The 56,360-nt window shown below is 46.6% G+C and carries 53 protein-coding genes, 6 tRNA genes, 2 pseudogenes and 1 riboswitch; of the genes and pseudogenes, 14 read left to right on the top strand and 47 right to left on the bottom strand.

Annotated elements, in window-relative coordinates:
* Positions 1 to 745, top strand: a 745-nt coding sequence (locus WG8_RS06740; protein WP_007429382.1) for an NAD(P)-dependent oxidoreductase, incomplete at its 5' end; no start/stop codon positions are given.
* 86 nt (positions 746 to 831) lie between these two features.
* On the opposite strand, the gene ppnP is transcribed toward WG8_RS06740, so the two are convergent.
* The 4 genes from ppnP to WG8_RS06720 form a co-directional block, all read right to left on the bottom strand.
* Positions 832 to 1,146 carry a pyrimidine/purine nucleoside phosphorylase gene (gene ppnP, locus WG8_RS06735; RefSeq protein WP_007429381.1) on the bottom strand — a complete coding sequence of 105 codons (315 nt, stop codon included), beginning with the start codon at positions 1,144 to 1,146 and terminating at the stop codon, positions 832 to 834.
* A 207-nt stretch (positions 1,147 to 1,353) separates the two neighbouring features.
* A complete protein-coding gene (gene tkt, locus WG8_RS06730) occupies positions 1,354 to 3,399 on the bottom strand; it encodes a transketolase (RefSeq protein ID WP_007429380.1) in 2,046 nt (681 codons plus the stop codon).
* Between the two features lie 359 nt (positions 3,400 to 3,758).
* The gene (gene purU, locus WG8_RS06725; RefSeq protein ID WP_007429379.1) at positions 3,759 to 4,658 is read right to left on the bottom strand and encodes a formyltetrahydrofolate deformylase; all 900 of its coding nucleotides are present in this window, start codon (positions 4,656 to 4,658) and stop codon (positions 3,759 to 3,761) included.
* 22 nt (positions 4,659 to 4,680) lie between these two features.
* Entirely contained in the window at positions 4,681 to 5,808 is a 1,128-nt protein-coding gene (locus WG8_RS06720) for a deoxyribonuclease IV (protein WP_007429378.1), read from the bottom strand.
* Between the two features lie 207 nt (positions 5,809 to 6,015).
* Here WG8_RS06720 and WG8_RS06715 point away from each other — a divergent pair, with 207 nt between their 5' ends.
* Positions 6,016 to 6,930 carry a TIGR01777 family oxidoreductase gene (locus WG8_RS06715; RefSeq protein WP_007429377.1) on the top strand — a complete coding sequence of 305 codons (915 nt, stop codon included), beginning with the start codon at positions 6,016 to 6,018 and terminating at the stop codon, positions 6,928 to 6,930.
* A gap of 189 nt (positions 6,931 to 7,119) precedes the next feature.
* Here WG8_RS06715 and WG8_RS28100 read toward each other — a convergent pair.
* The 4 genes and pseudogenes from WG8_RS28100 to WG8_RS06695 all read right to left on the bottom strand — a co-directional run.
* A pseudogene (locus WG8_RS28100) lies at positions 7,120 to 7,344 on the bottom strand (WXG100 family type VII secretion target); the annotation flags it as partial.
* A 61-nt stretch (positions 7,345 to 7,405) separates the two neighbouring features.
* Positions 7,406 to 7,759, bottom strand: coding sequence for a hypothetical protein (locus WG8_RS06705; RefSeq protein WP_007429375.1), 354 nt, complete (start codon positions 7,757 to 7,759; stop codon positions 7,406 to 7,408).
* Positions 7,752 to 8,951 (bottom strand): WXG100 family type VII secretion target, encoded by a 1,200-nt coding sequence (locus WG8_RS28095; protein ID WP_007429374.1) that lies wholly within the window; start codon positions 8,949 to 8,951, stop codon positions 7,752 to 7,754. Before WG8_RS28095 ends, WG8_RS06705 begins: the two co-directional genes overlap by 8 nt.
* A gap of 465 nt (positions 8,952 to 9,416) precedes the next feature.
* Positions 9,417 to 10,091 (bottom strand): nitroreductase, encoded by a 675-nt coding sequence (locus tag WG8_RS06695; protein ID WP_007429372.1) that lies wholly within the window; start codon positions 10,089 to 10,091, stop codon positions 9,417 to 9,419.
* A gap of 208 nt (positions 10,092 to 10,299) precedes the next feature.
* Here WG8_RS06695 and WG8_RS06690 point away from each other — a divergent pair, with 208 nt between their 5' ends.
* Positions 10,300 to 10,881: a TetR/AcrR family transcriptional regulator gene (locus tag WG8_RS06690; protein ID WP_043890848.1), complete on the top strand. Its 582-nt coding sequence runs from the start codon at positions 10,300 to 10,302 to the stop codon at positions 10,879 to 10,881.
* A gap of 218 nt (positions 10,882 to 11,099) precedes the next feature.
* Here the strand turns inward: WG8_RS06690 and WG8_RS06685 are convergent, their stop codons facing one another.
* The 15 genes from WG8_RS06685 to WG8_RS06610 form a co-directional block, all read right to left on the bottom strand.
* Positions 11,100 to 12,926 carry a DUF6382 domain-containing protein gene (locus WG8_RS06685; RefSeq protein WP_007429371.1) on the bottom strand — a complete coding sequence of 609 codons (1,827 nt, stop codon included), beginning with the start codon at positions 12,924 to 12,926 and terminating at the stop codon, positions 11,100 to 11,102.
* Between the two features lie 64 nt (positions 12,927 to 12,990).
* Positions 12,991 to 13,503, bottom strand: a complete 513-nt coding sequence (locus WG8_RS06680; protein WP_007429370.1) for an A24 family peptidase — start codon at positions 13,501 to 13,503, stop codon at positions 12,991 to 12,993.
* Positions 13,504 to 13,530: 27 nt separating this feature from the next.
* Positions 13,531 to 14,511 carry a TadE/TadG family type IV pilus assembly protein gene (locus WG8_RS06675; protein ID WP_007429369.1) on the bottom strand — a complete coding sequence of 327 codons (981 nt, stop codon included), beginning with the start codon at positions 14,509 to 14,511 and terminating at the stop codon, positions 13,531 to 13,533.
* Complete coding sequence (locus tag WG8_RS06670; protein ID WP_007429368.1) at positions 14,480 to 16,696, bottom strand: DUF5702 domain-containing protein; 2,217 nt, start codon at positions 16,694 to 16,696, stop codon at positions 14,480 to 14,482. Before WG8_RS06670 ends, WG8_RS06675 begins: the two co-directional genes overlap by 32 nt.
* Before the next feature lie 48 nt (positions 16,697 to 16,744).
* The gene (locus WG8_RS06665; protein WP_007429367.1) at positions 16,745 to 17,413 is read right to left on the bottom strand and encodes a TadE/TadG family type IV pilus assembly protein; all 669 of its coding nucleotides are present in this window, start codon (positions 17,411 to 17,413) and stop codon (positions 16,745 to 16,747) included.
* Positions 17,413 to 17,604, bottom strand: coding sequence for a Flp1 family type IVb pilin (locus tag WG8_RS06660; protein WP_007429366.1), 192 nt, complete (start codon positions 17,602 to 17,604; stop codon positions 17,413 to 17,415). Before WG8_RS06660 ends, WG8_RS06665 begins: the two co-directional genes overlap by 1 nt.
* A 13-nt stretch (positions 17,605 to 17,617) precedes the next feature.
* On the bottom strand, positions 17,618 to 18,496 hold the full coding sequence (locus WG8_RS06655) for a type II secretion system F family protein (protein ID WP_007429365.1): 879 nt from the start codon (positions 18,494 to 18,496) through the stop codon (positions 17,618 to 17,620).
* A gap of 12 nt (positions 18,497 to 18,508) precedes the next feature.
* The gene (locus WG8_RS06650) at positions 18,509 to 19,306 is read right to left on the bottom strand and encodes a type II secretion system F family protein (protein ID WP_007429364.1); all 798 of its coding nucleotides are present in this window, start codon (positions 19,304 to 19,306) and stop codon (positions 18,509 to 18,511) included.
* Positions 19,303 to 20,550 (bottom strand): CpaF family protein, encoded by a 1,248-nt coding sequence (locus tag WG8_RS06645; protein ID WP_043890910.1) that lies wholly within the window; start codon positions 20,548 to 20,550, stop codon positions 19,303 to 19,305. Before WG8_RS06645 ends, WG8_RS06650 begins: the two co-directional genes overlap by 4 nt.
* A 24-nt stretch (positions 20,551 to 20,574) precedes the next feature.
* Complete coding sequence (locus WG8_RS06640; RefSeq protein ID WP_007429362.1) at positions 20,575 to 21,732, bottom strand: hypothetical protein; 1,158 nt, start codon at positions 21,730 to 21,732, stop codon at positions 20,575 to 20,577.
* Between the two features lie 492 nt (positions 21,733 to 22,224).
* Positions 22,225 to 24,576 carry a histidine kinase gene (locus WG8_RS06630; protein ID WP_007429361.1) on the bottom strand — a complete coding sequence of 784 codons (2,352 nt, stop codon included), beginning with the start codon at positions 24,574 to 24,576 and terminating at the stop codon, positions 22,225 to 22,227.
* 220 nt (positions 24,577 to 24,796) lie between these two features.
* Positions 24,797 to 25,684, bottom strand: coding sequence for a metal ABC transporter permease (locus tag WG8_RS06625; RefSeq protein ID WP_007429360.1), 888 nt, complete (start codon positions 25,682 to 25,684; stop codon positions 24,797 to 24,799).
* A complete protein-coding gene (locus WG8_RS06620; protein WP_043890847.1) occupies positions 25,681 to 26,610 on the bottom strand; it encodes a metal ABC transporter permease in 930 nt (309 codons plus the stop codon). Before WG8_RS06620 ends, WG8_RS06625 begins: the two co-directional genes overlap by 4 nt.
* Before the next feature lie 5 nt (positions 26,611 to 26,615).
* Positions 26,616 to 27,380 (bottom strand): metal ABC transporter ATP-binding protein, encoded by a 765-nt coding sequence (locus WG8_RS06615; protein WP_007429358.1) that lies wholly within the window; start codon positions 27,378 to 27,380, stop codon positions 26,616 to 26,618.
* 14 nt (positions 27,381 to 27,394) lie between these two features.
* On the bottom strand, positions 27,395 to 28,363 hold the full coding sequence (locus tag WG8_RS06610) for a metal ABC transporter solute-binding protein, Zn/Mn family (RefSeq protein ID WP_007429357.1): 969 nt from the start codon (positions 28,361 to 28,363) through the stop codon (positions 27,395 to 27,397).
* Positions 28,364 to 28,599: 236 nt separating this feature from the next.
* Here WG8_RS06610 and WG8_RS06605 point away from each other — a divergent pair, with 236 nt between their 5' ends.
* On the top strand, positions 28,600 to 29,391 hold the full coding sequence (locus tag WG8_RS06605) for a DUF3153 domain-containing protein (protein ID WP_007429356.1): 792 nt from the start codon (positions 28,600 to 28,602) through the stop codon (positions 29,389 to 29,391).
* Positions 29,392 to 29,402: 11 nt separating this feature from the next.
* Here the strand turns inward: WG8_RS06605 and WG8_RS06600 are convergent, their stop codons facing one another.
* The gene (locus WG8_RS06600) at positions 29,403 to 29,822 is read right to left on the bottom strand and encodes a thiol-disulfide oxidoreductase DCC family protein (RefSeq protein ID WP_007429355.1); all 420 of its coding nucleotides are present in this window, start codon (positions 29,820 to 29,822) and stop codon (positions 29,403 to 29,405) included.
* A gap of 136 nt (positions 29,823 to 29,958) precedes the next feature.
* A complete protein-coding gene (locus WG8_RS06595) occupies positions 29,959 to 30,285 on the bottom strand; it encodes a hypothetical protein (protein WP_043890846.1) in 327 nt (108 codons plus the stop codon).
* 255 nt (positions 30,286 to 30,540) lie between these two features.
* Here WG8_RS06595 and WG8_RS06590 point away from each other — a divergent pair, with 255 nt between their 5' ends.
* Positions 30,541 to 31,860: an Nramp family divalent metal transporter gene (locus tag WG8_RS06590; protein WP_007429353.1), complete on the top strand. Its 1,320-nt coding sequence runs from the start codon at positions 30,541 to 30,543 to the stop codon at positions 31,858 to 31,860.
* Positions 31,861 to 32,000: 140 nt separating this feature from the next.
* Here the strand turns inward: WG8_RS06590 and kdpC are convergent, their stop codons facing one another.
* From kdpC to WG8_RS29305, 5 genes are all read right to left on the bottom strand, one after another.
* The gene (kdpC, locus tag WG8_RS06585; RefSeq protein WP_043890909.1) at positions 32,001 to 32,726 is read right to left on the bottom strand and encodes a potassium-transporting ATPase subunit KdpC; all 726 of its coding nucleotides are present in this window, start codon (positions 32,724 to 32,726) and stop codon (positions 32,001 to 32,003) included.
* A 56-nt stretch (positions 32,727 to 32,782) separates the two neighbouring features.
* A complete protein-coding gene (kdpB, locus tag WG8_RS06580) occupies positions 32,783 to 34,813 on the bottom strand; it encodes a potassium-transporting ATPase subunit KdpB (protein ID WP_007429351.1) in 2,031 nt (676 codons plus the stop codon).
* A 53-nt stretch (positions 34,814 to 34,866) separates the two neighbouring features.
* A complete protein-coding gene (gene kdpA, locus WG8_RS06575) occupies positions 34,867 to 36,543 on the bottom strand; it encodes a potassium-transporting ATPase subunit KdpA (protein WP_007429350.1) in 1,677 nt (558 codons plus the stop codon).
* Between the two features lie 142 nt (positions 36,544 to 36,685).
* Positions 36,686 to 36,763 carry a K(+)-transporting ATPase subunit F gene (kdpF, locus tag WG8_RS29485; protein ID WP_007429349.1) on the bottom strand — a complete coding sequence of 26 codons (78 nt, stop codon included), beginning with the start codon at positions 36,761 to 36,763 and terminating at the stop codon, positions 36,686 to 36,688.
* Positions 36,764 to 36,918: 155 nt separating this feature from the next.
* Positions 36,919 to 37,314, bottom strand: a complete 396-nt coding sequence (locus WG8_RS29305) for a hypothetical protein (RefSeq protein WP_043890908.1) — start codon at positions 37,312 to 37,314, stop codon at positions 36,919 to 36,921.
* A 115-nt stretch (positions 37,315 to 37,429) separates the two neighbouring features.
* Positions 37,430 to 37,602: riboswitch (cyclic di-AMP (ydaO/yuaA leader) on the bottom strand.
* A 465-nt stretch (positions 37,603 to 38,067) separates the two neighbouring features.
* On the opposite strand from WG8_RS29305, the gene WG8_RS06565 reads away from it, so the two are divergent.
* The gene (locus WG8_RS06565; protein WP_007429346.1) at positions 38,068 to 38,553 is read left to right on the top strand and encodes a glutathione peroxidase; all 486 of its coding nucleotides are present in this window, start codon (positions 38,068 to 38,070) and stop codon (positions 38,551 to 38,553) included.
* A 92-nt stretch (positions 38,554 to 38,645) separates the two neighbouring features.
* Here the strand turns inward: WG8_RS06565 and WG8_RS06560 are convergent.
* A tRNA-Leu gene (locus tag WG8_RS06560) sits at positions 38,646 to 38,728 on the bottom strand.
* Positions 38,729 to 38,991: 263 nt separating this feature from the next.
* On the opposite strand from WG8_RS06560, the gene WG8_RS06555 reads away from it, so the two are divergent.
* Both WG8_RS06555 and WG8_RS06550 read left to right on the top strand, forming a co-directional pair.
* Complete coding sequence (locus tag WG8_RS06555) at positions 38,992 to 39,729, top strand: urease accessory protein UreF (RefSeq protein ID WP_043890845.1); 738 nt, start codon at positions 38,992 to 38,994, stop codon at positions 39,727 to 39,729.
* A 323-nt stretch (positions 39,730 to 40,052) separates the two neighbouring features.
* Positions 40,053 to 40,274: a hypothetical protein gene (locus WG8_RS06550; protein WP_007429344.1), complete on the top strand. Its 222-nt coding sequence runs from the start codon at positions 40,053 to 40,055 to the stop codon at positions 40,272 to 40,274.
* 77 nt (positions 40,275 to 40,351) lie between these two features.
* Here WG8_RS06550 and WG8_RS06545 read toward each other — a convergent pair whose 3' ends face one another.
* The 6 genes from WG8_RS06545 to WG8_RS06520 all read right to left on the bottom strand — a co-directional run bounded on the left by WG8_RS06545 (position 40,352) and on the right by WG8_RS06520 (position 42,308).
* Positions 40,352 to 40,735, bottom strand: a complete 384-nt coding sequence (locus WG8_RS06545) for a helix-turn-helix domain-containing protein (protein WP_007429343.1) — start codon at positions 40,733 to 40,735, stop codon at positions 40,352 to 40,354.
* 61 nt (positions 40,736 to 40,796) lie between these two features.
* Positions 40,797 to 41,174: a helix-turn-helix domain-containing protein gene (locus WG8_RS06540; RefSeq protein ID WP_007429342.1), complete on the bottom strand. Its 378-nt coding sequence runs from the start codon at positions 41,172 to 41,174 to the stop codon at positions 40,797 to 40,799.
* Positions 41,175 to 41,359: 185 nt separating this feature from the next.
* Positions 41,360 to 41,815, bottom strand: coding sequence for a MarR family winged helix-turn-helix transcriptional regulator (locus WG8_RS06535; RefSeq protein WP_007429341.1), 456 nt, complete (start codon positions 41,813 to 41,815; stop codon positions 41,360 to 41,362).
* Between the two features lie 162 nt (positions 41,816 to 41,977).
* A tRNA-Leu gene (locus tag WG8_RS06530) sits at positions 41,978 to 42,060 on the bottom strand.
* A gap of 14 nt (positions 42,061 to 42,074) precedes the next feature.
* Positions 42,075 to 42,150: transfer RNA gene (locus tag WG8_RS06525), tRNA-Lys, on the bottom strand.
* Between the two features lie 86 nt (positions 42,151 to 42,236).
* Positions 42,237 to 42,308, bottom strand: a tRNA-Glu gene (locus tag WG8_RS06520).
* 245 nt (positions 42,309 to 42,553) lie between these two features.
* Between WG8_RS06520 and WG8_RS06515 the strand changes: the two genes are divergently transcribed.
* Positions 42,554 to 43,315, top strand: coding sequence for a DeoR/GlpR family DNA-binding transcription regulator (locus tag WG8_RS06515; RefSeq protein WP_007429340.1), 762 nt, complete (start codon positions 42,554 to 42,556; stop codon positions 43,313 to 43,315).
* A gap of 67 nt (positions 43,316 to 43,382) precedes the next feature.
* The gene (locus WG8_RS06510; protein ID WP_007429339.1) at positions 43,383 to 44,264 is read left to right on the top strand and encodes a Cof-type HAD-IIB family hydrolase; all 882 of its coding nucleotides are present in this window, start codon (positions 43,383 to 43,385) and stop codon (positions 44,262 to 44,264) included.
* Between the two features lie 184 nt (positions 44,265 to 44,448).
* On the opposite strand, the gene WG8_RS06505 is transcribed toward WG8_RS06510, so the two are convergent.
* The 3 genes from WG8_RS06505 to WG8_RS06495 form a co-directional block, all read right to left on the bottom strand.
* Positions 44,449 to 44,537: transfer RNA gene (locus tag WG8_RS06505), tRNA-Ser, on the bottom strand.
* A 1-nt stretch (position 44,538) separates the two neighbouring features.
* Positions 44,539 to 44,614: transfer RNA gene (locus WG8_RS06500), tRNA-Asn, on the bottom strand.
* 44 nt (positions 44,615 to 44,658) lie between these two features.
* A complete protein-coding gene (locus tag WG8_RS06495) occupies positions 44,659 to 45,147 on the bottom strand; it encodes a SprT family protein (protein WP_007429338.1) in 489 nt (162 codons plus the stop codon).
* 143 nt (positions 45,148 to 45,290) lie between these two features.
* Here WG8_RS06495 and cmpA point away from each other — a divergent pair, with 143 nt between their 5' ends.
* Complete coding sequence (cmpA, locus tag WG8_RS26305; protein WP_007429337.1) at positions 45,291 to 45,425, top strand: cortex morphogenetic protein CmpA; 135 nt, start codon at positions 45,291 to 45,293, stop codon at positions 45,423 to 45,425.
* 70 nt (positions 45,426 to 45,495) lie between these two features.
* On the opposite strand, the gene WG8_RS06490 is transcribed toward cmpA, so the two are convergent.
* The 6 genes from WG8_RS06490 to WG8_RS06465 all read right to left on the bottom strand — a co-directional run bounded on the left by WG8_RS06490 (position 45,496) and on the right by WG8_RS06465 (position 52,326).
* Positions 45,496 to 47,718 (bottom strand): Tex family protein, encoded by a 2,223-nt coding sequence (locus WG8_RS06490; protein WP_007429336.1) that lies wholly within the window; start codon positions 47,716 to 47,718, stop codon positions 45,496 to 45,498.
* A 179-nt stretch (positions 47,719 to 47,897) separates the two neighbouring features.
* Positions 47,898 to 48,248 (bottom strand): type II toxin-antitoxin system PemK/MazF family toxin, encoded by a 351-nt coding sequence (locus WG8_RS06485; RefSeq protein WP_007429335.1) that lies wholly within the window; start codon positions 48,246 to 48,248, stop codon positions 47,898 to 47,900.
* A 6-nt stretch (positions 48,249 to 48,254) separates the two neighbouring features.
* Positions 48,255 to 48,536 carry a CopG family ribbon-helix-helix protein gene (locus WG8_RS06480; RefSeq protein ID WP_007429334.1) on the bottom strand — a complete coding sequence of 94 codons (282 nt, stop codon included), beginning with the start codon at positions 48,534 to 48,536 and terminating at the stop codon, positions 48,255 to 48,257.
* A gap of 293 nt (positions 48,537 to 48,829) precedes the next feature.
* Positions 48,830 to 50,026 (bottom strand): alanine racemase, encoded by a 1,197-nt coding sequence (gene alr / locus WG8_RS06475; RefSeq protein ID WP_007429333.1) that lies wholly within the window; start codon positions 50,024 to 50,026, stop codon positions 48,830 to 48,832.
* Positions 50,027 to 50,294: 268 nt separating this feature from the next.
* Entirely contained in the window at positions 50,295 to 51,569 is a 1,275-nt protein-coding gene (locus WG8_RS06470) for an outer membrane lipoprotein-sorting protein (protein WP_007429332.1), read from the bottom strand.
* A gap of 124 nt (positions 51,570 to 51,693) precedes the next feature.
* Positions 51,694 to 52,326 (bottom strand): LysE family translocator, encoded by a 633-nt coding sequence (locus tag WG8_RS06465; RefSeq protein WP_007429331.1) that lies wholly within the window; start codon positions 52,324 to 52,326, stop codon positions 51,694 to 51,696.
* Positions 52,327 to 52,712: 386 nt separating this feature from the next.
* Here WG8_RS06465 and WG8_RS26300 point away from each other — a divergent pair.
* From WG8_RS26300 to WG8_RS06455, 3 genes and pseudogenes are all read left to right on the top strand, one after another.
* Positions 52,713 to 53,065 (top strand): annotated as a pseudogene (locus tag WG8_RS26300) (ISNCY family transposase); the annotation flags it as partial.
* A gap of 39 nt (positions 53,066 to 53,104) precedes the next feature.
* Positions 53,105 to 53,830: a LytR/AlgR family response regulator transcription factor gene (locus WG8_RS06460; protein ID WP_043890844.1), complete on the top strand. Its 726-nt coding sequence runs from the start codon at positions 53,105 to 53,107 to the stop codon at positions 53,828 to 53,830.
* Positions 53,831 to 54,313: 483 nt separating this feature from the next.
* Positions 54,314 to 55,417: a hypothetical protein gene (locus tag WG8_RS06455; RefSeq protein ID WP_007429329.1), complete on the top strand. Its 1,104-nt coding sequence runs from the start codon at positions 54,314 to 54,316 to the stop codon at positions 55,415 to 55,417.
* Between the two features lie 646 nt (positions 55,418 to 56,063).
* Here WG8_RS06455 and WG8_RS28085 read toward each other — a convergent pair.
* Positions 56,064 to 56,360 (bottom strand): formate--tetrahydrofolate ligase (locus WG8_RS28085; RefSeq protein WP_007429328.1); only part of this gene is annotated, 297 nt, incomplete at its 5' end.

Raw genomic sequence — 56,360 nt, 5'->3', positions numbered from 1 at the left:
TGAGGCGGCTGAAGGTCAGCAACTGGTCATTACCATGGTCAGCGATGATCACTCGATTCGTGACATCTATTACGGCGAGGACGGCGTATTTGCCGGTCTTACGTCTGGTGTAACCGTGATGGACAACAGCACGATTTCACCTGAGCTGGTCAAACAGCTGGCCGCTGAAGCGGACAAGCTGGGCTGCTCCTTCATTGATGCTCCCGTCACAGGTAGCAAGCCTGCCGCTGTTGACGGAACGCTCGTGTTCATGGTCGGCGGTGACGCGGAAGCCATCGCGGCACAGTCAGACGTTTTTGACACCTTGGGCAAAAAGGTACTTCATATGGGGCCTAATGGCAGCGGAGCTATAGCCAAGCTCGCTCATAATACGATGGTCGGCATTAACAACCTCGCTCTGGCTGAGGGTTTCGCTATCGCCGCCAAATCCGGCATTCCGGCAGACAGCTTCCTTGAGCTGGTTCAGCTCGGATCAGCAGGCAGCAAAGCTGCGGAACTGAAAGGACGCAAAATCATCGAGCATGATTTTAGCAACCAGTTCTCACTTGCCTTGATGCTCAAGGACTTGAAGCTTGCTTCCTCGCTGACCGATAGCCTGTCCATTCCGACACCTATGCTGGCCATTGCCAAAAGCCTGTTTCAAGCCGGGCAAACGCAAGGCTACGGTGACGAGGACTTGTCCGCTGTCGTGAAGACATATGAAGCATGGATTGGCCGCACCATTGGTGGCAAGCCTCTCGAATAAGCTGTCCTTTTCTTTGCAGTTATACGCTAGCTTAAAGGGTAAGCACACTTGGCTTGAAGTCGCGTGTGCTTACCCTTTTTAGCTGGTTATTCCGGGTAAGAGCAGCAATAATCAGTCACACTTCGTACTTCCAGTTTGAACGAAGACTGCGCAGGTACGTGGAATGTTGCCGTTCCCTGTATTTCCAGCCATTCTTCAGTGCCTGGAAGCAATACTTTCAGATCCCCTGCCAAAATTTCCATAATCTCACGGGAATCCGTGCCGAATTCGTATGTTCCCGGCAGCATAATCCCCAGTGTAACCTTACTGCCGTCACTCAAAATTACTGTACGGCTAGTGACCTTGCCGTCATAATATATATTTGCTTTTTTAACTACGCTGACTCCATCAAACTGTGACATTTTTTATCCCCTCATCTGCTTATCAATGGTTGAATGAACATTGTGCATCATAGCATAGATTTAATTCCAGCTTCAGTATGAAAATACACACTGCATCGGCGTATCCTGTACGCTGGATTTTAAAATTGTCTTGCAAAATCCCGGTTGTATGAAACAAACAGCCGTAAGACCTATCTCAGGTTACGACTGTTTGCTTTATATATTGTTTTATTTCAACAAAGCTTTCACACGGTCAACCACGTTCTCTACCGTAAAGCCATATTCCTTAATAACGCGGTCGCCAGGGGCAGACGCGCCAAATGTGCTGATACCGAGAATATCGCCTTGATCGCCGACATATTTTTCCCAGCCCATCGGGTGCGCCATTTCTACAGCCAGACGTGCTTTCACCTCAGGCAGCAGAACGGAATCTTTATATGCTTTGTCTTGTTTTTCGAACAGATCCCAGCTTGGGAAGCTGATAACACGTACTTGGATACCTTGCTCCGCCAGTGCTTCCTGTGCTTTAACAGCCAGTTGTACTTCGGAACCTGTAGCCAGAATTTGAGCAACCGGCTTACCGTCCTTCGCATCTGCAACGACATAAGCACCGCGTTTGATACCTTCACGTGCATGCTCAGCAGAAGCAGCCAGGATTGGCAGGTTTTGACGAGTCAACACCAGAGCAACCGGGTTTTTCTTGTTTTCTAGCGTGTAAGCCCAAGCAGCAGAAGTTTCATTGCCGTCTGCCGGACGAATGACCGTCAGATTCGGGATAATGCGCAGGGAAGCCAATTGTTCGATCGGCTCATGGGTAGGGCCATCTTCACCCACAGCAATACTGTCGTGAGTCAGAACATAGGTTACAGGCAATCCCATCAGAGCCGCCAGACGAACAGCCGGACGCAGATAATCCGTAAATACAAAGAATGTGCCGCCGAATACTTTTACGCCTTGGTGCAGCGCCATACCGTTCATTGCAGCAGCCATACCAAACTCACGGATACCGAAATAGATATTGCGGCCGGCATAGTCTTCTGGCGTAAAGTTCGTCAGATTGTTCAAGTGTGTCATCGTGGAGCTTTCCAGATCGGCAGATCCGCCTGTCAGGAATGGTACGTTTGGCGCCAGTCCGTTCAATGCATTACCAGAAGCTACGCGAGTCGAAACGGCTTTGTCTCCAGTCGAGTATTTCGGAAGATCACGATCCCATCCTTCTGGAAGTTCGCCATTAACAGCTGTTTCGAACTGGGCTGCCAAATCAGGGTGAGCCGCTTTGTATTTCGCGAATTGTTCATCCCATGCTTTGTTCGCCGCGATACCGCGTGCTTTTACTTTAGCAAAATGCTCGCGAACCTCTTGCGGTACATGGAAATCCTCTTCGTATACCCATTTGTAAAATTCTTTAGTCAGCTTGGCTTCTTCTGCACCCAGCGGGGAGCCGTGAGTACCGCCATGTCCGCCTTTACCTTGTTTGTTCGGGCTTCCGTAGCCGATAACTGTTTTCACTTCAATCAACGTAGGACGTGTGGAGTCCCCTTGCGCTTCTTCAATCGCTTTTTGGATCGCTGGAAGGTCATTTCCATCCTCTACACGCAGCACTTGCCAGTTGTAAGCTTCAAAGCGTTTGGCAACACTCTCGGAAGAAGACAGGTTCAGCTTGCCGTCCAGTGTAATATCATTGGAATCAAACAATACGATCAGCTTGCCCAATTGCAGACGTCCAGCCAGCGAAGCAGCCTCGTGGGAAATACCTTCCATCAGATCGCCATCGCCGCAAATCGCATACGTGAAGTGATCCACAACTTTAAATTCGTCTTTATTGTATGTTGCAGCCAGTTGAGCTTCAGCCATTGCCATACCTACGGACATGGCCAAGCCTTGTCCCAGAGGTCCTGTCGTAGCATCTACACCAGCGGTGTGTCCAAATTCAGGGTGACCTGGTGTAAGACTGCCCCATTGACGGAATTGCTTCAGTTCTTCCATAGGCAGATCATAGCCGCTCAGGTGCAGCAAGCTGTACAGCAGCATGGAGCCGTGTCCTGCGGACAGTACAAACCGGTCACGGTTAACCCATGTAGGATGGTCCGGATTATGATTCATGGTTTTAGCAAAAAGTTGGTAGCCCATTGGTGCGGAGCCCATTGGCATGCCAGGATGTCCCGAGTTTGCTTTCTCGATGGCATCAATTGCCAACGTACGAATAGTTGTGATGGACAAATTGTCGATCGTGGAGTTTTCATCCTTTTGAATCGCTTGATTCTGGTCAGTCATGGTTTGCCTCCTCATATTGTTAAAAAGTATGTCAATTGCTTTCGGTCATGCTCTCCAATACCACCGTTCAATATGTAAACAGCGCCTCATGGAGTGAGTGAATCTGCTTGAATGTTTCAATATGACTTATACATTCTTAAGTATTGTACCATTTGCCGTGAAGGTTTGCCAGATCGTTTATAGAGATGGTTGTCAAAATGTAACACAGAGTCCTCATATCAATATACCCGTTATGTATTAACCTCATTTAAAAAATGATAAAATCACGAAAAAAAACACAAAAAAAACAAAGCCCGTCATATCGACGGACTTTATTTTATAAAAAGGGTATATACAAAAATTTATTATAGATTTCAAGATTAGTTAAAAACGACCGTTTTGTTCTCATGCACCAGAATTCGATCCTCCACATGCCACTTCACGGCTCTTGCCAAAACGACCCGCTCAATCGTGCGGCCAATTCGTTTCAGCTCATTTACATCATCTCCGTGGCTCACCCGCTGCACATCCTGCTCAATGATCGGGCCGCCGTCCAGTTCCTCAGTTACATAATGCGCGGTAGCGCCAATAATTTTCACCCCGCGATTATACGCTTGGGCATATGGCTTGCCTCCCACGAATGCAGGCAGAAAGGAATGATGAATATTGATAATCCGATTGCGGTAATGCTCAATAAACTTGGGCGAAATAATCTGCATATACCGGGCCAAAATGATAACATCGATGTCGTCACCAATGACCTCCAGTTGACGGCGCTCCGCCTCCGGCTTGGTATCGGGTGTTACCGGAATATGATGATACGGGATGCCAAAAGATTCAACATACTCCTTCATATCCAGATGATTACTAACTACCATTGCAATATCTGCGTCCAGATCCCCGGCCTGCCATTGCCACAGCAGCTCTACCAAACAATGATCCTCTTTGGAAACGAAAATAGCCAGTTTTTTCTTGCGGCTGACCGCAGAAATCGTCCACTCCATACGGAATTGCTCAGCAACAGCCACAAAGTCCTGCTCCAGCTGCGGCTGGGCTGCACTCAAATTCGGCAGGTCAAATTCAACTCGCATAAAAAACATACCGCCGGACGGGTCCATTGTATATTGGTCAGATTGGACGATATTGGCCCCATGCTCGTACAAAAAGCGGGACACCGCCGCTACAATACCTGGCCCATCAGGACAGGATACGAGCATACGCGCGCGGTTTTCATGTGCAGATAAAGTGCTGTTTGGATGATGTTTTACGTGACGTTCCATGTGGCTACTAATCCCCCTTAGCTTATACTGTTACTGGCAAATGACTGCCAGCAAACCAGGCAATCAGCCGTTGATTAATGTGTTCTTCGCTCAGCTCTGGAAACAGTGCTGCTTCCGTGATCATGTCGTACAGACGCTCCAGCGGCTCACGTGGATCGGCTTTTCTTGCTTTGGCATCATTTTTCAGCAGAGTCCAGGTGTCCAGCACAAATTTCCGTACATCCACATCCTGCTTTTTGAAGAACGAATGCAATTGCTCGACCTGACCCAAAAATTCATCTCCAAAGCGCTCCTTCACATTTCCGCGAAGCAAAGCAATTTCAACCTCATACATCGGACGCTGAGTTTTAGCTTCCTTTCCGATCCATGGCGTTTCCAAAATAAATGGACGCCCTTGAAGCGCTTCATGATGCACCACATGATGAATGGTCTGATAGCCGATCCAGCCCGACCCAATCGGCGTATGGCGGTCTTTACGAGCGCCGACCGGGTTTTTACTGTCATTGATGTGAACCACTGCAATGCGATTCAAGCCAACAACACGGTCAAATTGCTCCAAAACACCATCCAGATCGTTCACGATATCATAGCCCGCATCATGAATGTGGCAGGTGTCCATACAAACTGTAAGACGCTCGTTGTGCTCTACTTTATCTATAATAGAGGCAATCTCCTCGAAGCTGCGTCCCATTTCGGTGCCTTTACCCGCCATCGTTTCAAGCGCAATGTTAACATCTGTCTCCTTGACACCGTTCAGTACCTCGTTCAGACCATCAGCAATACGCCCGATTCCGTACTCTGCATCTTTATCGGTAAAAGCACCCGGATGCAGCACAATATTTTTCACACCAATCGCGTGTGTGCGGCGAATTTCCTCCTGAAGAAAGCTGACCGCCAGCTCATAGGTATTTTCTTTGTAGGAACCGAGATTAATGATATACGGGGCATGCACCACGATATCCTCCATCCCTTTTTCGGTCATTAACTGCTTACCTTCTTCCAAATACATGGATTCCATCGGCTTACGACGCGTGTTTTGCGGTGCCCCCGTATATATCATAAACGAGCTGGACCCGTAAGAAGACGCTTCTTTTGTAGCACTGAGCAGACCCTTGTCCGAGAAGGACACATGAGAACCAATTTTCAGCATGATCCTGATTCATCCCCTTATCCTTATTTCCTGTTATGCTTGTCTTAATTTAATTTAATCATTTTAACGTGATTATTGAAATCAAACAACATGGCTTTTATGGCATCCCGATCGGATGTGCTTATTCGAATGAATTTTTTTTTCTTGAAAAGGGTTATATTCTATAACATATATATTTATTTGCGAATCGGAAGGAGAACTGGCTCCATGAACATCATCGTATGCGGAGGTACTGGATTGGTAGGGAGGGCGCTGGTCAAAAGCCTGCTGGGCGACGGATACACTGTGAAGGTCATTACACGCAAGCCGCTGGTAGGACACGAATCAAGTCCCCGCTTGCAATACATGAGCTGGAATGAATTGAAACAAAGGCCTGAATTACTGGAAGGTACAGATGTGGTCATTAATTTGGCAGGCGAAACGCTCAATCAGCGCTGGACGGACAAGTCCAAACAAAGAATTCTTCAATCCCGACTGTTGTCCGTTACCAAACTGGCTCAAGCACTGAATGCGCTGCAAAAAAAACCGGAGGTCATCATTCAGGCTTCGGCAGTTGCCGCATATGGTACTTCCTTGACCGAAACGTTCGATGAAACGAGCCCGCGTCGTTCGGAAGATTTTCTTTCTCAAGTGGTCGAGCAGTGGGAAGAGGCCGCTGGCGCCTATCCATCCGATTCCCGTTTAATCAAGCTGCGTATTAGCCTCGTGCTGGATAGAAAAAAAGGGGCTTTTCCACTGATGAAATTGCCCTACAGATTCGGGTTCGGCGGCAGAATAGGCAGCGGTCATCAATGGATGAGCTGGATTCATATTGAGGATATCGTTCGTCTGATCACGTACTGCATCCATACGAAGGAAATCGTCGGGGCAGTGAACGCATCATCACCATACCCAGTGACGAACGATCAGTTTGGGAAAACTGTGGCTCAAGTATACCACCGTCCGCATTGGTTTCCCGTTCCAGGCATTCTCGTTCAAAAGCTGCTCGGTGAGATGAGCACCCTTGTATTGGATGGCCAAAAAGTACTCCCGCGCAAAGCGCTGGAGCACGGATTTAAGTTTAACTATCCTTCGCTGAAGGAAGCGCTGGAGGAACTCCATTCTCCTCATAAGCAGCGCTAAAATGAAAAGAGGAACTCTATGTGGCGGCATCTCACCAGCTCAGAGTTCCTTTTTTAGATAATCTATTTTCATTTTAGCCTATCCCTTCAGCTATCCTCTCAACTATTTCCTTATCAAAATCATCTAGTTCAGCCATTAAAAGATCATATTGTTTTATAGATTCAGAGGTGTTCAATACTCGAAGTACAGCAATACTGAACTAACTCCTCCAAATAATCCCGCTAACCCGATCATATTAGCCCAATGTTCCTTGGACCAGGCATTTGTAGGGAATGTAGCATCTCTGATCGTTCCATGCACACCAAAAGTCCAGAAGTTAAAAAAATCATTTGCTGAATCAAACTGCTTGGATGCTCGCTCCGCATATCCTTGATACAGAACTTTCGGAATACCAAATGTCCAATAGTCTAGAAATCCTCCCAATTTATGCGAAAAAGCTCGCCCCCATTCTATAACAAGGAGCAAGCTTCGCGAACTAATTGGCTTCTGAATCTTCATTCCATAATTTATCAAACTCTTCGTCCGTCAATCCATCCTTTTTTGTATGAGGAGTGTAATAATGTCCGTTAGGATCAATAAAATATTTAACCTGTGCCTCTGCATCAGAGATCACAATGGTATACTCATCATCTGCTTCGAATATGGTCGGGATGATACTCACCATTACAAGCCAAACAGGAAGATTGGAATCGTCAAACTGATTATAAAATTTTGCAGTGCGTTCTTTTGTACTATCTATAGTTCCAGAAAGGTTATATTTTTCCTTGTAGTCTTCAGCTATTTGCATAGCTTGTTCTGCTGTAAGATGTTTATTTATCTTTTCATTCATTATTTTCAAAACCTTTCCAGCCGGGTGGAGGCCATTCCCCGTTCCTTAATTTATAGATATACTTTTGTGAAAAGAGAATTTCCCCATCATTAAATAACACTTTATTTTTCATAATTTCATTATAAACGAATTCTTCTCTCTCAAGAGTGCTTTGTTGTAAATAGTTATCCTTCCCTAGCTCCTTCCACTGCTTGGCATGATAGGACTCATGAATTGCGCTCAAATTTGTCGGTTCTTTTCTCAGAACTATTTCTCCTGTAGCTGGATTAAAACCAGCCGCAGCATTTTCAGGCAGAATTTTATCTTTCTTATCAATCAAAACCTTTATATCTATTGCACCCATTTCTTTTTTAAACGACTTCATTTCACTTATATCCATAATTCTGTGTCCAGTGGATGTTAACCTTCTCTGACCACTTACAGGCATCTCTTCCCATGATTTCAAATCCAGATCATGGCCTTTGGGAAATAGTCTAACCTCACCGTTAAATTTTATTGTATTACCAATTCCAAGTTTAGGCTTGATTACTGAACTGACTCCTCCAAATAATCCTGCTGTACCGATCATATTAGCCCAGTGTTCCTTTGACCAGGCATTGTTGGGATTAAATGCTCCCTGAATCATGCCCGTTACTCCAAATGTACCGAAATTGAGCATGTCATTCCATGATTCATTTTGTTTAGCTGCCCGTTCCACGTACCCTTGATACATTCCTTTCGGAATACCATACGTCATGTAATCTAGGAAACTCCAGACTGAATCGAATTTCTTCTCATAGCGTACCGAATTAGCGGCTACAAAATCCTGTCCCAACTCTGTTAAGCTATATATTGATTTCTGAAACGCATTTCGTGTATCTGGAGCAGGAACAGCACATGCATTAGGTGGAGGTGGTAAACAACTTGCGTCAATGTTACCTGCTTCCATCAGATCAGCTAATCTGAATTTGTCTGCATGGTGACGCAACTCCCTCGAAATAGAATCTGTCAGGGTAACAAAGTCAGTCATATTCTTCTGAGAGACTTGAAATTGACTATAAAATTGTTGTTTGGTTGTACCGTCCCATGATTGCTGCATAAAAGAAATTTGCTGCATCAATTGACTATTCATCTGAATCGCCGTTTTCTGTGCAAGCTCAAATTGCTTGGAGACGGTTATAAGTTGTTCAGGAGTCACTCTAATCGTTGTCATAATTTACCTCGGTTCAAGTTCGTTATGACATGATAGCATTATTCAAATTTATGGAAAACATCCTTATCTCCTAATTGTTATGAGAAGGATTAACCTTTCTACCTATGTCTAAAGGCTTAAACCCTCTCCAACTCAGCAATACATCTAGCAATCTTTTCCATACAAACTAAAAAGGCCAGACAGAATATCCCATCTAACCTCTTGATAATACTTAGCTACACTAAACCCACGTACACACTGGCTGCCGCAGACGAAGCCAAGCAGCCTTCAAATGATTCTCCTCCTATCGTTAACATTTTATCTACTCCTCCACCGTCTTCTGTTCACCAGTCAAAGGTACAATGTGTCCCTGTGTAATAAATTCTTTTCTATCAATTGACATGGGCAAGGAGAGCACTACCACTCTCCACAAATTCACAAATTAAAAGGACGTTACCCGGATGGATTACGTCCTCTCTCGTTAGATTAGTCGTGAAAGGTCACATTAGATTCGATTGGGTCACGGCCTATGCGAAAACTGTTTGCTCTAGCTTCTTTATCTGGATAACCAAAGGAAATTCCAAACAATAACTTCATGTCATCGGATACACCCAATACTTGGCGTACCGCGTCAGCGTTCATGCCCAATACTGTCTGAGGGATACTACTAATCCCGCGCGCAGCCAGTGACAGAAGGAACGACTGGGCATACATGCCAATATCAGATGCGACACGCACATTATCTCCAAAGGAAGGCATGAATAGGAACGCAACATGCGGTGCACCGTAAAATTCAAAATTACGTAACACTGTTTTAAAACGGCCTTCATGATCCTCACGAGCTATGCCCACTGCCTCATAGTATGTTTTGGCTTGTTCTTTTTGTCGTTCAGAATAACGACCATAGTATTCTTTCATATCAAAAGTAAAATCACTTACGAATGTCCCTTTTTCAAATGCCGGTATCAAGGCCCTGCTAAGTTCCTCTTTCTTTGCGCCTGAAACGATATGAACATCCCAAGGCTGCGTATTGCAATTTGATGGGGTATACTGAGCGTCCTCGAGAATCTCACGAAGCACCTCATCTTCAACTGGTGTAGAAAGAAATTGACGTATAGACTGCCGACTGCGTATAACTTCTTGAAAAGAATAATCAACCAACCTAAACCTCTCCTTTTTTAATAAAATTAGTAAAGATTATTAAAACGACATTCGTTGTTTAGCAACATATTTTATTTAAACAACAAATATTGTATAGTTGATGTTAAAATAGAATCCACTTATTCTCAATCATCAGCTTTGGTGTTTTATTGCTTAAACAACAAACCAATTTAAATGTTGCTTATGTTATAGAAAAGAGAGGGATAATATGGATGATATGAAAGTAGATCCACGTATTAAACGGACAAAAAAATTATTAATAGAATCTTTTATAAAAATAGGTCAAAAAAAGGATTTCAAAAACATTACAATAAAGGATATTACGGAGGAAGCAACTGTTAATCGTGCCACTTTTTATTCTCATTTTATTGACAAATACGATTTAGTAGATGTGGTCTTTACAGAAGATATATTAGAGCGCATTGTAAAAAATTTGAATCATCACGATTTAAATGAAGAGACTATTGTGAAAATCTTTTTAACATTAACTGAGTTTCATACAGAAAAATCCACAGAATTAAGCTTACAATGTAGAAGAAGCATTGAATCATTTAGTTCAATACTTGAACAAAAAGTAAAAAAAGAACTGGAAAAATTATTTTATTCTTTACTTTTAAAACAACAACCTGAGTTGGACTCGGAAGCCTTAAAAATTGGTGCTGCTATGTTGAGTTGGGGAATTTACGGAGCGTCTGTAGATTGGCAAAATAATAGTTCTCTTTCAGCAGAGCAATATATAAAAAAAGCCTTACCTTTTATGGTGACAGAAATAAATAATTTAAAAGGATGACTACGATCGCTTCTTTTTCAAATTCCAAAACACTAGGATCTGTTATGGATTGAAAAAAGCAAAAACCTAGGAGATAAATACAGCGAAAAGAAGACATCTTCCCCAAAGGGTTGATGTCTTCTTTTGGAGGGAGCAACCTCACAAAACGAGATTCACCACTTTTTTAATAGCTTCATACATTAAACGGGCTTCTTTTTCTACTATGCACACATAATAAACTACCCTTCACCTAAGGAAGCGCTGGAAGATTTAAAAGAGTCCAGCCGATAAGTATAGGATACACCAGCAATTTTAAAAGTGTCTCCCTCATTCAGGATGTACTCCTTGTATGGCACCATCGGCTCACCGTTCAAGATAGTTCCGTTCGTCGAGGACAAATCCTTGACGATGTGGCCTTGCCCTCCTGCATCTATACAAAGCTCAATATGAGAGCGGGATGTTCCTTCCGTATGTTCTACAAATTGAACCAATTGTGGCTCTCTTCCGATGAAGAAGCTGCCTGCAACAAATTGGTCCGATTGCAATTGGATGCGCTCGGTCGCTCCACTTCCCGGTGTCTTGCGCTCTAGACAGGCAATCGGTGATTGCTGAACGTGTGGAACATGTGTCTCTTGATCCGCACGAAGCAACACCGTTTCTTGCCTGGATGTAGCATGTAGCAGCTCCGTTATACCAGACAACGACTTATAATATGCCTCACTGGTATCACTGACCTCCAAATCATTCCTCCGATCCGCACCTATCCCCTGCGACTCGTGCAAGTTGTGACGTTCGGAAGCTGCACTTCTTTCTCCCGCATCCCGGCTACCCATATGTTCAGACTCCGGGTCAGGAAAAGACCATCGCCAGCTCTCTTGTCCTTGATCACTTGGATTGGAAGAACGTTTATCCTTATTCTGACGTCCTGCTATGAATCCGGTTAGCTTATCAACCTGATAACGATCATTTTTCCGCTGAGCAGGTGAAGCAGCTCCTAACCATTCCGAATCCAGCACAGGGACTGAATCAGTGTAGATATGAGGCGAAGCGCCCTTGCGCCCCCATTTTCCCGTCCAGCTTATATAAGCGACCACAGCAAGTACCACCGTCAGCACAACGGAAATGATCAACGGTACGGTCTCAGAATGATCCAGATAAACGTAGCGCCACACGATAGCCGAAGCGAGAAGACAGCCTAAAGCAATGTACGTTCTATACTTCTGCAACGCAGGCTCCGTTTCATCTATTTCTACATCTACCTCATCATTCTCCTGTGGTTTCACGGGCGGCTTGAGTGGCTTGATCCGTTTAAGCTCCTGTATTTCCTGCAATGTCTCCCGATTCTCTTGCCCATACACTCCACCACGTTCTGAATGATGGCGCAATGAGGACAGTTCATCACGCTTTCCTTGAGGCATATTTGGGATAAAGGCATTCCTATTATTATGACTTTCTTCTATCTCTTCACCTTGTGGGCTAACGCTCTTTGCACTAGCCGCCATCCCTTGCAAAAGCAGCTCCTTCAACGATCGTAATTCAAACTCATTTCTATCACATAGCTCAAGTATGCGCTGCATATTTTCTCCCTGAAAGTGAGCCACACGAGTCATCAAACGAATAATCATCTGCTTAAATTGACTACCTGCTTGTCCTTCATACAATACAGCCTGTAAAGGAACATAGGTTAAACTGGCAGCTTTTCTTGAACCTGAACATTCAATAAAAATATAATCCTCATGCAAAATAAACTGCCTTATATCAAGCATATATTGAGGGCTGCGATGTAGGGCATCTGCCACTTCAAAAAGAATCCGATAAAACTCAGAAGTCGAAATTCCCCCGCCCTTCCATACCTGGGAAAGCATGCGTTGACCTGAAATATCGTAGTGCAACTCAACCTGAAAATCGACTTCCTTTATTCTTAGTTCCAGAAGACCGGGAATCCGATTGCCAGTCATCATTCCGGTTTGCACGGAGTTTAAATCATCAGTCTTGAGTCCGCCTTCCTTGTTCAAAATCATAAATGTCCCGCTGTTCCGGGCAAAATCCCTGCTTAAACCAAACAATTCATGACCTCCTTAGCATATTCCCGATCTCCATAAGGCAGCATGATCTATCCAGGCGGGCATGTCATGGCAAAAAGTAAAGATAAGCACTGATCGCTCCCGGAATGACTGCGGTCATAAATGGAAACCTGAGATGCACTTCTCTCCCGCTGGTCAGCGCCTTGCCGCTGCGAAACAGAAAAAATCCCCCCAAATTAAAAGCTACACGCCGCAGTCTCATAATGGTTTCCCTCCGCCATAGCAAGATTCCGATACCAATAATACCTGCAAAAAAAATGGAATATAGAGCCGATTGCCACGCAAAAGCAGCACCTGTCCAGGCTCCAATTAGGCCAAATAGCTTCACATCTCCTGCACCTACAGCTCCTATCCAGTACAAAATCAGCATGAGGCCAAATCCGGTACCGAGTCCAGCAGCAGCAAATACAAAACCATGCCAGCCTTCAAATACCGTATTGAACAGCAAACCTGCCACCATGCCGGGCAGCGTAAGCTTATTAGGAATTTTCATACTCCGTAAATCGGTGACCAGCGCAATCGCTAGTAAAACTCCACATACAATATACATCCAGGTCAATGTGACCTCCCCCTCCCCATCTATTGTCTACTCCACGGAAAATGGAACCTCGATACGCTGTCCATCCTCTGTTTCAATCACAAAACTCCATTGACCGGGTGTCGTGTTTGTTCCCACAAACCAATTCCATTCAATCATTCCCTCCGCATTAGCAGAGGTCCAGCCCAAATGCTGGGCCGTGCTTTGACCCGACTTATAAAATATCGAAAGATTAGCACTCGTTCCGGGTTCAATCCTGGCTCTGATCAAATTGTACACACCCTTCACGGCAGGCTCTGGCTTGACAAGCAACTGTATGGAATGCTGTTCATCCTTATCATCTGCAGCATCTCCTGTACCTGTTCCCTCGCCTGTGTCGCCGATCCAAAGGCGCTCCTCTGCCGCTGCCTGAAGCACAATGCTGCGATACAAAAATGGGACCTTCATCGGCAGTTCATAAGACAGCTCTACTCTAAAATAAGGGTCCTTGGTACCTGTAAGAGAAGGCACATGTACACTCGTTACATGAATACGGTCATACTCCAGAACACTTTCCTCCATAAAAGGCTTTAGCATCGGCTTCAGAACAGGATCAAGTGCTGCTTCCGTCAAGCGCCCCCGCAGCTCCTCCATCGGCTTTTGACCACCTTGCACAGCGCTTTCTAGCCAATCGCCAATCGGAGGCGGCAACTGCTCAGCGAATTTGCTTGCATATTCACTCACAGATAACCTGGGCAATTCATCCAGCGGTTCGCGGACTGCATCTATTTTCGTGGACGCCGCATCTACCGCTAGAGACACCGGGTAGATTTTAGCTGAAACCTGCTTAACCGCTTCTGAAGCGGTGGTCTGCAATGCCGTGGACACCAGCGTCATCTGAACCATATAAATGAGAAAAATAATAAAAAACAGAAATAACGGCAACACCAGTGACGCTTCTAAAACAATACTTCCTTGTTCACACCGCTTCTGCCCACATATCCACTGTAGATCCCGATTAATAGGAAAAATGCGCTGTTTTCGTAACATAGTACACACTTCCCTTAATACTCTCGCCTTCCTTAGAGGCAGTTCCGAGCATCTTCATTACCCCAGGTAAAAACCACAGCCGCATCCCGTTCCTGACCTCACCCTCTGCATACGTTTGCCGCTCAGCAGGATTGACATCTGTATTTAGGCGAATCAGAGCAAGCATACGGGACATCTTTCGTTCATTATTGCTATGAAGCATCAGAAACAATCGCAAATGATCCTTGTACGTCATTCGAAATTTTAGAAAATCAGACAAAGGCACATACCCCTTTTGCGCCAGCATAATCATATCTTCAATCGCCTTTTCTATCCCGTATAACAAAGCCGCCGCCAAAACGACCAATGGATTTCCCTTTGAGCTATTTTTGACTAGTCCCTCCATCGTACGTATGGCAAGTCTCATAGCGAAAATTTCACCATAAGCGGATGCCAGATTACCCGTTGGATTATGGAACCCGTACAGGATGTACTCAACCTCCTGATTACTCACCTCCAGCTGATCTCCCAAAACCTGCGCTGCATTACCCACATTTGCCCCTGATCCAGCCAAACTGCCAAATCGGCTAAAATCCACATGATGAAAGTAAGAAAGCGCATATTCGTTCTGGTAAAATTCATCCCCCAGTTGAGTCAGCAAACCGGATGCAGCCCCATACAAACCATCCATACTATCCATGGAGGCCCCCGCTGCATCATAGGTGTCATAGGATAAATCAGCGGTTACAGATGAACCGGATGTAGACTGATTAAATGCAATGCTTTCACTGTAATACTGCTCCAGCTTTTGGAACTGTTCTGCACTTTGTTTACCTTTGGAAAGTACCTCAATGATCCGATAAGCTTGCTTGAGCTTGTTTTTCGCCTCTTTTTCCATTTTCTTGCGTTCTTTGTCAGGTCCTCGTCGCGTGTCCAGCATTCTGGCTTCGCTGTCGAGTACATTGGCGGCTCCCGACCAGACATACGCATTCAAGTATTTGTCCATCTCCTTAAGCGCTGAGGCGACTTCCTGCTTGAGCATATCTGCATTCAGAAATGGGTCTGTATAAAAGGATAACGTGCGCATCATTCCCGTTAGTCTGCTGTTAACTGTATTTATAGCAGTTCGTTGCTTTTCGATTTCTACTTCCCATTGTTCAAATTCCTTATCGGGAATCAACAGATCCTCTGCCTTTTGCCGGGCGCTTCCTACTGAGGGATCGGCGTTGGAGCCTCCTCCGCTTGGAGTAGGTGCAGCAGAAACCTCATCGTAGCCTGCATTAGCCGCTCTCTGCTTATACTGCACAATGACTTTGCGCATCTCTTCATTAATCTGCCGAGTCTCATTTAACGGCTCTTTGGCTTCCAGAAGCAGCTTATCATGCTCTTCTCCAGCCTGAACCATGGCCTGACGAAGGCGGTCAAGCGCTGATCTCGCCCTTCTTGAATATTTCTCCATCTGCATGATTTTAACGTCATCCACACTTTTCTGATTATCCTCATATACATGCACGTAGTGCTTATATTGTGCAGCAATATCGGCTACAACTTCGAGCGGGTCCCAAATATACTGATTGGGTATATATACGCCCTGCTGCTTAATAATCCGTTTGCGAACCTCTTCCATACGAGCCCCAGCCTCACGCTGCTTCGCCAGCATGTCATCCAGCTTGGCCTCGCGTTGGTCATACAGCTTTTGCAGCCGTTTCAGCAAATCAACCGTATGAGAAGCCTCCTTCATATTTTGAGAGAGCGGCTTCAGCTTTTCGAGCACTTCAAACGTAAAATCGACAGGCGCTTTATACTTCATCTCTTCACGTATCTGCTCATTAAATATGGAATATTTACCAAGCTCTCTTTCCATTTGCAGAGAACTCGAATCCAGCTTTGTATTCATAAGCGGCAGCGTTTCCGCACGTGCTGTACGCTTGGCGCTGTCATTCAACACTTTGTCCATGATTTGTTGTCCGTCGCTTTCACCATAAGCAAACAGCCCGTACTCCTGTTGCAATACCGGATCATAAGCAGACATCACTGAACGAACCGCCGCATGAGTCAGACGCTCGGTTTGCACATGGAGGGCAGCAATTCTCGCATAATCAATAAAGACAGCAATAAAGCCAAACATGACAGCCAAAATCAAAATTAAGAAGACCGTGACAGCACCTAACTCGCTATCCTTTGTATTACGTCCCTTTCCAAACACCCGCTTCCTCCTTTCCAGTCCATTCCCGTTCCTTACTTACCTAATTGCCTACTTACCGTTCTGGCCATATTGCATCAACACTTGTCCCACGCCTGCCGGATCTACCTTTTCGCCTGAGCCTCTGCCCATAAACTTCGCCCCGTAATACCGGACCAGTTCCACCGTACGGATCCATTCCACAGGCTCAACCACACCCGCGCTCATTTTCCCTTGTAAATCCGTCTGGTCCAGAAACTGATTCAACAAAGGCACTTTCACGATCTTATTCAGCTCCGTTGTCACCTTGCGGTGAACCAGACTGTTCTCATATGTCATCTGTCCCTGCATACCCGCAGGCATTCTGCTTTCGGCATTAGACAGCTTCTGGGCAGGCAATGAGCCTGCCTCACTGCCGTTAGGCACCTGTACACTTTCCAGATGATTGGCTCCGGCCCAGCCAAACAAAGCGCCCAGCATGACATCATCCTTCAAACGCCAATAAAGCGAATCCCGTTGTCCTTGCGTAAAAGCTCCTGTACGCGGGTCCCTGAAGCTGTTATCCCAACTGTAGGCAGCTCTTTCCGAAGCGGTAGAAGCGACCTGCACCAATATAGATTTTTGATATATGTACAGGCAGAAAAATAACATCACAAAAATAATCAGCAACAGAACGGGAAAGACGAGGGACGCTTCTAATGAGAAGCTCCCGTCCTCTTTTTGTGCCAATTTGCGCAGCATTATGAATCCATAAAATCGTTACTTTTTTTATCCGCCTTTTTCAGCAAACCTTCTACGATCTTCTTAATCTGATCCTTGAAAATAATGGCCACTGCAATCAGAATTGCAATGATCAGAATCATTTCCAACGTACCCAGACCGTCCTCCTCCTTGTACAATTTACGGATACTGCTTGTTGCTAATGTCAACATCGTTTCATTCCTCCTACATATTCATCATCATTAAAGCGGGAGCACCCACCAGCACGATAACCGTCAGCAAAATCAGCGCCATCGGGAATACCAGCTTAGATGAAGCCTGCTCTCCTCTTGTCCGGCTAATCGAAGTCCGCTTGCCCCATAACGTCTGGGACAGCTCACGTAACGCCATCACAAAATCGCTTCCGCCACGTCTCATATTCAGCAATACCGTTGTCGTAAATACCGTCACTTCCTGAATACCGCAGCGTTTGCTTAAATGCTCAAATGCCTGTTGAAAAGAATATCCGCTTTCCCATTCCCCCACGGTCTGCCGCAGTTCCCGATACAACGGATGTACCGTATCCGCCCCTTTGCGCTCCACACAATGAAGCAATGCCCGTTGTACCGTCTCGCCTGCACCAACCAAAAGCATCATTTTACTCAACAGTTCAGGCAATTCCAATAGAATTTGCTGATCCCGTTGCTGTACTTTCCCATGCAAATCCTTGGTCAGCGCGACTGGAACCAGAACACCCAGTCCCAAACCAAGCACCAGCCCGGTTGCATCTCCGCCCATGATCAGCGATATTAAAGCTCCACCAGCAACCATCATATATCCGTAGCAGAGCATTTCTGCCAGAAAAAGCATCGTTTTTTCTCCGCTGTTCCGTATACCATACAGCTTTTGCACCGAACGCTGGAGCTTGAACATCAGCACAGGCAGCCTATGAGTGACACGCGAAACATGAATTAGGTGTACAAAAGGAACCGAAAGTCTGTGCAGCCGCAGTCCTTCCAGCTTCATACAGCGAAAATGTGCATACTGAGCATCATGCATCCGGTTCAGCACCACCCAACCGCCCACTTGCAGAACCAGCATGACCAGACAAACCAACATCACCATATCTAGCACTCCTTATACTTCAATCTTCATAATGTGGTTGATCCACGCGAGACAGCCCCCAAGCACCAGTAGACAAAGGGTGGACAGAATCATCCCTGTACCGCTGTATAATGGCATCATGTAGTCTCCTGCAGTCATTGTCATAAACAGTACAAACAAAAAAGGAGCAGCAAACATAACTCTTGATTCAAAACGTTTTTGCGCAATCATCACACTGATTTCTTGTTGAATTTCCAGCTTCTCCCCTATGACACTTGAAGCTCGTCGTACGACCTCCACCAGATCACCTCCGGTTCGCTTGCAGGCCGCAAATACATCTGCAAAATTCGTAATATCCTCCATCTGAGCCCGACGGGCCAAATCCTGCAAAGCGGTCTCCACGGGCTGTCCGATTTCGAGACAGGCTGTAATAATGTTAAATTCAAAAATCAGTTCGTGATCTCCATCCGGACTAAGCAAACGCAAATCCTCCACAGCCTCGCGAAAACCATTCTCTACCGACCTCCCCGCCGAAAGAGTAGACGAGAGTGAATATAAAGCCTGTTTGAACTGGATGCTCAGAGCAGACCTGCGTCGTTGCAGCAAAAATTGCCTGAAATAACGGGGCATTGCCAGAGCTCCGGCAGCACACAGCAACGATAAAATCCATTGGTGATAAAATAGATAGCCGATCATTGCGAAAAGCACACCACTGAAGAAAATGCACATATTTTTTTGCATTGTCGTTAATGTATATACCGTATAATCAGGCAGAGAAGGGGCCTGACGGGATGCTTGCTCCGGCTTCACATCCACTTTTCCTGTCTTCATACCGATGCTTCCCCCCTGTGCCAGCTTTCCGGCTTTATTCCGGCCATTTGCAGCTTTAACGTATGATGCAGACCTTCCCCACAGCGTTCCAGCGCCCCTATGATTCTCCCGCTACTTTCTCCGCGCTCCTGAAAGCGATAGAGCGGATTAAGCGTCACCTGACCATTTTCAAAGCCAATGACTTCGCTAATTTCCAGTACCCGTCTGGATTTGTCACGCAGCCGTGACAGATGCACGAATATATCAATGGCCGAGCTGATCTGCTGCCGGACTAGACCCAGCGGAAGATCGGCCCCGCCGAGCACCATCGTCTCCAGTCTGCTGACCATGTCACGGATATTATTCGCGTGGCCGGTGGACAAGCTTCCATCGTGTCCCGTGTTCATCGCTTGAAGCATATCCAACGCTTCACTCCCCCTGACCTCACCTACTACAATCCGGTTGGGTCGCATACGCAAGGAGGAACGAATCAGATCACGAATCGTAATTTCCCCCTTGCCCTCGGTGTTCGCGTTCCGTGTTTCCATGGAAACGAGGTTAGGGACGGTCACAATTTGCAGCTCTGCCGAGTCTTCAATCGTAATAATCCGTTCGGACGGTGGGATAAACTGGGATAACGCATTCAGAAAGGTTGTTTTCCCGGAACCTGTTCCTCCGCTTATAAAAATATTGTATTTGCTGCGTACCAGGTCCTTGAGCATCGCGGCGGCTTCCTCATCCAACGCGCCTCTTCGTATCAAATCCTCCATCGTCATGGGCCGTTCGGGAAACTTCCGTATTGTCATTGTTGGCCCCTTGAGGGCGACTGGCGGCAGCACAATATTGACGCGTGATCCATCCTTTAGACGGGCATCCACAATCGGCGAAGCCTCATTCACAATTCGGTTCACCCCGGCTACAATTGTCTGGATCAGATCCTCCAGTCGCTCTCGGGACTCAAATTGATCGGACACCTGAATCACCTCACCTGCCCGCTCCACAAAAATTTCCCGGTGACTGTTGATCATAATTTCCGTAACTGTCGGGTCATCGATCAATGGCTGGAGCACATCCAGCCCACGGAACGAATGAAAAATTTTACGGACAAGTGCATGCTTCTCTCGGGAAGTTAAGCCTGTCAGCTCTGTATCATATAAAATTCGATTTTCAATATGCCGGACCAAATCCGCATCGTCTACCGAAGACGTCACATCCAGCCCGCTTCGGATATCCGCTCGCAGTGCCTTAAAATGCTTCTCATTTATGCTCATCAGCCCCTTCCCCCCCTTTTAAGACCAAACGGCAGGCGACTGTGCTGCACTCTCCACATTCAGCAGCTCGCGACACAGATGGCGGATTTCCCGCTGATAAATCGGTGAACTAAGCAGCAATTCACGATGCTGCATCTGTTTCCATGAAGGAATATACGGCAGTGCTCCGTTTAGGTCCATGAAGTCTCGAGGTAACGAGTTAATCATCGTTCCCATATAACGGTTCACCACAAAGCTCGTTTTGGACAGCATGGCTTCAAACCCTTCGGGCTGTGTTAGCTCCAGAACATCCAGCCACAGACCGCATTTATGCATGCTCATTAAATCGTCAGCCAGCAGCCAGATCAGCTTATGACTGGCTTCCAGCACAGCTTGAGCCCGGTCACCATTTTCGGATTCGCTATCTACGATCACTACATCATACTGTCCGCTCTCGGCAATCGTCCGAATTAGCTGCACCGCTTCACCACAGGTCATGTCTATTAGCTCCTTGCGATTATAGACAGGCTGAAAAGTATCGGCCTGAATTTCAGGGCGATGCACACAATAGGAAGCTACGGAAAAGGGAATGCCGTCACTCTCCGTCGCCTTGAGGTCATATAGCAGCCTGGACAGCCCTCCTCCTTCTGTGCTGTTAGAACTGCCTGAACCCGTGAACAACGAGCTTGAATCCACCGTTTCCAGATTCAAATAAAATACGGAATACCCCTCATTCCCCAACTGCTTGGACATATTGAGCGCAGCTGTTGTCTTGCCCAACCCGCCGGAAGCCGCCATCATGCCGACAATGATTCCGCCTTCCCGACTGTTTACACTTTGTCGACTGCCCGACCGCTGTCTTGCCATTTCCAAAATAGAACCTACCAGCTCGGATAAAGGCTGGTATTTCAATAACGGTTGTCCGTATTGGCTTACTTCTTCACCCTCATGTAATGCCAAGCAAGGAATATCGGCAGCTTCCCGATCTGTCCACAGACTCAAAAAAGCCGCTTCACCCACCACGATATCCGGTCTTTTCATTCCGTTCGTTTCGATCATGTATTGACGAAATGCTTCCGGCTGCGAAAATGCCGTTATCCTCAGCCTTCTGGCGCACTCGCTTCCGTGTACATAATTCAGCAGCGGCTCAATATATTCCCGGCCTGCTACAGCCAACACCACTTTTACCGGAATCATGATCCCCATCCCCTTTCCAACACAACAACGCAAAAAAGCACCGTTCATCAAGCCGTACATACATACGGTTGGTGAACGGTGCTTCCGTCACGTGCAAACTATTTATTGGTAGAATAGCATAGCACTTATTCTAGAGCAAGTATTTTTTATGAAAATATGATTCCATATTCTATTAGGAGCAAAAGGCAGGGATATAATCCCCGCCTCCCACTACCTTTATCTTACCAGAATTTGTGGTGATGACGATGACATTCATGATGACGATGATGACGATGTTTCCGATGATGATGATGTTTTTTCACAAAAAAGTCTTCATGAAACCGATGATGTTTTCTAGGTTTAAACTTAATGATAGTCACCTTAATAATCTTCTTAGTAACGTGTTTTCTTGGCTTACGAACATGACAATGTCTAAACATTTTTAATTCGCCTCCATTTCTTTGAGATAGAATATACTATGGAAGCATTGAACAACCGGAAACTAACATATGACTATTTACGAATGAATTGGGTGATCTGATCGTTTTCCTCCAGCTTGATATTCGGGTCATAGTCCGCCACGATTAGAACATCCATATGACGCGCTTGACGGAGAATTCTCGGGACGACCGCAAACTTTCCCCAACGTTTATTTCGGGGCGATTGCCCCACGATTAACTGAGTACCCGTATATCCTTCCACCGGAGAAATCAGAATGTCGGCAATCTCCCGCCGGCTGGAAACAAAGCGAATTTCAAAGGTTCCTCCCAATCGGTGGGTCAACATTTTTAACTGTTCCAGACGAGGGCTCAGCCTCTCGGGTATACGCTCACCAACATGAACGTAAGTCACAATCCACACGGCCTTCAGACGAAAAGAAATACGAAAACCACGGCGAATCAGCCTTTCAGCATTTTCGCTTAGCGTGACGCCTACGAAGATCACTTCCTTCCTGCGCCACGGTCCCCGAAGCGATCCATGACGATCCCACGATTCCAGCCGCTCATCCACATCATCAGCCAATTCCCGCAGAGCCAGCTCACGCAGCGCAATCAGATTACCTAATTTAAAAAAGTGGCTAAGCGCCTGTTCCACCTTGGCAGGATCGTATATTTTGCCATCACGCATACGCTGCTGCAACGATTTGGGGGCCACATCCACAAGCTGTACCTCATCGGCCAGACGCATCATATGATCGGGAACAGTCTCTCTTACCCGAATGCCGGTAATTTGTTCTACCGCGTCATTCAAGCTCTCCAGGTGCTGTACATTCATTGTGGATATGACAGAGATACCTTGATCCAAAATAGTCAGTACATCCTCATAGCGCTTGGATCTCTGACTGCCAGGAACGTTGGTATGTGCCAGCTCGTCGATCAACACTACCTCAGGATTGCGTCTGAGAATGGATTCGGTATCCATTTCTTCCAAATGTACACCATGACGCTCAATGGGCTGACGGGAAATCATATCCAGAGAGCCCACTTGTGCCAAAGTTTCCGCTCTTCCATGTGTCTCCAGCAAGCCGATCACAACATCAATTCCGCTCTCCAGCAAATCATTGCCCTCTCTCAGCATCGTGTATGTTTTGCCGACCCCTGGTGCAGCACCAATGTATACCTTGAGCTTGCCGCGCCGAATTTTGGCTGCCTCAGCCTGTGCCTCCTCATCGCTCAAGCGATGATAGGGATCATTATCTCCTTCCTCCTGTCTCATCGTTGGCAAAATCCGTTCACCTTCCTGCTCGGCTCGATCCGCTATCAACAGCAGGTCCATATTTTTCATCCGTTTTAAAATTCCGTTCACCAGCGATCCCCTAACCAGTTCCTGCCATCGGGTCTGCCGAGAATGTCCCATAACGATCCGGGTAACATTATGCGCCACCGCATAATGAATAAGCTGACGAGGCAACCTTCTGCGGGACAAAAGCGGGATCTCTTCAAATGCCGATCCTATCTTGTCAGTCAGCTGCACAATGGAGCGCTTAAAGGCCGCTGATTCCCTGGACAGCTTGTGCTTCGGGCTGACAAAGGAAACCACCAGCATATCTCCACCCAACCGCTTGGCGACCTGCTCTCCTCTGCGAACATAAATAGACCCGTTCCAATGATATTGGACAGGCACCAAAATACGCTCGGCCACTCCTGACGCCCCGTGCAAGCCTAATTCCTCCCGATGCCGTTCCAGCGAATCGTTCACATCCTCTGCCACTAATCGCAGAGCCAGCTCGCGCAGCTTACCCAGATTTCCCCGGTGGAACATTTCAGGATTGGGTGCATGCATGTAGCCTTTCGCCAGCCGTTCCAAAACCGTCTCCGGTGTAACATCAATCAGACGGATTTCATCCGCCAGCTCCAGCGTATCGACCGGGACCGTGGATGCCGATTCAATTCCTGTCAGCTGATAAACCCACTCCGTAATCCCTTCAAGTTCATAGACATTGACTGTCGTAATGACGCTAATCCCCAGCTCCAGCAAATATTGAATATCCTCCAGCCGGCTTGGAAATCGGGCCCCTACCCGGTTACGATGTGCCAAATGATCTACCAGCACCACCTCGGGATTGCGTTCCACTAGAGCTTCCACATTCAAATCTTTTTGCTCCACACCGTCCTGCATCCAATGAATACTGGGCACTCGCTCCAGCGTGCCGACCTGCTCCACGGTTTCACGCCGCTGCATGGTCGAGACCGCGCAAATCACAACATCAATCCCTTCATGCTGAAGTGACTGCCCTTCCTGGAGCATATGATACGTTTTGCCCGAACCGCTGACTGCACCGATATAAATTTTGAGTCTGCCCCGGTGCAGTTTGCTAATGGATTCCAGTATTTCCTCGGGTGATTTGCGTTTGAAGCTCTCCATCTTTTGTTCCTCCCCGCAACGCGACAGCTCAGTGTCCGTTCTTGTCTGGCTGTAATGAATGTACTCCCGTGTTCCAGACAATTCAAGACGAGTCCCACGGCTTTCTCCGAAAAAATCCGCACAAGGCAGTATACACGCAAAAAAGCGTGGATTCAGGCTTTTTCTGCCCATTTGCACGCTTTTTCGGTAAACTTGTATATCATGCTTCCCGCGAATCGAATCACTTGCTATCCTCGCCAACCATCCCCCGCTGCTGAAGCCATTTTTGCCAAACCACACCATGGGTTGGAGAAAAGAGAAAAGCTACAAGCAGCAACACTCCCGATACACACAGCATACATGCCGCAATAGAGGCATCCAGCATACTTGCCGTGTAGAAGCCTGCGACCGAACTGATAGCTCCAAATCCGACGCTATATACGATCATGTGGGACAATTTCTCCGTCAGCAGATAAGCCGTAAGTGGCGGTACAACAAGCATTCCAACCACCAGAATGGCCCCCACGCTCTCAAATGACGCCACCGTTGTAAGCGATACGAGACTCATCAGCAGATAATGAAAAAAAACAACCGGAATGCCCAATGAAGCTGCCAATGCGGGATCAAAGGAAGTGATTTTAAATTGCTTGAAAAAGCCCCATACCACAAGCAAGTTGATTAAAAACATCACGCCTGTAATCCATACAGCCCTTGGACCAACATCAACGCCAGCAATCTCTAGCGTATTCCACGGCACATATGCAATCTCCCCATACAGCACGTGATCCATATCCAGATGGACATTGGAAGCAAACACGCTGACCAGCAAGACACCGATGGCAAACAGTGTCGTGAACACTACACCGATGGCGGCATCACTTTGCAAACCGCTTTGCTGGAACAGCTGAATCAGATACACCGTTAGAAGACCCAGCACGGCCGCACCAAACATCATCCATACCGAATCCCTGGACCCGCTGATTAAAAAAGCAATAACAATCCCCGGCAGCACCGCATGGCTGATTGCGTCACCGATCATAGCCATTTTCCGAAGCACGAGGAAGCAGCCGACAATGCTACATCCCCCTGCCACTAACATTCCCGTCAAGATCACATATAATGAACTCATAGGGCACGCTCCTTTCCCGGCTGCGTCCCGACTGCCTTCTCCAGACTATTTCTGGCGTTCAACCGAACGATAGCCTTGGAAATCATTCCGCGCTGCGGTGCAAAAATCAGGCTCACACCAAACACCACCGTCGCACACAGAACGCACAACGGTCCTGTAGGGAGATTTTGTCCCAGAGAGCTAAGGAGTGTTCCGCCAAGACCCGCTATAGCGCCAAACAGGCCTGATAGGCACACCATGACCCCCAGCTTCTCTGTCCAGTATCTGGCTGACACCGCCGGGGTAATCAGCAGGGCCGCCATCATAATGACACCCACGGCCTGAATGCCGGCAACCACCGCAATGACAATCAGCAGCATCAACAGCTTATCCAGCAGCCCTGCTGGAAAACCAAGTCCGCGAGCAAAGCCGGGATCAAAGCTTAGTAGCTTAAATTCCTTGAAGAACAATAGGCATACCCCGATCAGCACCACCGAAATTGCAGCCATCGTATAAACATCAGACAATACCATGGCCGCAGCCTGACCAAATAAAAATTTATCCAATCCGCTTTGGTTTCCCGCACCACTATGCTGAATTTCGGTCAACAGCATAATGCCGAAACCAAAAAATACAGACAGCACCGCCGCAATCGCCGAATCGCTTTTGACTCGCGAATACCGGATTAGCGCACTAATGGCAAAGGTCGCAGCAATGCCTGCAATGGCAGCGCCAATCATAAATCCAAACACGGATTTCGTACCCGTAATCATAAACGCCACGCATACCCCGGGCAAAGCTGCATGTGCCAAGGCATCTCCCATAAGCGATTGCTTGCGCAAATACATAAAGCTGCCAATCACGCCGCTGCTTAAACCGAGCAAAATGCAGCCCAGCAAAATCCACTGCATATTCGGATCGGCCAAAAGCGTAGCCAAACTTGTCATCCCCCTCACCTCACTCCGAGTATGGTGCCGGAATCCGGGCCTGTTTTGAATATACTCAGACGTCCACCATACGTACGTTGCAGATTTTCCTCGGTAAAAATCTTTGACGTCTCTCCAAACGCCGTCAGGTGGCCGTTCAACAGCATGACCTGGTCAAAATAATCCGTTACCGTAGACAAATCATGATGAACAACAAGTACGGTTTTCCCCTGCCGTTTCAGATCGTTGAGCAATGATATAATCGCTTTTTCGGTCGCAGCGTCCACACCAACAAACGGTTCATCCATAAAATAAAGCTGAGCGTCCTGTGCGAGTGCTCTGGCCAGAAAAACACGCTGCTGCTGCCCGCCTGACAGCTGACTAATCTGCCTGTCTGCAAATTTGCTCATACCTACCTTGTCCAGACACTCCATCGCTGCCTGACGATCTGCGGCTCCCGGTCGTTTAAACCAGCCCAGTCTGCCATACCGTCCCATCATAACCACATCCAGCGCGTTCGTCGGAAAATCCCAATCCACCGACTCTCGCTGCGGTACATAGCCAACCTTGAGCAGTTGCTGCTTGTAGGGCTTGCCGTAGACCAGCACCTCACCCTTGAGCTTTGGAATCAATCCAAGCGCTGCCTTAATCAGTGTAGATTTACCAGCCCCGTTCGGGCCAATAATACCAATCAGCTTGCCTTCCGGCACCTCGAAGGAAACATCAAACAGAACGGGCTTTTTTTGATAAGCTACAGATAAATCACGAACGACAAGCGGTGAATGCCCCATATGTTTTGCCTCCTTTATTTAAGCGCTTTAACCATCGTATTGACGTTATGCTTGACCATTCCAATGTATGTGCCTTCTTCTGTACCTTCTTTGCCCATGGCATCTGAATACAGCTCACCGCCAATCCTTATCGTATGACCTTGCTGAGCGGCTCCCTGAATTACTGCATCTATGGCCTTTCTCGGAACACTGGTTTCTACAAATACGGCTTTGATTTTATTTTCCACCAGATAATCTCGCAGCCTGGTCACATCTTGGGAGCCCGCTTCTGACTCTGTACTCATGCCTTGAAGTCCTTTCACTTGAATATTGTAAGCATCTCCGAAATAGCCGAAGGCATCATGTGCCGTGACAAGCACGCGCTGGGCTTCCGGTATGCTGGCAATCTCCTCCCTCGTGTAATCGTCCAGCTTGCGCAGCTCAGCCAGATAAGCTTCTGCGTTAGCCTTATAATCCTCTGCATGCGCAGCATCAAGCGCCGACAATTCGTCTCTGATGGTTTCTACCGCAGACATCCAGTTTTGCACGTTAAACCAGATATGTGGATCATGCTCGGACCCCATTTCCGGGCTCCCTGCACGCAGCTGATCCTGAGCGATGTTTTTGGAGACAGGTATGACGGGCTTTTGCTTGCCGATTTTCTCCAGAATGTCCTGCATTTTTCCTTCCAAGTGCAACCCGTTATAAAAAATAATGTCGGCCTGATCCAGCTTGCGCATATCTCCCTGAGAAGCCTTGTACAAATGCGGGTCAACGCCTGATTTCATAATGCCCGTAACCTCCACATGATCACCACCGACCTTGCCGACAATATCCGAAATCATGCCGATGGTCGTTGTGGCCTTTATTTTTTGTCCCGCCTCTACCGCCGTACCCTGCTCCTTCTGCTCCTGAGTACATGCAGTTGCGAGAACCAAAACTAGTGACAATACTCCAACCGTCGTTACCCATCGCGGCAAATCCTTCTTAAACTGCTTGTTCATACTTTAAAACCTCCTTCGACTATTCGTATTTGGGACAAACTATTTCCTGGAGACAATTATTTTTTATGAGAACTATTTTTTAGAGTATACACTAAAGTTTTTACCTTGGGAAACATTTTTAGAATATAAATCTTATTTCTTCTGTCTTATCGTTCGATTTTGGCTCTCTGAATGTGTAATATATAGAAGACATCCATTTGTTAAAGTAAAGAACGTATATAAAGAAGGTGTAAATCATGAAGCAAACAGAACACAGCCCTGATCAGGATAGACGTCAGCAACATCGTATTCGGCAAATACTGCGCGTTTTTGCGCTGCTGTGCTGTCTGGCTATCCTTACCTCATGTGCTCGGGGGGATATCCACGTAGATGTTCATCTCGATCGGAGTATAGATATGGATGCATCGTTCAGTGTGAACAATCAGACGCTGGTGATGCTGGACAATCCCGGACTGCTGGATCGATTAGCCAAGCGTTTTCAAAGCAACAATGTGGATGTTCAGCCGCTAGCTGAACAGGGGAGAAAGGGCTATCAATTCAAGGGGCATTATCAAGGAGATTGGAGCACAAACGAAAAAAATCCCAATCAGGAAGTCAATCTGCCCGAGGGATTAGAAATAAAACGCATTGTAACACCACATTTTTTCACAACAAATTATGATCTTACGATGAAGCTTGATCTGCCACGAATGCTTCCTGAAGAAGCTAAGGGACTGAGTGACAAATTACAGCAAATGAATGTGTTCGCGCGCAAATTACTGGAGCGGCAGCTTGATCTTAACTTTAGCCTGTCCTTGCCGATCCAACCCGCTGCCAGCAATGCGGACAGTGTATCGGAAGACGGAAAAACACTGCGTTGGGATATTGCCCCATTGGAATCTAATGAGCTGAAATTATCCATCAATGTACCGAATCTACGACATATCGTGTATGTAGCTATTGCCGGCTTGATACTGATTGTGGCGATTGTGATATGGCTGATTCGTGGTCATCGCTCCAAAAGGAAAGCTGATCCCTCTGAATCTTAAATTCTGAATACCTAAAAAAATCGTTCCCGAATCTCTGGTGGGGGGATCTGGCACTGATCCTCTTCATCCTTGCCAAACCAGCGGTATCGGTTACGTGCTACCACGTTGTACACGGCATCGCGCATAAAGCGGGGAATCAGAATGAAAGCATAGGCCAGCGGGTATGGAAAACGAAGATGTCTGGCAATCCGCAAAGCCGCGTTTGACCTTGTATAATACACACCGTCTTCAATCAATACAAACGTATCCAGTTGATCTGCAGATAGTCCTCCTACACGCAAAAGCCTTTGTCCTTCCTCGGATTGCAGGGAACCAAAATGGAATACTCCCTCAGGGTCACGCTTGATAATGAAGCGGGCCGCCCCCTGACAAAAATGGCATACCCCATCTACCAACACAATTGAATGCTCCAAATGATCAGACTGCTTCATAATACTTTCACCTCCAAGGAATCAACAGCTTAAATGCAATCAACTTTATGCATATAACAAAAATACATATAACAAAAAAACGCCGAAATCATCCGACGCTTGTTTAGAAATGTATCGACTTTTACCAGTTCGGAAACTAGCTCAATGCTTTCTCGAACAGTTGTTTGGCATTAATTTGTCCTATAATCTCTTCATGAAACTGATCCATACACTTGCAGATAAAATCCTTATGGCATACCGGGCAAGGTGTCGTTAGCAGTCGACTAATATTCGTCAAAGTCCACTCCGGATTACGTTGAGAAAAAACACGGCACTCCGTACCATCGGCCAAACTCATTTTAAACTCATAAAGCCCTTCTTTTTCATTGCTGCCAGCCAGCGTGAAATTAACAATATTCGGTCTGTAAGACATCATAATCACCCGTATTTTCAAATTTGTTTCGTACCTGGTGACCAGAATCACCTAAGCCATCTTAATGAATTTTGGCGATGATGTCAAATGGTCGGGGATCTACTGTCATGTTAATACATTCATGATTTCCTTCTCGTATGTACTTTAAACGAACCATACAAAATGAATCATTAAAAAATACTATTAATTTGCTTGGCCACATAAAAGTTGCACTAGACAAAAACTATTGTAGGTGTACAATAGGGATAGTACAATCGTTAATGTCACTAATACTAGATTTCATCATGAATAAAGAAGGTGGAGCGTATGAAAAATATAAATGGGAACTTGGCGGAAATCGCTTCACTGTCGGAAGTGAATCGCTCCTTGAGCGTCCCTAAGGACGGCACGTGGTTTCGAAAGTTTCTCGCCTTTGCCGGACCTGGCTATATGGTCGCTGTCGGCTATATGGACCCCGGCAATTGGGCTACAGACATCGCAGGCGGAGCAAAATTCGGCTACACGCTGCTTAGTGTCATTCTGGTCTCCAACCTGATGGCTATTCTGCTGCAAGCCTTATCCGGCAAGCTTGGCATTGCCACTGGTAAAGATTTGGCACAAATGTGCCGCGATGCCTATAGTCGTCCCGTCGCAATCGGCTTGTGGCTTTTATGCGAAATTGCCATTGCAGCTATGGATTTGGCCGAGGTCATCGGCTCAGCCATTGCACTGAAGCTGCTGTTCGGTTTACCGCTACTATATGGCGTTATCATTACCGCATTTGATGTCATGCTCATTTTATTGCTGCAAAACAAAGGTTTTCGGGCTTTGGAAACATTGGTCATTGTACTAATGGCGACGATTGCCGGGTGCTTTGGCATCAATCTCATTTTGGCACAGCCATCATGGGGCGGCATGTTAGGCGGATTTGTGCCAGATTCACAAATTTTGACCAACCCAAGCATGCTGTATATTGCGATCGGTATTATGGGCGCTACCGTGATGCCTCACAACCTGTATCTGCATTCATCCATTGTACAAACTCGCAAATTTGAGCAGACTTCAGTAGGTAAACGCGAAGCTATTAAATTTGCAACCTGGGATTCCAGTATCGCGCTTATGTTTGCCCTATTTATTAATGCCGCCATTTTGATCGTGGCAGCAGCGGTGTTCAATACTGCCGGAAAAACAGATGTAGCCGAAATTAGCGACGCCTACTATCTGCTATCGCCTTTGTTGGGAACCACACTCGCAAGCATTCTATTCGGGGTGGCACTGCTCGCCTCCGGCCAGAATTCGACCGTTACTGGTACGTTAGCTGGACAAATCGTCATGGAGGGCTTTCTCAACCTTCGTCTTCCCCCTTGGCTGCGTCGTCTGGTAACGCGACTCATCGCAATCATTCCAGCGGTAATCGTCACTGCTATCGCCGGTGAAAAAGGAGCGGAAGAACTGCTTGTGCTGAGCCAGGTCATTCTATCCATCCAGCTGCCTTTTGCCATCATCCCACTATTGCTCTTTACGAGTGACAAAAAGCTCATGGGTGAATTTGCCAACAAAATGTGGCAAAAAGCATTAGCCTGGATCGTGACCGGTATCATTATTGTCTTGAATGTGATACTCATCGTCCAAACGATTTCAGGATAGGCTGCTGCCGATAATTCTTTCTACCAACAAAAAAGGTATCCCACGGGCCTTTCACCCAGGGGATACCTTTTTTTGTAAAATTGCTATAAAGCTTAGTTCTTCCTATTTACTCTACTCTCTATCATTCCGTATGGCCAGTTTCACCGCTTGGCAGGCGCTATCTTCATTTGCGCTTCAAGCGCGAGGTTCAGCTTGAGCACGTTCACACGCGGTTCTCCGAATACTCCGGCACTACGGCCTTCGGTTTGCGCCTCCACCAGTGCTTTCAGTTGATCCTGCGCGATTCCCGTCAAGCTGCTAATACGTGGAATTTGTACCTGTGCCGCTTGTGGCGAGATATGCGGGTCCAGACCGGAACCGGAGTTCGTAATCAGATCCACCGGAACCTCGCTAACCGGCACATCCGGATTTTGTTTCTGCCAAGCGGCAATGGAATCCTTGACTCGCTGTATCAAGGCCGGATTGGACGGCGCGTAGTTGCTTGAGCCTGAACCAGCCCCGTTATAATCAACACTGGATACCCGACCTTGGAAAAACGCAGGATTGGCAAAGGATTGCCCAATCAGTTCAGAACCGACTACCCGTCCCTCCGCATTCTGCAGCATGCTGCCGCCCGCCTGCTGCGGAAACAATACCCGTGCCACTCCTGTGCTAACGAGCGGATATGCCAAGCCGCACAAGAGGATCATCAGCACCGAGGTTCGCAAAGCGACTCCAATAACCGTGCTTCCCCGCATCTCCTGTCTCTCCGGCTGCCCCTCCGACCCAGTCCTCGTCTCTGCGGGGTTGCTATGGTCTCGTCCGGCAGAACCGGCTTTCTCGTGTGCAGCAAATCTGCGCCCAGACATACGATAAAACCCACTCATGTTGCTCACCCTTTCCGCTTCCATTGTATCTGAAATGCATCCTTTTACAGGCCGCCTTAAATCCATAAATGCACCAGCAAATCAATGGCCTTGATGCCGACAAACGGCACCACCATACCGCCCAAACCGTAAATCAGCAAATTCCGTCCGAGCAGGCGGTCCGAGCTCATTGGCTTATACTTCACACCCTTCATCGCCAGCGGAATCAGGAGCGGAATAATAACCGCGTTAAAAATCAGCGCCGACAAAATAGCGGACAGTGGAGAGCCAAGCCCCATGACGTTCAAAGCACCCATTTGTGGAATAGCCAGCATGAACATCGCCGGGATAATGGCAAAATATTTGGCAACATCGTTCGCGATGCTAAACGTTGTCAAAGCGCCGCGTGTCATGAGCAGCTGCTTGCCGATGGCGACCACCTCAATAATTTTGGACGGATCGGAATCCAGATCCACCATATTGGCGGCTTCCTTGGCCGCGACCGTGCCGCTGTTCATGGCAAGACCAACATCCGCCTGCGCCAGCGCAGGAGCATCATTGGTTCCGTCTCCGGTCATGGCCACCAGCTTGCCTTGTTCCTGCTCACGGCGGATAACCGCGATTTTATCCTCAGGCTTGCTTTCAGCTACAAAATCGTCCACACCTGCTTCCCGTGCAATGGTAGCGGCAGTCAGCGGATTATCCCCGGTACACATAATCGTGCGGATACCCATTTCCCGGAGCTGATCGAACCGCTCCTTCATGCCCGGCTTCACTGTATCCTTCAAATAAATAATGCCGTATATCCGATCATCCAGCGCAACCGCCAGCGGTGTACCTCCTTCAGAGGCCACCTGATTCGCTTTTTCCTCCAGATCAGCTGGAACCCTGCCGTTTTGCGATATGATCCAATGCCGAACAGAGTCCACTGCGCCCTTGCGCACCTTTCGTCCATCGGCCAGGTCCAGACCACTCATGCGGGTTTCCGCCTTGAACTCGATAAAGGCTCCGCCTGCCGCCAAGGATTCATCCAGCGTGTACTCCTGCTTGCGCATCAATTCCAGCACCGAGCGTCCCTCAGGTGTCTCGTCCTTCATTGAGCTCATCGCTGCCCACTTTACCAGCTCTGCCTTCTCCACGTCCCCTACAGGCACAAATTCACTCGCCATCCGGTTTCCGAAGGTGATGGTACCCGTTTTGTCGAGAATCATCGTGTTGATGTCCCCGGATGCCTCTACCGCCTTGCCTGACATCGCCAGCACGTTAAACTGGGTGACCCGGTCCATACCGGCAATCCCAATCGCCGACAGCAGCCCTCCAATTGTGGTCGGAATCAGACAAACCAGCAACGAAATCAAGACTGGTACAGGCAAATCGATGTTAAAATGGCGGGCGATCGGAGCCAGCGTGACCACCACGATCAAAAAAATAATCGTCAAGCTGATCAGCAGCGTGTTCAGCGCAATTTCATTCGGCGTTTTTTGCCGCTGTGCCCCTTCCACGAGCGAAATCATTTTATCAATAAACGTTTCGCCCGGCTCTGCCGTAATCCGCACCTTGATGCGGTCACTAACTACCCGTGTCCCGCCCGTTACCGAGCAAAAATCACCGCCCGATTCCTTGATGACCGGAGCTGATTCCCCTGTAATCGCGGATTCATCCACCGAAGCCAGTCCTTCAATAACCTCGCCGTCCCCCGGAATCATCTCGCCCTGGGACACGAGCACAATATCCCCTTTACGCAGCTCGGTTGAGCTCACCACCTGAATGTCATTTCCGACAAGCTTGGTGGCCTGTGTATCCTGCTTGGATTTTTTCAAAGAGGCAGCTTGCGCCTTCCCCCGCCCCTCCGCGAGCGCTTCAGCAAAATTGGCAAAGAGCAGCGTGAACAGCAGAATAACAAAAACAGCCAGGTTAAAGCCCATTTCCTTGTCAGCTCCAAAATAACCGGGAAACAGCAGCATCAACAGCACAACCAGTGTGCCGATCTCCACGACGAACATGACGGGATTTTTCATCATGAGCATCGGATTTAATTTCATAAAGCTATCCCTGATCGCATGCTTCAAGATGCTTCTGTCCAGCATGCGTTTACGTTGTTCCTTCATGATCAAGCACCCCGTTCATCCATTCTCAATTTCTTCTTCATGCTCATTCTTCATCACATGGTCAAAAATTCAGCTACAGGCCCCAATACGATGACAGGCAAAAAGGTCAACGCACCAATCAACAGAACAACTCCGATCAGAATGGCCCCAAACAGCTTGTTGTCCGTGCGCAGTGTGCCCGTCGTCACTGGTGTCGGCGCTTTGGCATTCAACGAAGCCGCTACAGCCAGCAATGCAATCATGGATACATATCGTCCAAAGAACATAACCATCCCTGTTGTTAAGTTCCAGAATACGTTGTTATCTGCAAGTCCTTCAAACCCTGACCCGTTATTTGCCGCAGATGACGCATATTCATAGAGCACCTGAGTCAGCCCGTGATATCCGGGGTTTGTGACCGCATCATACCCCCAATGACTCATAAAAGCGAGCGCAGTCGGCGCCAGAATGAGAAACGGATGTACCAGTATGGCAATCGCAATCAGCTTCATTTCCTTGCCTTCAATTTTCCTACCCATAAATTCCGGGGTTCTTCCGACCATCAGTCCGCATATAAACACACCCAGAATCGCGTACATCAGCATGTTCATCAGCCCGACACCCTTGCCGCCGAAAATGACGTTTAGCATCATTTCACCCAAAGCCGCCATACCACCCAGCGGGGTCAGTGTGTCATGCATATTATTGACCGAACCTGTCGTTGCCGCTGTCGTCACCGCAGTGAATAATGCCGATTGTCCAATGCCGAAGCGAACCTCTTTCCCTTCCATGCTTCCCTGCGAAGCATCCACACCCAGCGCCTGTATCAGCGGATTTCCCGTCTTTTCAGACACGTACGTAACGGACAGAAAAATAAGGAACAATACCATCATCGAGCTAAAAATAATCCAGCCCTGCTTGCGATTGCGGGCAAACAAGCCAAAGGTATACGGCAGTGAAGCCGGCATTACCCACATCGCTAAAATCTCCAGAACGTTCGTCCAGGGACTTGGATTCTCAAAAGGATGCGCAGAGTTGGCACCCGCATAACCGCCCCCGTTCGTCCCCAAATGCTTGATAGATTCCATCGAAGCAATGGGCCCCAAAGCAATCTGCTGCTGTGTTCCGCTCAGCGTCGTAATATCCGCCGTAGGCTGCAGCGTCTGTGGTACTTTCAATCCAACTAGTACCAGCGTAAGCACAAAGGCCAGCGGCAGGAAAATCCGTATAATCGCCTTGATAAAATCCTGAAAAAAATTGCCCATTCCTTCACCGCGCCGCGTCAATCCTCTCATAAAAGCCGCAGCAACAGCAAACCCGGAAGCCGCCGAAGTGAACATCATCATCGTGACAAACGCCATCTGTGTCAGATACGTAAGTCCGCTTTCTCCGCTATAATGCTGGAGATTCGTATTGGTCATAAAGCTGATTACCGTGTTTAAAGCCAATGACGCTTCCATATTGCCGTTTCCAGCCGGATTCCCGGGAAGCATTCCTTGCAAACGCAGTAGCACATAGCTGATGACCACAAGCACGACATTGGTCGCAAGAAAGCTCATAACATACGTAGTCCAACGCATATTCTCCAGCTTTTTCAAGCCTACTAGCCTATAAATCAGCTTTTCCGTTCCACCGAAAATTCGATCCGTCCGATTCGGTTCATTCGAGAATACATGATACATATAGGTGCCCACTGGCTTTACCAAGAGCAGCAATATGACAAGCACAATTCCAATTTGCAGCAGCTCCATCGTCTATTCCTCCTTAAAATGCTCCTGCGCATGTGGAACAACAGACCTGACCCAGACCAACAAGCGAGTGCACACGTTTGCGCCAAACCCGCTACCTGTGATACCGGATCTGCTGTTCCTGCCCGTTTCCTCTTATAGCGATTTAAAACTTTTCAGGGTTCAGGAGCGCATAGATTAAATACACCAACACCATAGCCGTGAGCACAAGCACAACAATCATCCTCTTCGCCCTCCCTTAGAGGTCTGCTCATTGCACCAGCGTACAAATAGCAGTATCGCTCCATAACTCACAGCCAGCACGAGCAGCATGTATATATCCATCATGTTCAAGCCCTCCCGTATCAGTCCTCAAATCAATAACTATGTTATAAGCGCTTATCCGTTCAGCAGAAAACCCACCTCTCCGTTCAATGTGTAGATCACATGATCCGCTCCCAATCCCCGATAAATTCCTTGTGGATTACAGCCGTGCGTGATGACATAGATCAAATCCGATGTCAGTGGCCGGCATATTTGCAGGAAACGGCAAGTCAGATTCATACTGTTTTCGAACAAATACACGCTACCAATTTCTTTTTTGGGAAAATTCCATTTTCCCGCTTGCATCGTATTGATGCGCACAATGTGCTCCACACCCATTTTTTTGAGCTGTCGTTCCTCCTGAGCGCTATTGGTGAGTACCGCAAACGCCAGTTTTTTGAACATGAGCAATTTCACAAAACTTCTGCCCGCTTCATTCGGTGCAGTGACGATAATTAACCGACCTTCCATCAGTAGCTCCTCTCCCGGTATAAAAAGACAACAAAAAGAAGCCAAAGGAAAAAGGCTTTCCTCCGGCTTCTTACATATCCATGATAAAATAAACCATGGCTGCACACGGCGGTTTGTTGCCTCTCCCTGTACGCTTACGAGGTTAGCTGTCGGATTTGGACGTGAGAGTCGCCCTATTTCCGGCACTTGGCCGGAAAATTCACCCCATGAGATTACGGCTTCCAAAGCCGTATACATCCCGATTGGTTCCCCCGCTTTTGCAACTGCAAAATTCAGCGATTAGACAATTCGTTGCTGCTTCATTCTTGTTAATTTGAAATTACGTCTTGAATCATACACCCGCGCAAGGAACACTGTAAAGCTCACCAACGGGGTTATAAATCGTCCTTTTAAGCATAGAAGATCAATAATAACGCTTACAATACGACTATGCTTCTCCCAGCTCCTTTAATCTCGGTTTTTCATGCCTTTTCGAAAATGAAAGGCATGTCAATATTGGCGTAAGGAGAGCAGTTTTGTCCTTTTTTTGTAAAAGCGAAAGAAAATGTGCTATATACACCAGATAAACGCCGATTGAACCTGCTTTTACGCTGAGAAACGCCGCAATTCGCTCCATTTGCAGCGCAATTTGCCGTTTTGAACAAAATACGATTTTACAGTATTAAGAAAACTCATTACATCTATTGTAGGCTTGCAACCTTTCATAAAATTGCTTACAATTTAATTGTAGAATATCGAATTAGGAGGGATACCATGACCATTTATGAATATGGTGCCAAAACCCTGCAAGGAAAAGAAATCCCGTTATCCATATATGAAGGGAAAGTTCTGCTCATCGTGAACACAGCCAGTAAATGCGGGCTAACTCCCCAATATAAAGCGCTACAGGAGCTATACGACCAGTATCATGAGCAGGGGCTCGAAATTTTGGGATTTCCCAGCAACCAATTTGCCAAGCAAGAGCCGGGTTCCAGCGAGGAGATTTCGGAGTTTTGCCAGATCAACTACGGAGTTTCCTTTCCGATGTTTGCCAAGACAGATGTCAACGGTGATCAGGCACACCCTTTATTTCGCTACCTTACCAAAACAGCTCCAGGCGTATTAGGCTCCAAAGCGATCAAGTGGAATTTTACGAAATTTTTAATCACACGCGAAGGTAGCGTATTTAAGCGCTATGCACCACAAACAACTCCGGATAAGCTGGCAGGAGATATTGAAAAGCTTTTGCAGGAAAAATAAGATTCGATTAAAACAAAAAAGCATCCCTTCACACAAAACGTGTCAGGATGCTTTTTTTATTTTTGCTATTTGTAACCGTATCTTCCATATAATGCGGTCGAGAGGACTCGAACCTCCACGGGCGTACGCCCACTACCCCCTCAAGATAGCGTGTCTGCCATTCCACCACGACCGCAAATCATAATGTTTTGAGGCAACAGATTTATTATACTCCCTTAGCTTATATTTGTAAACCCAAATTTAATAATTATTTATTGCGTAATATTAAATAACATATTAGAGCTATAAAATTATTTAATTTGACATTTTAGCAAAATAAATGTGAATATATATTACATAATACTTTAAGTTATTCAAATAAACTCAACTCATATGTTAAATAATATAACACAATATTTCGATTCAAGGAGGCGAACTACCCTGCACAAAGGCAACCGCTTGCTAAATTACGCATTATTGTTGGACCCTTCCCTACCCGTTGGCGGCTTCACCCGTTCTTATGGATTGGAGGAACTATTCCATAACGGACGTTTGACCTGTATGCAAGACCTGGAACATTACATGCGGAACGAATTGTATCCTCAATTCACAGCGCTTGACGGTATGGCGATCAAAAGCCTGTATGTCGCCATTCAACAAGAGGATGGTTGGCGTATCGCCCTTATTGATAAGATGCTGCATACCCAACGCTCCTCTCTGCAACACGCGAAAGAGTCACGCCTGTCTGGTCAGCGCCTGATCAAGCTTGCCAAAGCTCTGTATCCTTGGCTTGAATTTGATCAGCTTGAAGCGATACTCATTCAGTACAGCGCAATTGGCACACTCGCTACCGTTCATACGTGGATCAACTTTCTCCTTGGAAATGATGTGGAGCAGACCATTCACGGCTATCTAGCCGCAGCCGTGTCCTTCTGCATTGAAGATGCTTCCAAACTGCTAAATACACCTTACGAGGAAAAAAATCCTCTCATCGAGCGCATGACCGACGAACTGCTCACTACATGGAAAAAATTCAATGTGCCTGAGTCAGCTGCATTTCAGCGAGAGCTGCTTTACAGACATTGGTCCAGTTCCTACATTACTCAACCGCCTTATATGAGCCGTAAGAGCCGACTGGATGAAGTGAGACTGTTTCCCTCCCCCGGCCTGTCCAAACGTCTTCCAGCATCCCCCTGATGCCCCGCTTCACCGATCCGGCTGCAACACCAAAAGCACCCTACCGCTTTCCCCAAGTGGCAGAGTGCTTTTTTTATCCAAGCATAACCGCAATTTCACACCGTCAACAGGCTCTAGATGAATGATTCAGGTCACTTAGCACTTCAGGTTTTTACAAATTTCTCACTTAATTAAGTAATTAATTTAATGAAATAACGTATTTCCGATTGTAAAAACACGTATAAAAGTGTATCATGGTTTCAGATGGTTAATTCTAACATGTTTACTGATGATTATTATAACACACCAATTATTCCGCAAGAATCCGTAAGGGGCGATTTCTCTTGAACAACAAAATGCCTGTCACCTCCTTCGGGTGGGCCATCAAACAACGGCTTGTCGAACTTCGACTGGATCAGAAAACATTTTGCGAGACACACAACATTCCGCCTTCACGTTTATCCAATCTGATTCATGGCACCCGCAAAGCACAAAGGTACAGAAAAAAAGTTGCTGCAATTCTGAACATTGATGATAACGACTATAAGGAGGCATCACCACTCTAAAACCCAAATAAACTCGTAATTCGAACTCACCAGTCCGTTTTACGGGTTTTCAATCCGGAAAATCTCAAGCTAGGAGATCATTCCGGATTTGCTTTGTTATTCTCTCTTTTTTGCTTACGGTATTTTGCAAATTCAACATATTCTAAAATAAAATTCTGTTCTTCTGCTTCCAGATCTTCTGCCTGGCAATTCAATGGCCCCATCACCCCAAAAAAATAAGCAGCCTTTTGCTCCTGGAGCACGCCTTCTCCCGGCTTGATCCCTTTCATTAACCAGTCGAGAGATACGTTAAAAAAGTCCGAAATCTGAATTAGATGCATCGTACCCGGTGTTGTTTTCCCTCTTCTCCAATCACCAAGATTCCCTGAACTGATTTTAAGCTTTTCACAAAACGCCTTCTTGGTCATTCCCCGGTCCTTAATCAAAGCTTCAATCCGCTGATAAATAGTTTGATCTCCCACAATTTTCCCCTCCGAAACTATAACTTTTACGAATGAAATTTCATCTTAAACCTCAAGCAAATCATGATTTGGCAGTTGAATTGCCCTGTTTTTTCTCTTTACGAAAACGAGTAAATTCAATATACTCAAGTATAAAATCCTTTTCTGCCTCACTGAGCGGTTCCCCCTGGCAATCCAGTTGCCCTGAAGCCTCAAAAAAATAAGGGTCTTTTGACTCCTTCAGCGCCTCACCCCGCACATCTCGTCCCAACATGATCCAATCCAGACTGGCATTGAAAAACGAAGCGATTTCAATGAGTTTATTCGTGCCTGGCGTCGTTTTTCCTCTTTTCCAATCTCCAAAGTTTCCCGTACTAATACCCAACTGCTCGCAGAACGCTTTTTTGGTCATCCCTCGTTCCTTGATAAGTTGCTCAATACGTTGGTAAATAGATTGCATAGAAGTCCCTTCCTCCCTAGCAGGCTCTCAAATAACGATATCATGTGCCCTGTTCCCATTTCAAAGATCACGTGTGCCAAAATTGCCGAATTATGTATGTTGGTTTTCATTATACCACAATATGCAACAAAAACCGCCCATTTTCCGAAGAAAACGGCGGCCTTTAGTCAGCTTGTGTACACCAATTACGAAGTAGGGTTGTCGATTTTAAGTAAAATCTGCTTCAATTCATTCAAAGTTTCGCTCAAGTGCAATAAATCTTCTTCCGGCAGAAACACCAGTCTCTCTTGAATTTTACCGGAAAAGGTATGGAATACCTGTTCACAAAAAGCGTCGCCTTCTTCTGTAATTGCCACATTCACGACTCTGCGATCCGAGTCACACGACTGGCGGTCAGCCAACCCATGCTCCACCAGCTTATCCAGAAGAGGAGTCATGTTCGGACGTGAGACATTAAGCTGTTTGGACAAATCAGATACGGTAGACGAACGTACTTCTCGCAGCAGCAGTAATACCTGAAAGTTATTAGGCGACAAATGCAATGGGAAATCAAGCGGACCGTAGGTGAAAAATTTCTTCTTCACAATCGGAAACAAGCCCAAAATATTTTCTGATATATTCCCTAACAGTTGATTGTCCATATTTTTCACCGTCACTTCATAAGTTTATACTTATCATTCTATAACATTATGGCGTTATATTATACTATGGAATCATTATTTCTTCATAATCATTACTTCATACATCACTAAACAAACAAAAAAAGCCTCTACTGCGAGAGACTTTTCCGTTCATTCCATTGATGCGGTCGAGAGGACTCGAACCTCCACGAGCGTACGCTCACTACCCCCTCAAGATAGCGTGTCTGCCATTCCACCACGACCGCATAACAAAAATAAATGGTGAGCCATGAAGGACTCGAACCTTCGACACCCTGATTAAAAGTCAGGTGCTCTACCAACTGAGCTAATGGCTCATGCTGTTCATCCAAGCTGTCCGCCATTAAACCAGACCTCAGGAATTTCCGTCAAGCATGCAACATGTAGTCTATAAAGACAACAATGACCCGTAGGGGATTCGAACCCCTGTTACCTCCGTGAAAGGGAGGTGTCTTAACCCCTTGACCAACGGGCCTCATTTTTGTACGCCAACTTGGCGACAAGAAAGAGTATATCAAATAGATTACAGAATGGCAATACTTAATTTTGAAATTTTTAAATAAGTCATTTTCTAAATTATAAAACGCATCTTCACTTACGGACTGTATCTCAAAACATCTAATTTCCAGGAGTTTATAGATGATTTATTGCAAATTCACTTACATTTACTTATAATCACTTACATAAACCGAAATCATTTTATACCAAAGGAGCTTACCTATGTATCAGGAAGAACGAATGATTCAAATCGTTGATTACTTAAAGCTTCATAAGCGCATTTCGGTGGACGATATTTGCGAAATTTTTAATGTATCGCGAGATACAGCTCGTCGCGACTTGGTAAAGCTGGAGGAGCATCAAAAGATTATTCGCACCCGCGGGGGCGCCCTTCTTCCTTCGCTCCATCACGATTCCCTTAGAAGTTATAACGAAAGGCTACTCACTCTATCCAAGGAGAAGCAAGTGATCGGACAACTGGCCGCCAGCATGATACGAAATAAGGATCGCATCATTTTGGATTCCTCTACTACTGTACAGGCGTGTGCAGAAAAGCTAAATGTGCAGGAATGTTCGGTCATCACCAACTCTATTAATCAGGCTGACGTGCTCTCCGGAAAAGACGGTGTCTCCATTCATCTCTTGGGAGGCCGCCTGCAAAAAGAGCACCGCTATGTATACGGCTCCTCTGTCATCGCCACCTTGTCCCATTATTTTGTAGATAAAGCTTTTATCGGGGTTGGAGGTATAACAGACCACGGATTGAGCGTGATTTATGAAGAGGACGGTATGCTGATGCATCAGATGATGAAGCAGGCCGATCAGGTAATTGTCCTTGCGGATCACTCCAAATTTGGAAGAAATTTTCCTTACCGCTTTGCCGGTCTGTCCGAAGTCAATATTGTGATCACCGATCGCTTGCCAGACCCGGATATGCTGGAACTTCTCCAGCGTCATGATATTGAAGTTATTGTCCCCTCATAGAAAATGAAGCCGATATGCTGTAGTTCAAAACCCATACAAGAGATATAAAAAGACAGGAGATGGAGAAATGAAACTGTTTGCGATTGATATGGATGGAACACTGCTGAATGAGGAAGGAAAAATAAGCAAAGTAAACGCCGAGGCTATACGCCAAGCACAGCAGCAAGGCGTCCAGGTGGCGATTGCTACTGGCAGAGCGTCTTATGATGCCTGGACAAAGCTAGAGGAAGCTGGACTTGTAGCCCCCGTCATTGGAGCAAACGGCGCGACTGTACACGATACACAACGCCGCCAGCTAACCTCTACACCCATGGACCGAGATGAAACCTTTGAAGTGTTGAGCTGGCTGCGCGAAAACGATTTTTACTATGAGGTCATGACAGACCGCGCAATTTATTCCCCACAATACGGACATCAATTGCTTGCCGTGGAAATGGACCGTCTGCTAAGCGCCAATCCTGATATTTTGCTGAACACTTTATTACACGCAGCCGAAAAGCAATATGAACAGACAGGGCTTATCCGCATCACCTCATACGAGGACATTCCACTGGATGTGGAGATTTATAACGTGCTCTGCTTCTCCTTTGATCAAGCCAAGCTGGATCGGGGTCGTGAGCGTTACCGAGGTTTTGGCAACCTAAACATGGTCATTTCCTCAGACCGTAACTTTGAAGTCGAGCACAAGGATGCATCCAAAGGCAATGCATTGCGTTATCTGGCGAATCATCTGGGCATCCCCATGCAGGAGACCGTGGCGATCGGGGACAGCTATAATGATATTTCCATGCTGACGATGGCAGGGAAGGGCATCGCTATGGGCAATGCAAAAGACGACATCAAGGCCATCTGCTCCAAAGTGACCCTGACCAATGTGGAGGATGGCGTCGCTCATGCTCTGTTGAACATACTCAAAACCGTCGAGGCTGAAGCTGACATTGTAAACTGAAAATTCACCACCATTCCACCTAATCCGCGATATTATGTACATTTTCCAGCCCAGCTTATACACATTTTTCCGATCATCGTTATTTTCAAAACGGATTATATACAAAAAGGGTTATATACAAAAAGGACACTCGCAAGCATCATTTCGATACATACGAGCGTCCTTTTCTGTTACACAAAACAAACGGAGAGAGAGGGATTCGAACCCTCGCACCGCTTTCGCAGCCTAACCCCTTAGCAGAGGGTCCCCTTATAGCCACTTGGGTACCTCTCCATGGCTCCCCGAACAGGACTCGAACCTGTGACAACTCGATTAACAGTCGAGTGCTCTACCAACTGAGCTATCAGGGAACATTACTGTAAATATTCATACAGTATGGTTAATTTACCATGATTCAGGGGGTGCCGTCAAGTGCTAACAAACGGAGTTTACTTCCACATTTACCACAGCGGTAATGCTGTGGATTCATTTTACGCTTCCGCAAGTATTCCTGACCACAGGAAACGCACACCAGTTTGTAACGATAAGGCCGCGGCTTCCGCTCCAATCTTCCCGGCAGGGTCTGACAATGCCTGCTTCCCTCTACACGGGTCAGCCATGCCTTGAAATCTGCATCCCGATGCCGGTGGCCCATTCCGCGCAGATGCAAATGATAGTGGCACAACTCATGCTTAATAATTTTTTCCACCTCAGATCGTCCGAAGGCTGCGAGCTGATGTGGATTAATTTCAATATGATGACTTTTCATAAAATACCGCCCACCTGTAGAAGACAGGCGCGCATTGAAGCGAGCTTGATGCTTAAATGGCACACCGAAGCTTTCCAGCGAAATATGCTCCACCCACTCCTGAAGCTCCTCATTACTCATGGACTTGGACTCCATCCTTGCTTTTCTCCTCCTTTGTCCCATACTGACTAGCATATTACAAAATAACGATCGAAGTCTAACCCCAATTCAGAAGCACACTTTAGGTACTCATCCCATATGCTAAACATACAAAAAGTAACGCGGAGGAGGAGATTGGCTTGCCTCAATGGCTCAGCAACCAGCTTATGCGGGCCTTTTACAAAAAGGACCGTCGTCAAATCAAACTGTTAAACGATTGTTGGTTTTTTTATCATAAAGCCCCTGGCGTAGAGTTTGATGCCAACAATGGCTAAACGCGAAGGCATCAAAAATGAAAGCCGGAGTCCCCGATGCGGTTCGGAGATTCCGGCTTTTTTTGAAGTATTATGCCTGCGATTGCGCCTCTGCTGGAGGTTTCATCGTCAGACCCACTCTGCCCTTTTTCAAATCGACATTCAGCACCCATACCGTTACATTATCACCGACAGATACGACATCCATCGGATGCTTCACGAAGCCGCTGCGCAGCTGCGAAATATGAACTAATCCGTCACTTTTAATACCGATATCGACAAAGGCGCCAAAATCAATGACATTGCGGACGGTTCCCTGCAGCTCCATCCCAGGTGCCAGATCTTCGATCTTCAGCACATCCTTGCGAAATACCGGCAACGGCAGTTCATCACGCGGGTCACGCCCCGGACGCTGGAGGCTCTCCAAAATATCCCGCAACGTCGGGACACCAACCTCCAGCTTAACAGCCAACTGCTCGATGCTGGAGATGTTCAATGCTTGCTCCGCAGCCTTCGTACCCAAATCGTGGGCACTGATACCCAGCTCAGCCAACAAGCGGTCTACTACGGCATAAGATTCAGGGTGAATCGGCGTGCGGTCCAATGGATTTTCTCCACCCGGTATACGGATAAAGCCAATGGATTGCTCGTAGGTTTTTGCACCAAGACGCGGGACTTTTTGCAGCTGACGACGGTTGCTGAATTTACCGTTTTCTTCACGGTACTTGACGATGTTTTTGGCAATCGTCGCGTTAATTCCTGCTACATAGGACAACAGTGCCGGGGAAGCGGTGTTCACATCTACACCGACATGGTTAACGGCCGATTCTACAACATCCTTCAGGCTTTCATCCAGATGCTTCTGCGATACATCATGCTGGTATTGGCCTACCCCAATGGCTTTGGGCTCAATTTTGACCAGCTCAGCCAGCGGGTCCTGTACACGCCGCGCGATGGAGGCCGCACTGCGCTCAGCCACGTCCAAATCTGGAAACTCCTCCTGCGCAAGCTTGGAGGCGGAATAGACGCTCGCGCCCGCCTCGTTGACAATTAAATACGCCAGGTTGCTATTGCCAATCTCCGCGATCACTTCAGCTACGAATTGCTCTGTCTCGCGCGAAGCGGTTCCGTTACCAATGACGATCAGTTCAATGTCGTACTCTGCAATCAGCTGCTTGAACTTCTCGGCAGCTTCGCGCTTCTTATTGTTCGGCGGTGTCGGATAGGTCACGGCCACTTCCAGCAGCTTGCCCGTGTCGTCGACAACCGCCAGCTTGCAGCCTGTCCGGTATGCCGGATCGACACCAAGCACACGGCGGCCTTTGATCGGAGCCTGCAGCAGCAGGCTGCGCAGGTTGCCTGCAAAAATAGAGATGGCTTGCTGCTCGCCCTTCTCCGTCATTTCGGCGCGTACCTCACGCTCAATCGATGGCGCGATAAGTCTTTTATACGCATCCTCAATGACGCTGCGCAGCAGCTCCTCCACAACAGACGAGCCTTTAATCACTTGACCTGCCACGTAATTGTAAATCGAATCTGGCACGACCTCCAGTCCGACCTTAAGAATGCCTTCACGTTCCCCGCGGTTAATCGCCAGAATGCGGTGAGGCGGCATTTTCTTGGCCAGCTCACGATAGCTGTAATAGTTCTCATACACAGACTCTTGCTCCGCGTCCTTCGCTTCGGAGGTCAACATGCCATGGTCGAGTGTATATCGACGCACCCATTGGCGAATCGTCGCATCGTCTGCCATATTTTCCGCTAAAATGTCCAAAGCTCCCTGAATAGCCGCTTCGGCGCTTTCAACTCCCAGCTCTGCATTCACATAGGATTCAGCTTCTTTCAGAGCATCGCCCTGCTTCGGCTGGCCCCAGATCCAGATAGAGAGCGGCTCCAATCCACGTTCCTTCGCCACACTCGCGCGGGTTTTGCGCTTTTGCCGATAAGGGCGGTACAAATCCTCCACTTCCTGAAGCTTGACCGCAGAAGTGATAGCGGCTTGGAGTTCTTCAGTCAGCTTGCCCTGCTCCTCAATGATGCGGATGACCTCTACCTTACGATCCTCCAGATTACGTAAATACAGCACACGGTCTTCAATTTCACGCAGCTGGTTTTCGTCCAGCTCTCCTGTCATTTCCTTACGGTATCGTGCGATAAATGGAATCGTATTTCCTTCATCCAGCAAACTGATCGTTGTCCGGATTTGCTTGAGTGCCAGCGACAGCTCTCTCGCCACTTGTTTGACAATCCGCTCCTGGCGTTCTGCTTCGTTCGGCCCCTGTCCGATTTCCGTTTTCGTTTCCTCGTTAGACAAACCTATCCCTTCTTCCTTACAGCTCTTGTCATACACCATGTCTTTCATTATCACAAAAAAAGATTCAAAGCGCCAGCAGGTGACGTTAAAGCAAGGCCCTGCCTGCATTTTCATCGGACATGCAAAAGGACAGCGCCCAAGCGCTGCCCTTTTCCCGTTTCACTCGTCGTTCCAATATGCTAAAAATCAATCAAACCAAGACTGATTTGAAGCGAATCGCTCACTTTGCGCATGGTTTCTTCATCCAAATGGGTGATTTTGTCGGTAAGCCTTTGTTTGTCGATCGTCCGAATTTGCTCCAGAAGAACGACAGAATCGCGATCAAAGCCATGCGTTGCCGCGTCGATCTCCACATGTGTGGGCAGCTTTGCCTTCTGAATCTGGGCGGTGATGGCTGCCACGATCACGGTAGGACTGAACCGGTTGCCGATATCATTTTGAATGATCAGCACTGGTCTGACGCCACCTTGCTCGGAACCGACTACGGGTGAAAGGTCTGCAAAAAAAACGTCGCCGCGCTTTACGATCAATATGGATTACACCCCGCTAACTGTACGGCCCAAGGTGCTGTTAGCATCTTCCTCCGCGTGAAAGGCTTCGGATGCCATGGTCAAGTTAATTTTAGCCATTTCCATGTATCCACGCTGCATCGCTTCACGAATGTAACGTTTTTTACGTTCGCCTACATACAGCTTCATGGCCTGCCTAATAAATTCACTACGGTTGGAATTTTCCATAGCTACGATCCCATCCACTTCCTGCAAGAGATGATCCGGCAAACTGATCATTATTCTTTTGGTGTTCTGCAAATTGGCCAACTTCTCTTCCACCCCCAAAACCTTGTCGCCATTGTACCATTATAACGTTATTCCCGGTAATTTATTCAAACGGAATACAAGAGAATGTATATGATATTCGTATATCATCTATGCTGCATTCCATTATAAACTACGCAGTTCGATTTCGTACAGGCGTTTGATCCCCGAAATACAAGTGTCAGCGGAGCCTGATGCGTTTTTTGACAGCTATAGCCTTCTTTTCTTTCCTTTGTACATATTTCGGGACGTTCTGCGAAAACTCCTGCTTTTCTCCGGTAATTTACGTTATGAAATTAATTCCAGCGGGTTGGAAGAAGCGAATTCACTCGAACAACAGGAACATTGCCGCGAGTATATACACGCGGTACCCTGTCTGCAATCATGCAGATCACTTCATAGTGGATCGTACCAAGCTTGGATGCCAGCTCATCCGCCGCAATCATTTCGCCGGACTGCTGACCGATGAGAACAACCTCTTCGCCGATTTGAATTTCCTCCGCATCCTCTGCGAAAGATTGTAAGGAAACCATACACTGGTCCATGCATATTGTACCGAGTACCGGGACACGGCGTCCGCGTATCAATACTTCGACCTTCCCGCTCAGCATGCGGGAGTATCCATCCGCGTAGCCGATTGGCAAGGTACCGATCTGCTCCTCTGTGGAGGTCACATACCGGGTGCCATAGCTAATTCCCCAGCCGGGAGGAAGCGACTTGGTATAAACCACCGCCGTCTTCAATGACAGCACAGGCAACAGTTCGATCGCTTGACGGTTCACCTCATCAGACGGATACAGTCCGTATATACTGATACCAATTCGTACCAAGTTAGGGGAAAGCGAAGGAGTATCAATGCTGGCCGCGCTGTTGCCCGTATGTATAATGGGAATGGTAATACCATGTTCCCTTAGCGCTTCCACCACACCCCGAAACCGATCATATTGAAGCAGTGTATAGCTTTTGTCTTCTTCATCCGCGCGGGCAAAATGGGTGTACATGCCTTCCAGCTGCACTTGCTCTAACCCTTCGGCCTGCCGGACAAAAGCAACAGCCTTCTCTCCGGGTAGTAGCCCCAGTCTTCCCATGCCGCTGTCTATTTTGATGTGCACCTTCAGCTTGCGTTCGCTTCCTTTGCGGTCCAAGCGGCGGATACCCTCCAGCACTTCCTCACTGAATACCGTTAGTGAAATGTCATGCTCCCATGCCGCTTGTACAGCTTCTGGTGAGGTATACCCGAGTACAAGGATCGGCAATTCAATCCCCGCATGACGAAGCTCCAAAGCCTCATCCAAAAAAGCGACGCTCAAATAATCCACACCCAGACGTTCCAATTCCTTTGAAATTTCCACGGCACCGTGTCCGTAGGCGTTAGCCTTGACACAGACCAGCATCAGCTTGTCCGCTGGCAATGCCTTGCGAAAAGCTTCATAGTTGGCGCCAAGGTGATCCAGGTTGATTTCGGCCCGGGTCGATCTGTATTGTGCTTGCAAATCCAGTCACCTTCTTCAATTGTTAGCCTGTAACATAACCTTTTATCATTCAGAATGTTGCAAAGTCCTTACTTCTAAAGGTTAATGGTAATGTTCAGAAACGTGGCTGTCAATGGCAGGGGACGTTTGTCAGCCTCCTCTAGCAATCTCTACAATGAACAGAACATACAAGCGATGCACATCTTGGACCGCGAATGAACAAAAGACGGATACGGGCGGCAGCAGAGCATTGTACACTCCAGACCGTCTGCATCCGTCTTATAAGGTTTTATTTACCCGATTGATCCTGTATAGAAGCGGCAATTTGTATCATTTCGCTCACAGGCAGGTCAGCACTGGTAATTCGGAATTCAATTCCATCATTCATCCAGGTCAGGGTTTGCTGCTCACTGCCTGTCAGAACTGCAAAGCTGCCTCCAATATCAACCAGTTCCCCTGCGCTCAGAGCGACCGCCCTGTCTTTTGGACGTGCCTCTACAATCGTATAGTTATACGTTCCGCTATACCGCAACATTACCGCGTGTGTACCATTTTCCTCCAGCTCCGGCGTATCCTTGATTTGTACCCCGGCTGGCGTATAGGACGGTTCGATCAACCCGAACTCACCCATCATAGCTTCTGCGGCATCCGTACCCGCCGATGCTCCGGTTGCTGCATCAGATGCTTCCGGATTTTGCTGCTGCTCCGTGCTGGCTGCTGTATCTGGTTTCGAAGTATCACCTGTAGCAGCTCCATCCACCTTCGCTTCCCCGGTCTGCTGCTGGGTCGCATCTCCCGCTGTTCCCTGCTCTTGTCCGGCTTCGCTGGATTTCACGCCAGTCGCCCCATCGATTGCACCGCCAGGATCAAGCTGACCGCTAGAATCTACCGCTCCGGAAGATGGCGCCCCTTCACTCTTCGTATTCGTTTTCCCCGAAGCCATATTGCGCTCCATATCAAAAGAGTCCTTGTCGAACTTCGTATCAAACGCAAATTGATCGAATTTCAGATCAACGACAACCTTGGCGTTCGCATCCGAAACCTGTACCTGAGTGGGTGCATAGTTGCTTTTGGACAGCCATATTTTTTGTCTGACCAGCGCGTGGCTGTTGTAATTCGCCGCCACATCAAACACATAGGATTTATCGTCGATAGCCAGCTGACGTGAGGCATCTCCGATAATGCTGCGAACCAGCGTTTCATACAAATATACCTGGCCCTGGTTGTTCGGCCAGTCGCTTTTAAAGCGAAAGCTCTTGTTCAGGCTGGGCGTTAGTACAAATACACCCTCATCATTACGCAGTACGATCTGCGTAACATCTTTTTTCTCGTTCGTCATGGCAATTCGGTAATAGGACGGCTTGCGGTAGGAAATATCCACCTTGTATTCCTGCGGCGTGTCGCCGGTATGCAGCGTCATCAAGGCTGTACCGTGGTAGCTGTTCAGGTCGCTCACCACGTCACTCAAATCTTTAACCACATCGTCCGCGCTCTTCTTGCCGCACCCGGCCAGCAGCAGCGTTACACACATGACCATGGCAAGCATCCATGAAATCCGGCGCATGTCATCAACCCCTTCAGCACATGTTTTAAATGAATTAGTACATGTCTATGAAGGACTTGTTCGATTTATGCAGACTGGCATGACAAGCTTGAGCGTATCTATTGCAGTAACTATTGCAGTAATGCTATAAAATCTTTTGAATACTTAAAACAAATTCATACAGGAAATAAACCGAAAAACCAATCAAAACCACACCAGCACTGATCGTAACCCACTTGATGGCAGTTCGATTCATGGCTTTGCGTGTTGTCGCTACAAGGGTCATCAAGCCTAAATCATGGATAAGAATACCCAACAGAATACCTAAGCCAACAATCAGGAATTGGCTTGTATTTGACCGATCAAATGAACTTGCCAGCACCGTCCCAAAAACACTCACCCAGAACACTAAATTTCCTGGTGAAACAGCTACAAGCAGCCCATTTTTATAGGAAGAAAATAATGATTTCGTCTTTTTCTCTCCATCCAGCGCAATATCATGATCCGCATTTTTAATGCTGTCGTACCCCACGTAGCACAAAAATATGGCTCCAATGAGCCACATGATCACCCGTACAACAGGTAATGACAAGACCGAGGCCAAGCCAAAATATAAACCAATAATTAATAACAAATCGATGGTCATCCCCCCAAGGCCCACAATCCATCCATGCATGAATCCATTCTTTAGCCCTTGCTTCGTCATTTCAACCGTAATGGTACCTACAGGTAGTGCTATAGAAAAACCAAGTAAAACATATGTAATAAACAATGCCATTTCCTAAACCCCTTTCAAATGTATAAAAGAGGTTTTGTACAAAATCGGATTAACTGGCCAAGTTTGTCCATTGAGTATTGAGGGTCCATCGCTTATCATTGCTTTTGTGATAATAATTCTCATTTACAAAGCTAATTAGTTACTCTGTAAAAGTCAGGGTTTTGCCTTAAAAACAGGCAAGGAATTCGAGTCGTCCATGTAGAAGTTGTTGTTGTCGAGGCAACAAAAGCTACACCGAGGCGCTCTGAATTCCTTGAATGTAAGAATTGTACAAGGCGCCTCAAAATCCTGTTTTGAGGTGATCAAAAATGTTGAAACTCCGTGACGAACAAATGACCTGGAGGGATAAGATGAGCGTCGAGAACAAAGCGTAAACTGTCAACGGGAAATTGCAAGACAAGGGTAAAGCCGCTGTTCAGCAAAGCAAAGTAAAATTGGAGCGGCGGGCACGCTTACCGGAAAGCCGCTGGAACAAGTCAAACAGGTCGTCTCCGGGAATCGAATCATTTCGGGCTGTATTGTCAGTTTCTTTGACCCGGAAGCAAGGCCGATTAAGAAAGTTACGGAGTTCGGATACAAGGTGCGAATCGACGAGAAGGAAAGCGGCTTCGTCACCGGCTACGCCGTATATGAAGGAAACCCGTCTAACGATGAATTGCTCGTCACCGCCATAGAATCACATATCAAGCAATTCGGCAAAGCGCCGCAGGCTGTAGCCACCGACCGTGGATTTTCAACACTTGTATCTTAACTGTACAAATGAATGAGGTGGTATGCCGTGAAAGTCGTAATTTGTGAAGATGAATGTTATTGGCGCGATGCGTTAAAAGCGTCTATACTTCGGTGGGCTTTAAATAAAAATATAGAGTTGCAATGTGCTGATTTTTATTCGTCTCAGGAATTAATCCAATATCTTAATGCTCATATAGATATAGACGTAGTATTGCTCGATATTTCGCTAAGTAGTGAAGATATTGATGGAATGACTACAGCAAAGTATATCCGGAAAATGGGGAATCGGGTGCCCATCATTTTTGTTACAGTTGATTCTGCTCGTGCTATTGACGGATATTTAGTTGAAGCAATGGGCTTTTTAAAAAAACCTATTGACGAGAAGCGACTTTCGCTATTCTTGGATAGAGTAGTGAAGCAAAAAAAACCGGAACGAGTATTTAATATCATAGCAGAGTCCACGATAAATAGTGTTCGTCAAAGTGATATTTTTTTTGTGGAAGTGAACAATCATACAATAATCTATCATACAACAAAAGAGGAAATCCATCTTAGAGGAACATTAAATAAAGTTATGCAGTTATTAGGCTGTGAGAATTTTGTCCAGATACATAGATCATATGTGATTTCAAAATCTAAAATCTACAGAATAAAAATAACTTATCCATATTCCGTGGACATTTTCAATGGTCATGAGATTATCAATCTTCCCGTGAGCAGAAATTATATTAATAACCTGCTTGAGGTATACTCAGATGATGTATTAGAGTGAATACTATGAATACATGACCAAATTAATGAAGGGTGTCGCAAAACAGCCAATTTATGGCTGATTTGCGATACCCTCTTTTAGTATATTTGTCCGAACGGAGGTTTATTCGCATTTCATGCTGTTTACGTCATCAACATACTCTCTACGCCAGCCCCTTGAAGTTTCTTCTGTACTGCTTGATAATCTAGACACAACAGAAGAAACGATTGACTCATTACCAAAACTACGAAAGGAGTATGCGAGTGAAATAGACTTTTACGTTATGTATCGCAGAGATTATTATGTACGTCGGAAAATCTAACTTGAATAGTGGTGGAGTAATGCCAGTTAAGTCCCCTCTGTCGCAAACCATAAACCGATTGCAATCATTATAAGCGGTGAAAGCTATTCAACGAAATTTTGACACGGTGGGCATTACCTCTTCCATGCAACAAAAGAAAATGTTGAAAAAATATAGTATATAAATCGTGAAAGGAGAACAATATGAAATTTACTAAAAAAAGCGTTAGTTATATTTTGGCGATACTGCTCATGTACAGTGTTTCAGTAGTTCCCGTTTTCGCGGCAAATGAAACATCACCGCAAGTGGCTACAGAAGAGGCGCAGAATGCAGAAATTCAATCCATGCCCTCTACACCGTATTCTGCAATGGATACTCAAAAATTTGACAACCTAGATGAAATATCTCCAAACGAAGCGAAAAAGATTTCCACAGATTCTACCCAGAGCAGAACCGTTGAACCGCAAAGCGTATGGGGTATCTCCGACCCTGTATTTGTAGGAGATGGAACTCTCAGTGAGTCATTTGATATTTATGTGGTTTCTCTCACTGCAAAGCAGCTTTCATTCCTAAAGCTGGATTCCAGCAATTCTAATCTGTTGGCTGTTCTGTACAATGTCAATGCCAACGGCTCGTTAGGCAGTTCTACTGGATGGGGTGTTAAAGCAAACGGAGGTCACTCATACATTAATATCCCGGCAGGAAAATATGCGATTGTAATTGGTTCTGCAACAGGTAACGAAAGAGGCAACTATAAATTGATGTGGAATGCTTCGAATCCATCGGGAGCTTCTGCCATCATCAATTGCACAGCTGACCTTTCCAGAGTCGTTTTGTATTATAATCTTTCAACAATCCGCAGCAACGGAGATAATATCTTGACAGGACTCAAATGGGAAAATCACGAAACATGGTATACCTCAAATGGATATTCCGCTAGAGATATGAGCATGACAGTAGCTGAAGTAAAGGGCGTATATTTGGGGTCATTCTCCAGTAGTGCACCATATTCCGCTCCAAATGCATTACTGATTGATATTAGTAAGGGATCATGGCTCTATAGTAATAGCTATTATCGTAATGTAGAGGGAGATGTAACGCACATTATGGATTACACCGATCCTTCTGGTCTTAAAACTCCGAGAACCTTTGGAACAGGGCATGCCGATTTTTCGTATGGTCCTAATTACATCGTTATTAATTTGGACACATTCCAAGTTTGTGAGTTCTTAAGTCCATTCAATTATTATTATACTACAAATGGTGGCCGCACCTATTCGCTTACCAATCTACAAAAAATTTCTTAAATCGAAAATATGAAAAAACAAATTTATGTACTATAGTTTTATTATATTACCAAGGTAATGAGAATACAGAAGTACACTGTGGCATGTTGGTGAAATAAAGTAGAGGAAGTGGACGAACAATAGCCTCCCCGTGGATATTTATTATTTTCCGATAAACGGATAATTCGCCTAGCCATCTACCATGCCATGATATTTCTGATATCAAGAACCGCATAAAAGCCTATCCTCTTTATTAGAGGATGGGCTTTTAGTATATCTTCCTGCTTTTGAATGATAAACAGTATCTATTCTCTCTTATGGAGCATTGTTGCTAGGATACAGCACATCTGACAATCAGACTGCACAGAGTAGCACAGCTGCTGCAGGACACTGCCAAAGCTGAAAGCGATGCATCCACCCGAGAACGGCTGCTGGAGGAATTGCCCAAGCTCATAAAATAAGTTTGCAGAAGCTTATCGACACTTGTTGATAGGCTTAGCCTATTACCGTCAAGCAACTTGCCGAGCAGGCAAAGAAGGCCGCTGCATTCCCTTACTGAGCTACGCTTGAATCATGCCAAGCGGCGGCTACTGGAATGCAAACGGCCTTTACGTGAAATCGCCCGTCAGGCTGGTCTCTCCGACGAATGAGGACCGATTGTAAAATACTACATCAGGCCCTGAATGCTCCCATCTGCCTCCAGCGACATATGCTCGGCGGCCGGGGATTTGGGCAGTCCAGGCATCGTCATGGTATTGCCCGTTTCTACCACTACAAAGCCTGCGCCTGCGGATAAAGAAGCGCTGGACACGTGAATCGTAAAGCCCTCCGGGGCTCCCAGCAGAGACGGCTGATCTGAAAAAGAATAGGGTGTTTTGGCCATGCACACAGGCAGTTGTCCGAAGCCAAGCTGCTCCATACCGGACAACGCCCGTTTAGCCGCAGGAGTGTATACTACATCTGC

Origin of the sequence: Paenibacillus sp. Aloe-11, from assembly GCF_000245715.1 — a bacterium.
GTDB lineage: Bacteria > Bacillota > Bacilli > Paenibacillales > Paenibacillaceae > Paenibacillus > Paenibacillus kribbensis.
The sequence above is the reverse complement of the archived record's forward strand: the minus strand, read 5'-3'. Positions and strand labels throughout refer to the sequence as shown.

Excerpts from the sequence above, each read along its gene's own strand:
- WG8_RS06620 (WP_043890847.1), bottom strand. The coding sequence starts at position 26,610 with ATGACAAGTTTGGCTACGCTTTTGGCCGATCCGAATATGCAGTGGATT.
- WG8_RS28095 (WP_007429374.1), bottom strand. The coding sequence starts at position 8,951 with ATGACAACGATTAGAGTGACTCCTGAACAACTTATAACCGTCTCCAAG.
- kdpA (WP_007429350.1), bottom strand. The coding sequence starts at position 36,543 with ATGGAGCTGCTGCAAATTGGAATTGTGCTTGTCATATTGCTGCTCTTG.
- WG8_RS06640 (WP_007429362.1), bottom strand. The coding sequence starts at position 21,732 with ATGATTCCGGTAAAAGTGGTGTTGGCTGTAGCAGGCCGGGAATATATT.
- WG8_RS06715 (WP_007429377.1), top strand. The coding sequence starts at position 6,016 with ATGAACATCATCGTATGCGGAGGTACTGGATTGGTAGGGAGGGCGCTG.
- WG8_RS06610 (WP_007429357.1), bottom strand. The coding sequence starts at position 28,363 with ATGAACAAGCAGTTTAAGAAGGATTTGCCGCGATGGGTAACGACGGTT.
- ppnP (WP_007429381.1), bottom strand. The coding sequence starts at position 1,146 with ATGTCACAGTTTGATGGAGTCAGCGTAGTTAAAAAAGCAAATATATAT.
- kdpB (WP_007429351.1), bottom strand. The coding sequence starts at position 34,813 with ATGAAGGAACAACGTAAACGCATGCTGGACAGAAGCATCTTGAAGCAT.
- WG8_RS06515 (WP_007429340.1), top strand. The coding sequence starts at position 42,554 with ATGTATCAGGAAGAACGAATGATTCAAATCGTTGATTACTTAAAGCTT.
- WG8_RS06720 (WP_007429378.1), bottom strand. The coding sequence starts at position 5,808 with ATGCTGAAAATTGGTTCTCATGTGTCCTTCTCGGACAAGGGTCTGCTC.
- tkt (WP_007429380.1), bottom strand. The coding sequence starts at position 3,399 with ATGACTGACCAGAATCAAGCGATTCAAAAGGATGAAAACTCCACGATC.
- WG8_RS06565 (WP_007429346.1), top strand. The coding sequence starts at position 38,068 with ATGACCATTTATGAATATGGTGCCAAAACCCTGCAAGGAAAAGAAATC.
- WG8_RS06510 (WP_007429339.1), top strand. The coding sequence starts at position 43,383 with ATGAAACTGTTTGCGATTGATATGGATGGAACACTGCTGAATGAGGAA.
- kdpF (WP_007429349.1), bottom strand. The coding sequence starts at position 36,763 with ATGATTGTTGTGCTTGTGCTCACGGCTATGGTGTTGGTGTATTTAATC.
- WG8_RS06705 (WP_007429375.1), bottom strand. The coding sequence starts at position 7,759 with ATGAATGAAAAGATAAATAAACATCTTACAGCAGAACAAGCTATGCAA.
- WG8_RS06665 (WP_007429367.1), bottom strand. The coding sequence starts at position 17,413 with ATGCTGCGCAAATTGGCACAAAAAGAGGACGGGAGCTTCTCATTAGAA.
- WG8_RS06540 (WP_007429342.1), bottom strand. The coding sequence starts at position 41,174 with ATGCAATCTATTTACCAACGTATTGAGCAACTTATCAAGGAACGAGGG.
- WG8_RS06690 (WP_043890848.1), top strand. The coding sequence starts at position 10,300 with ATGGATGATATGAAAGTAGATCCACGTATTAAACGGACAAAAAAATTA.
- WG8_RS06630 (WP_007429361.1), bottom strand. The coding sequence starts at position 24,576 with ATGGAGAGCTTCAAACGCAAATCACCCGAGGAAATACTGGAATCCATT.
- WG8_RS06615 (WP_007429358.1), bottom strand. The coding sequence starts at position 27,380 with ATGGGGCATTCACCGCTTGTCGTTCGTGATTTATCTGTAGCTTATCAA.
- kdpC (WP_043890909.1), bottom strand. The coding sequence starts at position 32,726 with ATGAGTGGGTTTTATCGTATGTCTGGGCGCAGATTTGCTGCACACGAG.
- WG8_RS06465 (WP_007429331.1), bottom strand. The coding sequence starts at position 52,326 with ATGGCATTGTTTATTACATATGTTTTACTTGGTTTTTCTATAGCACTA.
- WG8_RS06605 (WP_007429356.1), top strand. The coding sequence starts at position 28,600 with ATGAAGCAAACAGAACACAGCCCTGATCAGGATAGACGTCAGCAACAT.
- WG8_RS06600 (WP_007429355.1), bottom strand. The coding sequence starts at position 29,822 with ATGAAGCAGTCTGATCATTTGGAGCATTCAATTGTGTTGGTAGATGGG.
- WG8_RS06590 (WP_007429353.1), top strand. The coding sequence starts at position 30,541 with ATGAAAAATATAAATGGGAACTTGGCGGAAATCGCTTCACTGTCGGAA.
- WG8_RS06655 (WP_007429365.1), bottom strand. The coding sequence starts at position 18,496 with ATGGTGATGTTGGTTTGTCTGGTCATGCTGGTTCTGCAAGTGGGCGGT.
- WG8_RS06675 (WP_007429369.1), bottom strand. The coding sequence starts at position 14,511 with ATGTTACGAAAACAGCGCATTTTTCCTATTAATCGGGATCTACAGTGG.
- WG8_RS06535 (WP_007429341.1), bottom strand. The coding sequence starts at position 41,815 with ATGGACAATCAACTGTTAGGGAATATATCAGAAAATATTTTGGGCTTG.
- WG8_RS06625 (WP_007429360.1), bottom strand. The coding sequence starts at position 25,684 with ATGAGTTCATTATATGTGATCTTGACGGGAATGTTAGTGGCAGGGGGA.
- WG8_RS06470 (WP_007429332.1), bottom strand. The coding sequence starts at position 51,569 with ATGCGCCGGATTTCATGGATGCTTGCCATGGTCATGTGTGTAACGCTG.
- WG8_RS06650 (WP_007429364.1), bottom strand. The coding sequence starts at position 19,306 with ATGAAGACAGGAAAAGTGGATGTGAAGCCGGAGCAAGCATCCCGTCAG.
- WG8_RS06495 (WP_007429338.1), bottom strand. The coding sequence starts at position 45,147 with ATGGAGTCCAAGTCCATGAGTAATGAGGAGCTTCAGGAGTGGGTGGAG.
- purU (WP_007429379.1), bottom strand. The coding sequence starts at position 4,658 with ATGGAACGTCACGTAAAACATCATCCAAACAGCACTTTATCTGCACAT.
- WG8_RS29305 (WP_043890908.1), bottom strand. The coding sequence starts at position 37,314 with ATGGAAGGTCGGTTAATTATCGTCACTGCACCGAATGAAGCGGGCAGA.
- WG8_RS06660 (WP_007429366.1), bottom strand. The coding sequence starts at position 17,604 with ATGTTGACATTAGCAACAAGCAGTATCCGTAAATTGTACAAGGAGGAG.
- WG8_RS06455 (WP_007429329.1), top strand. The coding sequence starts at position 54,314 with ATGAAATTTACTAAAAAAAGCGTTAGTTATATTTTGGCGATACTGCTC.